This is a genomic window from Pseudomonas batumici (genome assembly GCF_000820515.1).
Taxonomy (GTDB): Bacteria; Pseudomonadota; Gammaproteobacteria; order Pseudomonadales; family Pseudomonadaceae; genus Aquipseudomonas; species Aquipseudomonas batumici.
Genome location: NZ_JXDG01000047.1, coordinates 1 through 57671, shown reverse-complemented (window position 1 = coordinate 57671; position 57671 = coordinate 1). Strand labels below are relative to the sequence as shown.

The window sequence follows — 57671 nt, the reverse complement described above, 5'->3', positions numbered from 1 at the left end:
TGAGACGGGCCCCCGCAAGCCCTGCGGACTATGCACCGGCGAGTCGCCTGCGCTCAGGTCGGCGTCCGAATCCGATTCGGCCGGCATATCCAGCCCCAGGTCGATCTCGGTTTCCGAGTAGTAGTACACGGCATCATCGAAAAAGTCCGTTGCAATGGGGTTGTTGTAGAGGTTGATAGCCCTGGCGATGCGCTGTCCCTCTGCGCTGGTGTCCAGGACGGCGGAAGGGATAGTGGTCAGGTGGTTCGAACTCAGGTCAAGCCGGATCAGTTCCGGCAGGTCCAGGTAGCCGGTCGGCCAATGGGTGAGCCCGGTGTGGCTCAGCTCGATACGCTTGAGCTCGAGCATCGCGCTGAAGTCCGGCGAACGGCCCAGGGTCCGGTTGTAGGCCAGGTTCAGATCCCTCAGTCGGGTCAGCCCTTCGAGCAGGGTGGCCGTTTCCTCGGTCAGGACGATACGGTGGCCGCTCAGGTTGAGGTGGGTCAGTCCGGACATCGAGCCCAGCGCGGGCGGAATCTCGGTCAGAGAGCCGCCGCTGATGGACAGGCGTTTCAACTGGGGGAAACCCTCGAGAAAACGGTTCAGTCCCTGGATGATGTCCGGATGGGACAGGTTCAGGACCAGTTCGCTGACGTGGCTGAAGTTGGCCGACAGGACCGGTAGCCGGGTGCCCCGTTCGTAAATCACGATGTCGAGCCGGTAACCTTCCTGGGAGGTGCTTTGGTAGGGGCCTCGGCGCCAGCATTGCTTGATCCTGCTGGCAATATAGCTCCTGATGATCACGCCCTCTCGGGGAGCCGGCGGGGTATCGACCCAGGCTTCGAGTTCCGCGCACAAGGTGTTGTACTCGCTTTCCAGTTCTTCCAGGCGCTGCACCGCTGCGCCTTCGTTCAGGCCCCTTATCTCGAGAAACTCCTCCACATCTCGCCAGGCATGCGCGGGGTAAAGACGTTGCGCCAGCTCGGTGAAGGCTGCGGAGCGGGTGCCCAGGATTCTGTCTGCCGCCTCGGGTCCGGCAGCAGACGTGCCGGGACGGCGGGCGGGCAGGCGCATCGGCGGCGTTTCGTTGGGCTTGGTGGGGGGCAGGCCAAGGAGTTTTTCCAGCTCCTTGCGCGGCGGTAATGGTTGATCGAGCACGGTCTGCTTCAGGCCGGCGGCCTCATGGGTTCCGGGAAACCCCAAGGCCTTGCGCTCGGTATCGGGCAGGGCGTGCAGGACACTGCTGTAGAGATTGTCCGGACCGTGCAGCTCCTGGCCCAGGGCGTCATGGGCTTCGTACTGGTCGCCATTTTTAACCAGTACCTTGCGAATCGGTGCCTGCTCCGCGCCGAGGCTGTCGAGCAAGGGCCCGCCGAAGTAGGGCTCGCGTATTTCGAGACGAACCTGGTCCGACCAGCCCGGCAGCTTGCCGATCTGGCTCAGGATCAGCTTGTCGGTATCGGGGTTGTTCGTCGTGTCGAGATAGAGTCCTTCCTGGGTGCGCGCCAGGCGCACGTCGCGACTGTAATAGCGGGCCTCTTCGGCCAGTCGCAACGGTACGCGCCTGGCCTTGAGCAGCAACCGCCGCTCGGCCGGACTGGCGTTTGCGAGCAATTCCTGCGCGACCGGAGCAGGAAGGACTGGAAACTCCTTGCGGATCACGGCAATGGCGGGGTCGTTGGTCTGGGTGCGATAGCTGTAGTGTGAATCGAACAGCGCCGTGCGGCGGCTGGCGGCTTGCGTCGCGAGTTTGCGCCTGAGGGCCACGGTACGCGCATCCAGGCTGACGGGCCCGGCCCCGAAGTCCTCGCCCAGCAAACTGCGGATCTCGGCCTCGTCGAGGTTTTCCAGGACCTTTTGCAGCAGTTGGTTGGCGTTGAGACCGGGCCATCGGAGGTCGATGCGCTGCAACGCTTGCACCTGGCCGGCGGGGTATTCCTTCAGCGCGGCGCCACGTCGGTCCAGCAACCGCAACACTTTCGAGGGTGGCCAGACCGGCTCGTCGGTCAGCAATTGCAGTTCCATGTGCAGTTCGTCCAGTGAACTGTTGGCCGCGCCACCGCTTTGCAGGCGCTGCACCAGGTGCTTGAGGTCGCGGTCGAGCTTGAAACGGGTCACGCTGTCTTCGAGCAAGGCCGGGGGCGGTTCCCGGTCCAGGTGCAGCAGGCGCAGGACATCGTCGTCGACCCCGCTCAGTTGCATGATTTTTTTTGCCGACGCCGGGTCCAGGCTGGCCGCATCCGGCCCCAGTCGGGAAAACAGCTGCGGTTGCCGCCACTGCAAGGGTTGCTCGAACTCATGGAGCCAGGCGCCCTTGCCGTTGTGATGGATCAGTGGTGCGTAGGCGTCGGGGTTGCTCGGGTGTTGCAGGTGGAAGCGCTTGGCGGTTGCGCCGGGTCTGATCCGGTAATGGCGGCCATTGAGACCCAGGTAGGTCTTGTCCTGATGGTGATAGAGCCCCGCGGCATCGGGGTTTAGCTCCGCCGTGTCGGGCAGCGGGTGTTCATAGGGGGTCAGGTCGGGTTTCCAGAGTGCCGGCTCGCCCTGGGGAGACTTGATCGGCTTGAGTCCTTCGATAAACGCCGAACCTTCGAAATCCAGGGTCATGACGGCCCCCAGTCCCAGCAGTTCAACGTTCAGCAGCACGCCCATGAAGCCGAGCACCGCCTGCATTTTCTCTCCATGGCTCCATTCTTCGATGCCGTTGTAGAGCTGCACGATCAGTTGCGCGGCGGCGACCGCGAGCATTGCCTCGCCGAGCCCGGGCACCAGGAACAACAGGTTGACCCCCCAGTTCAGCAACGAGCGCAGGCGAGCGGTGCGGGTCTTCTTGTCCTCGTCGTCCGTGGGCACCGCGCTGACGCGGGCGTCGTCGAGCTTCTTGACTGTTTGCAGGACGCAGAACTCGTCGAAAGGGTGGTCGCCCAGTGAGCTTTTCTCCAGGCGCAGGTCGGCGTGCCGGGCTGGCTTACGCTGCCCGGTGACGGGGTCGAGCGGGTTCAGGCAGTTGTCGAGGGCATGGAAGAGCGCCGGTTGGGTGCGCAGGTGAACATAGCGTTTGAAGAAGGCCTGGTAGGGTTTAGCCCGCAGCCGTTCCCTGAGTTCATCGTGGAATGCGTTGAAGGACGAATAGCGCTTGAGGGCCTGGTGCGGATCACCCGACAGGTAGGCCACGCAGGGCTGCTCGCCGCTGCTTGAGGGAGCGCCGTGCTCGATCAGCAGCACGCCCTTGAGCAACGCGCCCCAAGCGCCGCTGTCGACGTTCGGAAAGTCGAGCAGGGTCAGGTAGGAGCAGTGCACGGGATGATTGTCCCAACGGGGTGTCTGCGTCGGGTCGAGCAGGCCTTGCAGCATCTGGTAGGCCGATGGATCCAGGTTGCCTTTGATCAGGGCGATTTCCGCCTGCACCGCCAGTTCGTCGCGTTCCTGTTGCTCGAAGAGGGTCTTGAACAGCGGGCTTGGGCGGTTTCGCTCGGTGCGCAGGAAAAAATGTTCGACGTGTCTTTTGTACTGGCCGCCCAGGTCGAGCCGGCGACAGACGGTGGCGAAGTCCGGTGGGGTGATGGGCTTTTTCAGGAGCGCGGTACTTTTACGCAGGATGGCCGAGCCGTGGTCGAAACCGAATGCGCCGGTTTCGCTGCTTTCGAAGTTCTGCAGGGCGGCTTGCAACAGGCTCTGCAGGACAATGTTCTCCCGACGCGGTTCACCGAGGGTGGCGGCGGCCAGGATATGGACGTGGCGGAGTTGGTCGTGGTGAATGTCCAGGCCCGGACCATAGTGGTCGTCGAGGGCCTGGGAGAGCAGCGGCGCGGCAAAGTCCTTGACGCTTTTGAAACCGTGCAGATGGCGCGCCAGTGCGGCTTTGGACATCTGGCTCTGCCTGAGGCGCGTGGCGAATGCCAGGCGCCGTTCGAGGGGCGCCTGGGTCAACCAGGAGGGGAGTCGCTTGAGGATCAGGCGATGGTTCCTGGTCGATCGCACCTGGCTGGCGGGGGCGGCAAGTGGGGGTTGCTGGGTACTCATGAAGATCAACTTTTTCTGTGAATGAGGCTTTCAGCTTATGCTCAACGCGTGGCTATAAAAGTTGAAAAAGTTGAGTTTAATCAGCTAGTTAGTATCAATAATCCGAGCCTGAAAAATAGCCGGTTATGGCCTTCTGGCTATCATCTCGTGCTAGCCGCTGTCGTTGTGTGCTGCCCGATTCATTATTCGAATGGGCAGCGGTTGGGACTGTGCTGGGTATTCAGCCGATCAGGAGGTGAAATCAGCTGTCCGGGGCTGGCCAGGTCACGTCATCGGCAAAGATTTTTCCGTTGGCGGGCCAATTCAGCACCGTCCCGCCGGAAGCGGCCACCTGGTCGATCAACCGATCGTAGACCGCGCTGTTGTCGACACCACTCCAGGTTGCACTCTCGATGTCGGCGGCGGTTTGTCCCGCGGCCTGATGGATTGCGCGGACATTGGCGGCACGGGTCAGGCTGGAGTTGACCAGCCATATCCGCTCGGCACTGACGCCTCTGTCGGAAACTGAAATGTGCCCTTCGATATCATCGTAAGGAAAGAAGTTGATTTTCTGGGGATCATGGTTGAAAAAGCGGTTTTCCTGCCCCGGAACGACCTCGACGTTTCGTGTATCGATCATGTAGATGAAGCTGGTGGTCTGCCGGTGCCTGTAGGTTGTATAGCCGCGTTCGCTATCGAGTGAAATCGGCCTGCGCGAGCCCGATCCGGTCGATGCCGCTTCGCTCTGCTGGCGGGAGCTGCCCGAGGCTGACGACGAAGCGGCCTGGCTGGTATTCGACGCGCTCTCATCCGCGCTGGCCTCGCTGTCGGCGTCGCTGTCGCTATCCGAGTCGGGGTGTCTGCCGGGGTATTTGTTGGTTTGCGTGTTGTAACGCAATTGGCCGATGCCCGGCCCTCCACCGACACTGTAGTTTTTCGCGTCGTTCAGGCTGAAGGTGGCGCTCAAGGCTTTTTTCGTGGTCGAGCCGGGTGGATGGTTTTCACGCGCGAGCATGCAGCCATCCCTGGCCAGCTCGAACGGCGTGCGATCTTCCGTCCTGAACATGGCAGGGATATCCGTCCGGTACAGGCAGCCATGGATGTTTTTCCGGTAGCCGATCTTGAGCAGGAATGCCTCGAGGAATGGCCGGCTGTAGTAAGCGTCGAAATCCGGGTCGAGCGAGTGGGGTTCAAAGTTCCGGATATTGCGGATTTGCGGCAGCACTTCCTGTTCCAGCAAGTCAAAGCGCTGTGGATGGGTTTCGGTCGCCGACTGAAGTTTGTGCGCCTCTGCCCATTCAGGCAGCTTGGCGTGTTCCTGGAGTGCCTGCTGCAGGCGCGGCAGCATGCTCGGAAGCAGGTTGTAGCCTTGCAGGATCTGCCCGCGTTCTTCAGCGCTCTTGTCTGGATGGGCCCATTTCAGCGCCCGTATCAATTGGTCCCGGGTCCTGCCCTCTGAACGGGCGTGGGCCCATTGAGGCTTTCTGCCGGTCGTTTCGGCCTCGGAGCGGAAACGCGTGATGTCGTTGCCGTGAAGCCCGTAGTGTTCCCAGATATCGCGGTCGGTCCAGGAGGGCAGTCGTTCGGCGGCAATCGACTGACCGCTCGAGTCCATCCGCCCCTCTGGCGGGTCAACCAGTACCCAGTGGTCGTCGTCCTTGCTGAACGCGTACAGGCTGTCCTCGGCGTGATCGGCATCAAGCTTTTTCAGGCGGTAGTAACCCTGGCTGTCAGGGCCCGCGAGACGGGTGTAGGGGCTCGGGGTGGAATAGCCGAATTTGGGCACGACGACAACCGATGCCCGCGGCGGGTCGTCAACCAGGCGTGGTCGTTTGCGCGGTGGCGGGCTGGCCGTGGGCTGATCGACGGACGCCGCCATGGGCTCCGGTCCCCAGGTGCTGCCGTTGCCGATCCGATAAAGCGCGGGGCCGGACGGCAGCAGTTCATTGGCGCGTTTTGCCCGGTAGGTCTCGAGTTGCGCGTCATACGCGACCATGACCGTGCCACCGTCATCGAGATCGACGTATTGACGGTTCTTGATGATCCGCAGGCCCTGCTGGTTGGGCGGCGGCAATGCTCCGGTCGTGCCGACCCGGTAGCTCCCCAGTGAATCGGGGGGGGCGGTCCTGGCCTGATCCGGCAGATCCGTCAGTTGCAGGTTCTGCTCCGTTGGCGTGTCGGTTGTCGGTCGAGAATGGGGATGAGCCTGACCGCTGGAAACTGCTGGGTTGTCCAGGTGGTGCGGGCGCAGGCCGCTGATGTGCGGTCCGGGTGGGATTGATGGTCTCAAGGATTCGGGAAGGTCCGGCAACCTGGGGCCAGGCACCCTGATGGTGGACGATGTGGGTTTGACCGGGGTTCTTGGAGACATAGCGATACCTGCCAATTAAAGAAATAAACATCCTGTTCAGGATCTGTCAGCAATCGGGTGTTGATACGTGGAGATCGCGCGGGCAGACGGCAGCGGCGGCAGGGTGAGTATCCGCTCCCTGGAGGCGGGGGATGCGGTACATAGATAGGCGCAAGGAGGATGTGTCGTCGAATGACAGGAAGGCAGAAACACGAAGGGGAGCCGAAGCTCCCCTTGAATCTGTGTTGTATGCTCTTTTTTTATTATTGAGGGGCGGTCTGTTGTTGTTTTTGTCGACCGTGACCCTTTACCGCGTTTTTGGCTGACCCCCATCCGGGGTCAAAGAGCAAACGTATTTTTTTGAGCGCTGATCTGCCTTATCGGGTGATCCAACCAGTCCGGGAGCTACCTTGAAGGTAGTTTTATTGTTCTCTGTCCGGTTGCGGGTAACCCGTGGGTCCCCTGAAAGCACACCTTCTCCAAAAAAATCTGTTAGCTGCGTCTCTGCCGTGTTGTTTTTGTTATGTCAGAGTCGGTACGTCTTATTTTTATGGGTTTGTCGCTTTTTATTCTTGTTATGCAAGAGATATAGCAGGTGGCGTGCCAACTTTTTGAAACCCTTTGAAATCAAGGGTTTGCTGTTTTCGTCAGGCTATCGTCGACGGAAAAATCGCTGATTCTGTTTCCGTGTTACTCGTTTGTGTTTCCAAACGGTAACACCCGGACACATTCATCCCGCCTGGCGTGCCTTGGCGACGCGCGAACCCGTAACACGCCCCAGCACGCCACAGATTTCCTGGCCTGCGAGGATCAGTCGATCGAGGTCGACCCCGGTGTCGATGCCCAGGCCGTTGAGCATGTAGAGCACGTCTTCGGTGGCGACGTTACCGCTGGCGCCCTTGGCGTAGGGGCAGCCGCCCAGGCCTGCGATGGAGCTGTCGAAGACCTGGATGCCTTCGAGCAGGCTGGCGTAGAGATTGGCCAGGGCCTGGCCGTAGGTGTCGTGGAAATGACCGGCGAGTTTTTCCCGCGGGACGCTGGCCGAGACCACCTCGAACATTGTCCGGGTGGCCCCCGGCGTGCCGGTGCCGATGGTGTCGCCCAGGGACACTTCGTAGCAGCCCATGGCGTACAGCTCGCGGGCCACGGCGGCGACCTGCGCGGCGGCGACCGGACCTTCATAGGGGCAGCCGAGCACGCAGGACACGTAACCGCGCACCGTCACGCCGTGCTGGCGGGCGGCGTCCATGATCGGTACGAAGCGGGCGAGGCTTTCACTGATGGAGCAGTTGATATTGCGCTGGGAAAAGGCTTCGGACGCGGCGGCGAACACCGCCACTTCCTTGACCCCGGCGGCCACGGCATCTTCGAAGCCGCGCAGGTTGGGGGCCAGGGCGCCGTAGGTGACCCCGGGCTTGCGCTGGATACGCGCGAAGACCTCGGCGGAACCGGCCATCTGCGGCACCCATTTGGGCGAGACGAAGCTGCCGACTTCGATGTAGCCGAGGCCCGCGTCGGTGAGGCGGTCCACCAGGCGGACCTTGTCGTCCACGCTGATGGGTTGGGCTTCGTTCTGCAGGCCGTCGCGGGGACCGACTTCGACCAGGCGTACGTGGGTGGGTAAGGACATGGCGGGGTACCTTGCGAAAGAGGGGGCTGGAGTGGCGTGGTTCTACAGGATCGGCTGGGCCTGATGTTCCAGGGTCTGCGCCAGGGCCTGCTGGCAGCGCTCCTCGGCGGTGTCGAGCTCCAGTTGCATCTGCTCGATATCCAGCAACTGCTGTTCAAGCTGTGCCCGACGCTCGGCGATTTTCGCCAGCATGCTGTTGAGCTGTTTCTGGTTGCCGCTGGTGGGGTCGTAGAGCTCGATCAGCTCGCGGCATTCGGCGAGGGAAAAGCCGATGCGCTTGCCCCGCAGGATCAGTTTCAGGGTCACCTTGTCCCGGGCCGAGTAGATGCGTTCCAGGCCGCGCCGCTCAGGGCTGAGCAGGCCTTGCTCTTCATAGAAGCGAATGGCCCGGGTGGTGATGTCGAGCTCGCGGGCGAGGTCGGAGATGCTGTAGGTCTGGCTGCTCATGAAAGCGCTCGAGGAAGGTCATGGCGCTAAGCTAAAGGCTGCTTGACGTATACGTCAAGCATGTCGGCCTTTGTGGCGGTGTTGCTCAGACCTTGTCGAGCTTCTTCTCATGGGCCGTGACCTGCTGGCACAACTCGATCATCTGCTCGCGCATCCAGCGGTTGGCCGGGTCCTGGTCGGTGCTTTCGTGCCAATAGAGATGGGTTTCCACCGGCGGCACGTCATTGACCGGCAACGGGAAGTACTGCAGGTCATGCCGCCGGGCGAAGCGCTCCGGCACGGTCATGACCATGTCGGTCTGCTGCAACACCTGCGAGGCCATCAGGTAATGCTGCGAACGCAGGGCGATCTTGCGCTGGATGCCCATCTTGCCCAGGGCCAGGTCCACGTAGCCGAGGCCGTTGCGCCGACTGGAGATATGGATGTGGGTCAGTCCCAGGTAATCGTCCAGGGTCAGCTTGTCCTTGCCCGCCAGCGCATGGCCCTTGCGCATGGCGCAGACATAGCGGTCTTCCATCAGCTTGACATGGCGCACCTGCGGGTCGGTGTTGAGCGGCGCGTCCACGGCGAAGTCGATACGCCCGGCGGCCAGCTCCTTGGTGGTCTCGCGACGCTTGGAGAGGAAACTCTCGATCGCCACGGTCGGCGCCAGGCGGCGCAGGCGCTGGAACAGCGGCGGCAGGATCACCGCCTCGGTGAGGTCGGTCATGCTGATGCGGTAGGTCTTGTTCGCCTGTAACGGGTTGAAGATCCGGCTTTCCTGGACGGAGATGCGCAGCAGCGAGAGGGCGTTGCGCACCGGGCCGATGATGTTCTGCGCCATCGGCGTGGGCACCATGCCCTGGGCGGTGCGCACGAACAGCGGGTCGTTGAAGGTCTCGCGCAAACGGGCCAGGGCGTTGGACACCGCCGGCTGGGTGATGCCGACGATCTGCCCGGCGCGGGTCAGGTTGGCTTCGGTATAGATGGCGTCGAAGACGATGAAAAGATTGAGGTCGACCTTGCTCAGATTCATTTCGCGGCGCTCTTATTGTTAGGGTTCGATCAGCTGATCATATATCGGTGATGAATGTTAATACACGCCGAGAATAGCTTTGGTAAATTTTCGTAGCTGATCTAGCATCGATTTCATGACCCCGCCCACCGACTCAAGAAGGTAGCTGCCCATGGATTTCGCCTATTCGCCCAAGGTTCAGGAACTGCGTGAACGCGTGACCGCGTTCATGGACGCTTATGTGTATCCGGCCGAACCGGTGTTCGAACGCCAGGTCGCCGAAGGCGATCGCTGGCAGCCCACCGCGATCATGGAAGAGCTCAAGGCCCGGGCCAAGGCCGAAGGCCTGTGGAACCTGTTCCTGCCGGAGTCCGAGCTGGGCGCCGGGCTGACCAACCTGGAATACGCACCCCTGGCGGAAATCATGGGCCGCTCGCTGCTCGGGCCGGAGCCGTTCAACTGCTCGGCGCCGGACACCGGCAACATGGAAGTGCTGGTGCGTTATGCCAATGAAGAACAGAAACAGCGCTGGCTGGAGCCGCTGCTGCGTGGAGAGATCCGCTCCGCCTTCGCCATGACCGAGCCGGACGTGGCCTCGTCCGATGCCACCAACATGGCCGCCCGTGCCGAGCGCCAGGGCGATGAGTGGGTGATCAACGGCAAGAAGTGGTGGACCTCCGGTGCCTGCGATCCGCGCTGCAAGATCCTGGTGTTCATGGGCCTGAGCAACCCGGACGCACCGCGTCACCAGCAGCACTCGATGATCCTGGTGCCGGTGGACACCCCCGGGGTGAAGATTGTCCGTCCGTTGCCGGTGTTCGGTTACGACGATGCGCCCCACGGCCACGCCGAGGTGCTGTTCGAGAATGTGCGGGTGCCTTACGAGAACGTACTGTTGGGTGAGGGCCGTGGCTTCGAGATCGCTCAGGGACGCCTTGGCCCGGGGCGGATTCACCACTGCATGCGGTCCATCGGCATGGCCGAGCGGGCGCTGGAGTTGATGTGCAAGCGTGCGGTCAACCGTACCGCATTCGGCAAGCCACTGGCCCGCCTGGGCGGCAATATCGACAAGATCGCCGACTCGCGGATGGAGATTGACATGGCGCGCCTGCTGACCCTGAAGGCGGCCTACATGATGGACACCGCCGGCAACAAGGTGGCGAAAAGCGAGATCGCCCAGATCAAGGTGGTGGCGCCGAACGTGGCCCTGAAGGTGATCGACCGGGCCATCCAGATCCATGGTGGGGCCGGGGTGTCCAACGATTTCCCGCTGGCCTACATGTACGCCATGCAGCGTACCCTGCGCCTGGCCGACGGCCCGGATGAAGTGCACCGGGCGGCGATCGGCAAGTACGAGATCGGCAAATATGTACCGCGGGAGATGATGCGTTCGGAGCGCTGAGCCCCGCAGCGTTAATACACCCAGACCTCGACCCGACGGTTCTTGATGCGGCCTTCATCCTCGGTGTTGGCCGCCACCGGCATCTGCGCGCCGAGGCCCTGGATGTCGCGCAACACCACGCCGCCTTTCACCAGTTCCCGGCGGACCGCCATCGCCCGCAGCTTGGACAGCAGGGCGGCCCGGGCCGGGTCGTTCTTGGCGTCGCCAAAGCCCACCAGGGTCACCCGTTTGTTCAGCTTGCCCTGGGCCCGCAGGTAATCCAGGACCCGCAGGACATCCTGGCGCGCCTTGTTGTCCAGGCTGGCGCTGCCTTCCTCGAAGCGAAAATTCACTGACAGCCGTTGCGCCTCTTTCGCCAGGGCCTGGTATTGCGCTGACATGGCCGGGCCGGGAATCACCGGCATGGCCTGCACCGTCTGCGCGACAAAGCCGTTGCCGGCGACAATCGCCTGGCCTGCCGGGCTTTGCGCGAAGCGCACCAGGGAATCGGCCCAGGGGTTCTGGCGGTTCGGCGGCAGGTAGAAGAACAGACGCCGCGACAGCGGATAATCCTCGGTGGCGATCAGGCTGGCGAGGGGCGGCATCGCCTGCGAATCACCGTCGACGATGGCCACGGCCTTGGCCTGGCGGACGTAGGGCAGGCCGATGAAACCGATGCCCTGATGATCCTGGCTCACCGCATCGGACAGCTGTTCACTGGATTCGAAACGCTTCGCGCCGGCCGCCAGGGACTTGCCGCGGCGGGTCAGCACCAGGTCCTTGAAGGTGTCCCAGGTCCCGGACTTTTCGTCCCGGGCATAGAGATGGATGGCACCGCCGATACCACCCAGTTCTTCCCAGGTTTTCACTTCGCCGGAAAAGATGCTCGCCAGGTCCTCGGTGTTCAGCCGGGTCAACGGGTTTTGCGGATGAAGGATGATGGCCACGCCGTCGATGGCGATCACTTGTTCGGCGTCGGGGCTTTTCAGATCCCCGAGGCTTTCGAGGTCCTGCAGTTCCGTGTCCTTGATCGGTCGTGACGACGCGGCCAGGTCCGCGCTGCCGGCTTTCAGGGCGGCGAAGCCGGTGCTGGAGCCATGGGCGGCGACTTCGACCCGTACCCGGCGGCCCTGTTCGGTGGTGGCGAGAACGCGCTGCTCATTGTCCTTGCCGGTGTCGGCCAGGTGCACGCCATGCAGGCCCTGTTCCTCGAGCCAGCCCTTGACCAGCGCCGGGCCGAGGTTGGCGCCGATGGTGTTGGAGCCCTGGATGCGCAGGGCGGGGCCGTCGTCGGGAGGGGCGGGCAGGGCCGCCAGGGTCAATGCGGGCAGGCCGCAGAGAAGCAACAGTGAGAGCGCGCGCAGCATGGGGCCTGCACCTTTAATGGGCCAAAGTGCTGCGAGAATGAGTCGGAAAGGTTTCAGTTAAATGACGCTCGACTATGACTGCTCGAGCACGTGAGCGCATCCTTGATCACGGCACGCCCCCTGTAGGAGCCAGCTTGCTGGCGATAGCGGCCGGTCAGGCGATGCAAGGCTTACTGGCCTCATCGCCAGCAAGCTGGCTCCTACAGGGATCGCGTTGACCCTGGTTGTGAGTCAAGACGCTATCCAGGTGTCCGGAAGAACGGGGATCAGCCCAGTTCCAGCCAGATCGGTGCGTGGTCGGAGGGTTTCTCCATGGCCCGCAACTCATAGTCGACCCCGCCGGCCTTGATCCGTGGCAGCAAACCGTTCGAGGCCATGATCACGTCGATCCGCAGGCCGCGCTTGGGCTCGTCTTCAAAGCCGCGGCTGCGGTAGTCGAACCAACTGAAGCGGTCGTTCACCTCGGGGTGCAGGTGCCGGAAGCTGTCCACCAGTCCCCAGTCCTTCAGGCGGCCCAGCCATTCACGCTCTTCCGGTAGGAAGCTGCACTTGCCGGCTTTCAGCCAGCGTTTGACATTCTCGGCACCGATACCGATATCGCAGTCTTCCGGGGAAATATTGATATCGCCCATCACCACCAGCGGCTGGTCATGCTTGAAGCGGCTTTCCAGCAGCTGTTGCAGGTCCTGGTAGAAGCGTTCCTTGGCCGGGAACTTGGTCGGATGGTCGCGGCTTTCACCCTGGGGGAAGTAGCCGTTCATGATGGTCACCGGCGTGCCGTTTTCGTCGGCGAAGGTGCCCCAGATAAAACGCCTCTGGGCCTCGTCGTCGTCGCTCTCGAAACCCTTGTGCAGGCTCAGCGGTGGCTGGCGCGACAGCAGCGCCACGCCGTAATGGCCCTTCTGGCCGTGAAAGTGCACGTGATAGCCCAGGGCTTCGACTTCGGCCTGGGGGAACTGGTCGTCGGCGACCTTGGTTTCCTGCAGGCCGATGACGTCCGGCTGGTGCTTCTCGATCAGCGCCGCCAACTGATGGGGCCGGGCGCGCAGGCCGTTGATGTTGAACGAGACGATCTTCATGGGCGACAGTCCTAGCAAAACAGCGATGCTAGCCGACAAGTCCGACGACGGCCAGCGTGGCGGGACTACCGATGCGCTGCTAACGTTGCTCTCAGACCGTTGCGGCAGCGCGCCGCGGCCAGGGAGGTTGCCCCTCATGCCGGATATGCCAGAGATCACGGCCCAGATCCATCTGCTCGATGGCGGTTATTCACGCGAAGCCCGCTCGCTGTTGTACCACGCCTATCGGCATGAACCGACCTTCGCCTACCTGTTCGAGGCCGAGCGCCCGGGCTACGAACAGCGGATCCGGGCCACGGTGCGCGAGCGGGTCAAGCAGCACTTTCTCGAGGATCTGCCGGCCATCGGCCTGCTGGTCAACGACCGCCTGATCGGCCTCGCGCTGATCGCCCCGCCACAACGCCGCCTGGACATTACCGAAAGCTGGGTCTGGCGCATGCGCATGCTGTTGGGCACCGGTTTTCGCTGTACTCGCCGTTACCTGGAGTACCAGCACGCGGTGCTGGCCTGCCTGCCGGCGGAGTCGGTGCATGTGCTGCCGCTGCTGGGCATCCACCCGCAGTTCCAGGGCCAGCACTATGGCGAACAATTGCTGACGGCGGTGCACAACTGGTGTGCCGAGGACCCGCATTCCCAGGGCGTGGTGCTCGATACCGGCAACCCGCACTACCTGGAGTTCTACAAGCGACAGGGCTACGAGGAGATTGGCGAAGTGGCCGTGGGACCGATCCGCGAGCACGTGTTCTACCACGCCAACCCGCAGGTGTTACAAACAGCAATGGCTTGACTGTCGAACTTTCCGGTCGGTTTCGCGTTCTATGACGGCCTTGACCCAGCCCGTGATAGCATCCGCGCCTATGATGTTTTCCAAAAGATGGACCGGCGGTTGGCTTCTGCTCTGTTGCAGCATGGCGGCCTTCGCGCAAAGTGAACTCGATGTACGGGTCAAACCGGCGAATGACGAGTTGAAAGCCAATGTGGAAGGCTACATCGGCAGCCTGGGCAACCGCGGTGAAAATGCCCTGCGGCGTTTCAGCCGTGGCGCGCAGGAGCAGGCGCGCAAGGCCGCCCAGGCGCTCGGCTATTATCAGCCGCGGATCGACAGCGAAGTCGAAGCCGGCAAGACGCCACGGCTGATCCTCACCATCGAGCCCGGCGAACCCGTGCACCTGCGCAACGTCACCGTGCGCATCGAAGGTCCGGCCGCCAGTCTCAAGGCCTTCCGGGTCCCCAGCAGTGACGCCCTCAAGCCCGGTGCCGTGCTCAACCATGGCCACTACGAGGACGCCAAGCGCCTGATCCTCAACCAGGCCTCGCGCTACGGATTCTTCAGCGGGCGCTTCATCAGCCAGAAGCTGTCCGTCGATCCCCGGGCCGGCGTCGCCGATATCGAGCTGATCTACGACAGCGGTTCGCGCTACACCCTGGGCCAGGTGCATTTCGCCGGCGATACGCCGTTTGACGAGGACCTGCTGCACCGCATGGTGCCGTTCAAGCCGGGTACCCCCTACGATTCCGAACTGATCGCCGAGCTCAACCAGGCTCTGCAATCGAGCGGCTACTTCGAAGGCGTGCGGGTGGACGCGGCCCCGCCGGCGGCCAAGGACCAGGTGATCCCGGTCGAGGTCCAGCTCGATACCCGCAAGCCCCGCACCATGGGCCTGGGCCTGGGGTATTCGACTGACGTCGGGCCTCGCGTCAAGGCCAACTGGACTCGCCACTGGGTCAATTCCAAGGGCGACAGCTACGGCATCGAAAGCGAGGTTTCCGCACCCCGGCAGAACATCGGCCTCTGGTACGACCGGCCGCTGGATCCGCCGCTGACCGACAAGTTGCGCTGGGCCGGCGGCTACCAGTACGAAGAAATCGCCCACACCGACAGCCTGAGCAAGCTGCTCACCGTCGGCCCGGAATGGCACAGCAAGTTGCCCAGCGGCTGGCAGCGGGTGATCTCGCTCAAGTGGCAGCGTGAGGAATATCGTCTCGGCGACGATACCGGCATGAGTGACCTGCTGATGCCCGGCATCAGTTATTCCTACCTGCGCAGCGACAACCGCATCGACCCGCACAACGGTTACCGCCTGCAGTTCGACAGCAAGGTCGCCAAGGAAGGGCTGGGCTCGGACAATAACCTGCTGTACGGCACGGCCATGCTCAAGGGCCTGACCACGGTCTGGGACAACCACCGTTTCCTCGGCCGGATCCAGTTCGGCGGCAGCGCCACCAACGGCTATCGGAGCGTGCCGCCGTCCTTGCGCTTCTTCGCCGGTGGCGACCAGAGCGTGCGCGGCTACGACTACCAGAGCCTGTCCCCGAAAAACGCCGAGGGCGACCGGGTCGGCGGGCGCTACATGGTGGCCGGCAGTCTCGAATACCAATATTCCATCGCCGAGAAATGGCGGGTCGCGACCTTCGTCGACCAGGGCAACTCGTTCAATACCCTGGAGTTGCCGAGCCTCAAGACCGGCGTCGGCATCGGCGTGCGCTGGGTCTCGCCGGTGGGGCCGATTCGCCTGGACCTGGCCCATGCGCTGGAAGATCCCGGCGGCATCCGTCTGCACTTTTCCATGGGGCCTGAGCTGTGAAGCGTGGTTTGAAAATACTCGGCCTGGCGCTGCTCGCGCTGATCCTGTTGTTGCTGGTGTCGGTTGGCCTGTTGTTGGGGACCCAGGTCGGCGGTCGCTGGGCACTGGCGCAAGTGCCGGGGCTGACGGTGGAAAATTTCCAGGGCCGACTGGGCGGACAGTGGAGCGCTGATCATCTGCTCTGGCAGCAGGGTGGCAATCGGGTCGAACTGCAGCAGCCGCGGTTCGATTGGGCGCCGCTGTGCCTCACGCACTTTGTGCTGTGTGTCGACCAACTGGAAGTTGAGCGGGTCGACCTGCAGTTCGAGCCGGGGGCGCCTGCCGAGAGCGGGCCGCTGACCCTGCCGGACCTCAAGCTGCCGCTGGCGATCCAGTTGGGCCAGGTGCGCATCGGCAGCCTGTGGCTCGATGGCAGCGAGCAGCTCAAGGAGCTGCAACTGGCCGCGCACTGGACCGCCAAGGGTTTGCAGATCGATACCGTGCATCTGCAGCGCGACGACCTCAGCCTGGACCTGTCCGGCGTGCTGCAGCCGAGCGGCGACTGGCCGCTGATGGCCGAGGGCAAGCTGCTGTTGCCGGCCCCGGGCGGTGTGCCCTGGGCCCTGGCGCTGGACGTGCGCGGCGACCTGCTCAAGACCCTCAAGCTCAAGGCCGCCAGCAGCGGTTATCTCCAGGGCCAGCTCAGCGGCGAGCTGGAGGCCCTGGCCGAGCACCTGCCGGCCCGGGTGCGGATCACCGCCGACGGTTTCAAGGCCAGCGCCGAGTTGCCGGATACCCTGCAACTCAATCAGCTCGAACTCAGCGGCAGCGGCAACCTGAAAGACGGTTACCAGCTTCAGGGCAAGGCCGTGCTGCCGGCCGAGCAAGGTCCCGTCGACCTGGCCCTGCAAGGTCGGGTCGATGCCCAGGGGGCGCAAATCGCCGCGTTGGACCTGACGGCCAGTGCCAACCAGCGGCTCAAACTCAGTGGTGAGCTGGACTGGCAAAAGGGCTTCAGTGCCGACGCCAAGGTCGACTGGCTGGACTTCCCCTGGCACCGCCTCTACCCGCTGATCGAAGAGCCGGCGGTCAAGGCGCGGACCTTTGTCGGTGAAGTGCATTACCGCGATGGCAATTACCTGGGCTACTTCCAGGCCGACCTCGACGGCCCGGCGGGCAAGTTCAACCTGCTCAGCCCTTTCAGTGGCGACCTGAAACAGATCGCCTTGCCACAGTTCGAACTGACGGCGGGGCAGGGCAAGGCCAGCGGGCACCTGAACCTGCAATTCGCCGATGGCATCGCCTGGGACACTGCCCTGGACCTGAGCGCGCTCAACCCCGCGTACTGGATGGCGGAGTTGCCCGGAACCCTGGCCGGGCCGCTGCGCAGCAAAGGCGAATTCAAGAACCGGCAGCTGGTCCTTGATGCAACTGTCGATCTCAAGGGCAAGCTGCGCGGGCAGCCGGCGCAGCTCCAGGCCAAGGCCGGCGGCAAGGACGAGCAATGGACCCTCGGTGCCCTCGATATCCGCCTGGGCGACAACCGCATCCAGGGCAGCGGCAGCCTGCAACAGCGGTTGGCCGGGCAGCTTGATCTCGACCTGCCGCGCCTGGGCCAGCTCTGGCCGCAGTTGCGCGGGCAACTTAAAGGGCGGGTCGATCTCGCCGGCAGTCTCAAGGCGCCGCAAGGCAAGGTCAGCCTGCACGGTCAGCAACTGGTGTTCGCCGACAACCACCTGCAGGGCCTCGGTCTCGAGGCCAGCCTCGACGGCGCCCAGCGTGGACGGCTGGACCTCAAGGGCGACGGTATCCAGGTCGGCGACACGACCTTGGGTAACCTGACCTTGCAGGGGCAGGGCGATCTCAAGCGCCAGCAGGCGCAGCTCGATCTGCAAGGCCCGCTGCTGAAGTTGGCCCTGGGCCTGGACGGCGCGCTCGACAAAGGCAACTGGCGCGGGCGCCTGGTCTCGGGCGACATACAGACCGGCGGCCAGGACTGGAAGCTGCAGAACCCGGCCAAGCTCGAATACCTCGCCGATGGTCGGCTGAACTTTGGCAGCCACTGCTGGCTGTCGGGGCAGGCCAGCCTGTGCGGCGAGGACCAGCGGCTGATGCCCGAACCCCGGCTGCGCTATCACCTCAAGCAGTTCCCCCTGGAAAGCCTGGCGCAATGGTTGCCCCGCGACTTCGCCTGGCAGGGCCGGCTCAATGCCGACCTGCAACTGGACCTGCCGGCCAGCGGCCCCAAGGGCCAGATCATGATCGATGCCAGCGGCGGCACCTTGCGCATGCGCGAACGGCGCAAGTGGCTGGATTTCCCCTATGAGACCCTCAAGCTCACCAGCAACCTGACGCCCCGGCGAGTCGACACGGTCCTCGATTTTCGCGGTGGCAAGCTGGGCGAACTGACGCTCCAGGCGCAGATCAATCCCCTGGCCAGGAACAAGCCCCTGAGCGGCGATTTCCGCCTCAGTGGCCTGGACCTCAGCGTGGCCCGGCCTTTTGTGAGAAAGGTCGACACCCTGGCCGGTCGCCTGGACGGCAGCGGGCGCTTGTCCGGCGGCTTGCTGGCGCCCCAGGTCAACGGCAACCTGACGTTGAGTGGTGGTGAGGTCTCGGGGTCGGAAGTGCCCACCACGATCAAGGACCTGCGGGTGCAGGCGCAGATCGCCGGGGAAAACGTCCAGCTCAACGGCAGTTGGACCGGCGGCGACGCCGGGCACGGCAGCCTGGCCGGGCATATCGATTGGACGAATGCGTTGCAGCTGGAATTGGCGATCAAGGGCTCGCAGTTGCCGGTCAGCGTCGAGCCGTACGCCACGCTGGAAGTCGCGCCGGACCTGACGGTGTCGATGCACGGCGACAAGCTGGCGATTGCCGGCAAGGTGCATGTGCCCAAGGGCGCGATCACCGTGCGCGAGCTGCCGCCGTCGACGGTCAAGGTCTCGGACGACACGGTGATCGTCGGCCATCAGACCGAAGCGGGCAAGCCGCCGTTGGCGATGTCCATGGATATCGACGTGCTGGTGGGGGAGGACAAGCTCAGCTTCAACGGTTTCGGCCTGAGTGCCGACTTGCAGGGGCAGGTGCATATCGGTGACAACCTCGACACCCGTGGCGAGCTGCGACTCAATGACGGGCGTTACAACGCCTATGGCCAGCGCCTGACGATCCGACGGGCGCGGTTGCTGTTCGCCGGCCCCATCGACCAGCCTTACCTGGATATCGAGGCCATTCGCCAGACCGGTGACGTGGTCGCCGGTATTCGCCTGAGCGGCAACGCCGAACAACCGACCACGCAGATCTTCTCGGAACCGGCCATGAGCCAGGAGCAGGCCTTGTCCTACCTGGTGCTGGGGCGGCCGTTGAGCACCACCGGCGAAGACAGCAACATGCTGGCCCAGGCGGCGTTGGGGTTGGGCTTGATGGGCAGTTCCGGGGTGACCGGCGACTTGGCGAAGAACCTGGGGATCGAGGATTTCGCCCTCGATACCCAGGGCAGTGGCAACACCACGGCGGTGGTGGCCAGCGGCAAGATCACCGAGAAGCTGAGCTTGCGTTACGGGGTGGGGGTGTTCGAACCGGCCAATACCATTGCCTTGCGCTATTTGCTGAGCAAGCGCGTGTACCTGGAGGCGGCGAGTGGGGTGGCCAGTTCCCTGGATATTTTCTACAAGCGCGATTTCTAGTTATTCACCTTCTCCCTGTAGGAGCAGCCGGTCGACGCTCCTACAGGGGGAGGGGGCTCAGCGATTGAGACCCTGCATCACCGCTTCCGGATAGCGCAGCCCCGCCGTGGCCCCCGCCGGGAAAATCGCCTCCAGGGCCTGCAACTCGGCGCGGCTCAATCGTACCTCCAGCGCCGCCACGTTCTCTTCCAGGTACTTGCGCTGCTTGGTCCCGGGAATCGGGATCAGGTAGTCGCCCTGGGCCAATACCCAGGCCAGCGCCAGTTGTCCGGCACTTACGCCTTTTTCCGCGGCCAGTGCCTGCACCTGCTCTACCAGCCGCAGGTTGCGGGCGAAGTTCTCGCCCTGGAAACGCGGGCTGAAACGACGATAGTCATCGGCGGCGAAATCGTCCGGGCTCTTCAGGGCTCCGGTCAGGAAACCACGGCCTAACGGGCTGTAGGGCACAAAGGCAATCCCCAGGCGCTGGCAGGCGGCCAGGCAGCCGTTGTCCTCCTGGTCGCGGCTCCACAAGGAGTACTCGCTTTGTAGGGCGCTGATCGGATGCACCCGGTGCGCCCGCTCCAGGGTCTCGACCGACGCCTCGCTCAGGCCCAGGTAACGAACCTTGCCGGCCTTGACCAACTCTGCCATGGCGCCGACGGTTTCCTCGATGGCCACGTCCGGGTCGATGCGGTGCTGGTAGTACAGGTCCAGCGTCTCCACGCCAAGGCGCTTGAGGGTGCCGTCGATGGCCGTGCGAATGTATTCCGGCTTGCCGTTGACCCCCCGGTACGACGGATTGGCCGGGTCGCGCAGGATGCCGAACTTGCTGGCCAGGAACACCTGGTCGCGCTTGCCGGCGATGGCCTGGCCGATCAGTTCTTCGTTGCTGTGGGGGCCGTACATGTCGGCGGTGTCGAGCAGGGTCACGCCCAGCTCCAGGGCCCGGTGCAGGGTAGCGGTGGCTTCGCGGGTGTCGCTGCCGGTGGTGTAGAAATCGGTCATGCCCATGCAGCCGAGGCCGATGGCGGAGACTTGCGGGCCGTTCTTGCCGAGTTGACGGGTGTACATGGCGTGAGCTCCTGTGGGATTTCGTGCAGTGTGAACCTCGACAAAAGCGCGATAAACCGGCTAAAAGCACTATCACTATTCGTAAATTAAAAATAATGGAGGGCCGATGGATCGCTTCAACGCCATGCGGGTCTTTACCCGTATCGTCGAGCTGGGCGGTTTCGCCAAGGCCGCCGACAGCCTGCAAGTGCCCCGGGCCTCGGTGACGGTGCTGGTCAAGCAACTGGAGGCGCACCTCGGTGTGCAGCTGCTGCACCGCACCACCCGCCAAGTCAGCACCACCCTCGACGGTGCGGCCTATTACCAGCGCTGCGTGCAACTGCTGGCGGACCTGGAGGAGACCGAAGCGGTGTTTTCCGCCGCCCGGCAGAATCCGCGCGGCACCCTGCGCGTCGACATGCCGGCGGGGATCGGGCGCTTGATCGTGATTCCGGTATTGCCGGAGTTTACCGAGCGCTATCCGCTGATCGACTTGGAAATCGGCCTGAATGACCGGCCCGTGGACCTGATCCGTGACGGCGTCGACTGCGTGCTGCGCGGCGGTCAGGCCCTGGACGATTCGCTGGTGGCCCGGCCGCTGGTGCTGGTCGAGCAGGTGACCTGTGCCAGTCCGGCGTATCTCGAGCGCATGGGCATGCCGACTTCGCTGGCGGACCTGGAGGGGCACCTGATGGTCGAGTACTTTTCCAGCGTGACCGGCAAGCGCTTCGGCCTCGAGTTCCAGCAGGCCGGCCAGTTGCAGGCGATCGACCTGCCCAAGCGCCTTTCGGTCAGCAGTGCCGACGGTTACCTGGCGGCGTGTGAGGCCGGGTATGGGCTGGTGCAGATTCCTTACTATCACGTGGTCGAACAACTGCGCAGCGGCCAGTTGTGCGAAGTGCTGCGCGATCATCCGCCGCCTGGCTTGCCACTGAGCGCCATGTACCCGCCCCATCGGCAGATGTCGGCGCGGGTCAGGGTATTTGTCGATTGGCTGGTGGAGATCTGTACCCGGCCGGGTACCGGGTTTAGGCGATGAGGGGACGGTCGATTACCGTCCCCGGTGGGTGCGATCAGCGGCGGTAGTAACCACCCCCATCATAGTAACGATGGCCATGATCATGCCAGCCACCCCGGTCGGGAAAGATGATGCAACCGCTCAGGGACATAATGATCAGCAAGGGAATCAGCAGTGTGATTCGACGAAACATGGATAAATCCTCATGGGTGAAGCCGGGAAGCTAAAACATTTCCTCGGCTGTAATATGAGACTCCGCTTGCCTCGTTTAATTCGTTGACCTTTGTCGATCATTGGTATGGATTTCGATACAAACCGGATACATTCATCGCTTCAGGTTTTAACTTTCAGGAATACCCAATGACTCAATCGCAGCGTCTGAAATACTCGATCCTGATTTCCCTGGTGGTGCTGGGAATCATGTTCGGTCTGTCCTATCTGCAAAACATCGGGGTCATCAGCGAGAAGCTGTTCCAGTACATCGCCATCGGCGTGGCAGTGGTCGTGGTGGTGATCAACGGTGTGATGCGGCGCAAGGTCAAGCCCTGAACTCAGGCGTCGAGATCCGTGGCCTGCGGCGCGGCGTCCTGTTGCGCCAGCGTCGCGATCGCATCGGGGTGCAGGCTGTAGCTCTTGTCGGCGTTGAGCACCACGACGCCCTCGCTGCACAGGCGCTTGAGCACCTCGCGCACACTGAGGAAGGACAGGGGAATGCCCAGCTCCAGCAAATGACTGTGCACCCCGCGGACACCCAGCCGGCGATGGTCTTCGTCGGCGCTCAGCAGCGCGTCGATGACTTTGAGCCGGATCAGGCTGGTGCGCAAACCGAAGTGTTTGAGTAATTGACGAATACGGTCGTTGCCGCTGCGTTCGGCAGTTTTGCCCAACATGGCGTCCGAGCTGTAGGAAGGATCGCGTTGCAAAGAAATACCGTCCGTTGACCTGTGCTGGTCGTACATGCAAAAACTCCCTTTCAGTGCCTGATCAGGAATGTGATGTCGGCTCCCCCTGATAAGGACGAGCGAGACGGCTAAATCATGAAGCCTCAAATGTAGAAAATTTGTCGGTATCAGGTCGCAAGCAGGTGATGGCACCTGGTTATGCCTGAAGTTTCATGTTCGGACGTGTCTCCATGGAAGTCTTGAGCCGCTTTGGATCCATTATCATGATATTTTTCCGGTTCATATCATTCAGTTCTGAAAGTGGCTTTATTCATGATCCGGGTCGCCGCGACAATCGGCACCTCACCTTCATGGAGTTCACGTCATGCCCAAGTCCATCGTCGCCGCACTGCAAATAGGTTCCTCGCCAGCCGGCAAGGGAGACACCCTGGAACAGATTCTCGGCTATGAGGCGGCGATCATCGAGTCCGGCGCCAGCCTGGTGGTGATGCCCGAAGCACTGCTGGGCGGTTACCCCAAGGGCGAAACCTTCGGTACCCAACTGGGTTATCGACTGCCCGAGGGGCGCGAGGCCTTTGCCCGTTACCATGCCAATGCCATCGATGTGCCGGGCACCGAGACCGAGGCACTGGCGCAGCTGTCCGCGCGCACCGGCGCGAGCCTGGTGCTCGGGGTCATCGAACGCGCTGGGCATACCTTGTATTGCACGGTGCTGTTCTTCGAGCCCCAGGGCGGGCTGGTGGCCAAGCACCGCAAGTTGATGCCCACCGGCACCGAGCGGTTGATCTGGGGCAAGGGCGATGGCTCGACCTTGCCGGTGGTGGAGGGCAAGGCGGGGCGTCTCGGTTCGGCGGTCTGCTGGGAAAACTACATGCCGCTGTTGCGTACGGCCATGTACGCCAAGGGCGTGGAAGTCTGGTGCGCGCCGACCGTGGATGAACGGGAGATGTGGCAGGTCAGCATGCGCCATATCGCCTGTGAAGGCCGTTGCTTCGTGGTCACGGCCTGCCAGGTGCAGCCTTCGCCGCAGGCGTTGGGGATTGAGGTGGCCAACTGGCCAGCGGAGCGTCCGTTGATCAACGGTGGCAGCCTGATTGTCGGGCCCATGGGCGAGGTGCTGGCCGGGCCGTTTGTCGGCCAGGCCGGCCTGTTGACCGCGCAGATCGACACCGATCAACTGGTCCGCGCCCGCTATGACTTCGACGTCACCGGCCACTATGCCCGCCCGGACGTGTTCGAGTTGCAGGTGGACGAGCGGGCCAAGCCCGGCGTGCGTTTTATCCAGGAATGATCAGCACAACCGTTGCCACTCTTCGCGGGTGATTTCCCAGATATCACAGGGCAATCGCCCGCTGACGAATTGAGGTTCGTCGGCGATCGGCTTCTTTGTCGAGGGGCACGGAATTCTGACTGTCAGAGTTGTGAGCGCCGTTATATTGACGGCTCGCTTCTATTACCTACACTTGATATCACCTGCCTCAGCATTTTTCGCAGTCCGTTGGTTTTCCTACGTTAAGGAGAAGACAAATGGCTCGCTCGAAAAACTGGTGGTGGGGTTTACCGTTACTCGCTTTGCTGTGGTTGGCCGCTATTTGGATAACAACGCCTGAAGTCGAACAGGATTTGCGGACCCGCGTGGGGAGTGCAACCGATAGTGCTCCCATTGTTGTCGCCGGGCGTGACGTGACCCTGCCCAACTCAATTAAACAAGCCCGTGACGCCGCTGACCAAACCCAGGGTGTAAGACAGGTTATCGACACCCTGGGCGATCAGCCCGTGACACAGGCCGATAACACTATCGGCCACCCTCCCGAAGTCGTCCCCCCTGAGCCGTCCCTGGAGCCGTCCCCCGCGCCGACAATCGCTGCCGATGAGCCCCAGGCCATTCAACAAAGTTCCACCGGCAGTCTCGACCCCAAGGCCTGTGAACAACAATTCGCCGCTGCGCTGAATCAATACAAAGTGCAATTCGACACGGCCCGGGACATCTTGTCAGCGGCTTCGAAAACCGCGCTTGATGCATTGGTTGCCACGGCCAGACAGTGTCCCGACGAACAGATCGAAGTCGATGGCTACAGCGACAACACCGGTAAAGCGGCCTTCAATCTGGCACTTTCCACGCGCCGGGCCGAGGCCGTGGTCAGATATCTGGCACAACATGGCGTCACGCCAGAACATCTGAAAGCGGTGGGATTCGGAGAAGCCAATCCAGTGGCGTCGAACGACACGCCTGAAGGCCAGGCACAAAATCGTCGGATAGAAGTGAAGGTGACGGATGACAGCCATGTAACACCCTCGACTGACGCTAAATAACCAGGAGAAGCCATCATGAGTTATTTACTTGAACAGTATTGGGGCTGGATGCTGCTGGCATTGATCCTGGGTTTGCTCGTGGGCTGGATCACCAGTCAGGCCGCGCGCCAGTACCACTGGATCGCCGGCTGGTTGAACGTGACGTTATGGGTCTTTGCCGTTGGCGTGATTGTCGCCTTGCTCAAGTGGTTGCCGGGGCGTGCGGGGTTTTGGCTGGAAACCGCCTTGCTGCTGTTTGCGGCTTACCTGGTCGGTTGTTGGTTCAGCGCCTGGATTCACGCCAGGCTGGCTGCCGATGCCGCCTCCAGCAGCACGGACTTGAGGCCCGGGGCCCGGGCAGCGGCAACCGATGCCGCTGGCGTTGGCAGCCGTCCGCTGATCATGGAAAAACCCACCGGCACGCTGGATAACCTGAAGTTGATCTCAGGTGTTGGGCATAAGAATGAAGCCGTGCTGCACGAGCTGGGTATCTACCGGTTTTCCCAGATTGCCCAATGGACGGAGCCGCAAGTGCACTGGATAGAGCATTACTTCAGCTTTCCTGGGCGGGTCGAGCGTGAGGACTGGCGGGGTCAGGCCCGGGTGCTGGCGCAAGGTATTGAAACCGAGTTTGCCAAGCGGGTGAGAAGAGGGGAGGTCGATACCTCTGAGGATTGATGTCGCAATACCGTTCAGTCAAGGCCGGACACTGTCCTTGTAGGAGCCAGCAAGCCGGCTCCTACAGGTTACGTGCTGGGCCTTGACTGAATGGCTACAGGACGTGCGCTCACACCACCGGGATGATCGGCAGGTCGAAAGTCTCGCTGCCGCGGTAGCGTGCCGCCGAGCCGGCGATCATTTCATGGGGCACGCCCAGCGTTACCGCGCTGACTTCATCCAGGCGCGCCAGATGTTCGCTGCCAAGGCTCAGTTGCAGGGCGCCCAGGGTCCCATCCAGTTGCTCGCGGGTGCGCGGCCCGAGGATCGGGATCAGGCTGGTGGTCGAGCGTTTGGCCTTCTCCCGTAGCCAGGCAATGGCCACATGGGTCGGGGTGGCGCCGAGTTCCGCCGCCACCGCCAGCAAGGTGTCGATCAGGCGGCTTTCGCGGGCGCTGTTTTCCGTGTGGATCAGCATGCCCAGTTTGCTCGCCCGGGTGTTCTCGTTGCCCTGGCGATATTTCCCGGTGAGGAAGCCGCCGCCCAGGGGTGACCACAGGGTCGCGGCCAAGCCCAGTGCCTCGGCCATCGGCAGCAGTTCACGGTCGGCGCTGCGTTCGGCCAGGCTGTACTCCACCTGGATCGCGGCGATCGGCGCAAAGCCGCGCACTTCGGCCAGCAGGTCGGCGCGGGCGATGCGCCAGGCCGGGAAGTTCGACAGGCCGGCGTAGAGAATCTTGCCCGAACGCACCAGGTCGTCGAAGCCGCGGAGGATTTCCTCCATGGGGGTCAGGCCATCGCTGATATGCGCCCAGAACAGGTCGAGATGTTCGGTGTTCAGGCGTTTGAGGCTTTCCTCGACGGCGCGGATCATGTTCTTGCGATTGTTGCCGGTGTGGGAAACGCCGGCGGCGGGCGTGGTGCCCATGGTGTATTTGCTCGCCACCACCAGACGGTCGCGCTCGGCGGCGATCAACTCGCCGAGAATGACTTCCGACTGGCCGGCCTGGTAGCCGTTGGCGGTGTCGATAAAGTTGCCGCCGGCTTCCAGGTAGCCGTCGAAGATCCGTTTCGACTCGTCACGTTCGGCCCCGTGACCCCAACCGGTACCAAAGTTGCCGGCGCCCAGCGCCAGTTCGGATACACGCAAGCCGCTGCGGCGGCCCAGGACTTTGTAGTGCATGGGATGACTCCAGGGTAGGTCGGGAAGGCTCGGGCGGTTAAATGTTAGTCGACATTCATTAAATATGATGCTTGTAATAAAATGCGTCAAGGGGTTTCCCGGTCCACCGCATTACTGACAATCTCTGACAGGGGGCTCTGCTAAGCTGCGACTTTCTTCCGGCAAGAGGTCGCCCTCCGTGTCCCGCACTTCGCGTCTGCTGACCTTGCTCCAGGTCTTGCGCGCCAAAAGCCGTCCGGCCACCGCCGCGGCCTTGGCCTGCGAGCTGGAGATTTCCGAACGCACGGTCTATCGCGATATCGCCGAACTCACGGCCCTGGGTGCGCCGATCCAGGGGGAGGCGGGCGTTGGCTACGTCTTGCGCAGCGGTTTGTTCCTGCCGCCATTGATGCTCAATGCCGATGAGGCCGAGGCCGTCGTGCTGGGCCTGCAGTATGTCGATCAGCGTGGTGACGAGGTACTGAGCAAGGCCGCCTCCGATGCCCTGGCCAAGATTGCCGCGGTGCTGGCGCCGGCCGCCCAGGAGGCCCTGCGCAATCCGACCCTGCTGCCCGGACCGCGCGGTTATGGTTACCCGGACAATGCCGTGCCGCTGAATGTGTTTCGCCAGGCCATTCGCGAGCAGTCCAAGCTCCACATCGACTACGCCGACGTGAACCAGGTGCCCAGCCAGCGGCTGATCTGGCCCCTGGCCCTGGGTTTCCTGAACGAGGCACGGGTGGTGGTGGCCTGGTGTGAACTGCGTAACGCCTTTCGGACCTTTCGCACCGACCGGATCGCCGCGGCCCGGGAGCAGGGCGAACGTTATCCGGGGCGGCGCAGCGACCTGCTACGGCAATGGCGCAAGCAGTTCGACCAGGATGAACACGAGCGCTTCACTCCTGACAAGAATTGACAGGCGAGTGTTCTAGGATGGCTCCACCTTCCACCAGCAAGGAGCTGTAAACAGCATGACCACTCAAACTTCGGTGCTCGCCCCGGCCATCGAGGCCTATATCAGCGCCGCCAATGCCCGCGACAGTTCGGCGGTGGCCAGTTTCTTCGCCGAGGACGCGAATGTCTTCGACGAAGGCCATCACCGGGTCGGCACCCTCGCCATCGCCCAGTGGATGGACGAGACCGCGCGTAAATACCAACCCCGGGTCGAAGTCCTGGACGTGGCGCAACGCACCGGCAAGGTGCTGGTCAAGCAGCTTGTCTCGGGGACTTTCCCCGGCGGTTCGGTGGAGTTGCGCTACGTGTTCCGGCTCAATGAGCAGGGCAAGATCGCCCGGCTGGATATTTCCCTCTAGGACAAGCTGGCATACTGCACGGCCCCGGTTTCGAGCCTGTGCCAACCATGCCTGTCGATTCTCCCCTGAGTGCCTACCGCGCCGCCGTCGAGCAGCGCGGTTTTGTCCATGACCCGGCCCAATGGCAGGCGGTGCAGGCCTTGCAGCGCTGCCATGAGATGCTGCACCAGGGGCGGTTGCCCAAGGGGGTCTACCTCTGGGGGCCGGTGGGGCGGGGCAAGACCTGGCTGATGGATCAGTTCCACCAGACCTTGGGCGTGCCGTCGCGGCGTCAGCATTTCCATCACTTCATGGGTTGGGTTCACCAGCGATCGTTCCAGCTGAGCGGTATCGCCGATCCGCTGCGGGCCCTGGCCCGTGAACTGGCGCGGGAGGTCCGGGTACTGTGCTTCGATGAATTGTTCGTCAACGATATCGGCGATGCGATCATCCTCGGGCGGCTGTTCCAGGTGATGTTCGACGAGGGCGTGGTGATCGTCTCCACCTCCAACCAGCCACCGCGGCAACTCTATGCCGATGGCTTCAACCGCGAGCGCTTCCTGCCGGCGATTGCCGCGATCGAGCAGCACATGGACGTGGCCGATGTCGATGGCGGCGAGGACCACCGCCTGCATCCGGGGGCCGGGGTGCAGCGTTACTGGGTCGAACCCGAGGGGCACTCGGCGCTGCTGGCCGAAGCCTTCAAGGCGCTGACCGCCGGGCAGCCGCTGTCCGGCGAACCGGTCGCCATGGGCTACCGGACCCTGGCGGTGGTGCAGGCCTCGCCGAGCGTGCTCTGGTGCCGCTATGCCGCGCTGTGTGAGGAGCCCTTGGCGGCCATGGACTTCATGGCGCTGTGCGATCGTTATACGGCGATTTTCCTCAGCGAGGTGCCGAACCTCAGCGCCTGCCAGCGCCCGGGACGGATCGCCCGCGGCACCGAGGACGCGGCGCGGCGCGTCGAGGCCGGGGATCGCGAGTTGCCGCAGTTATCGAGACACGACGACAGCGTGCGCCGCTTCATCGCCCTGGTGGACGAGTGCTACGACCGCAAGGTGCCGCTGTACATCGCCGCCCAGGTGTCGCTGGATGAGCTGTACACCGAAGGCTACCTGGCGTTTCCGTTCCGCCGGACCCTCAGTCGCTTGCACGAGATGCAGTTGCAGCGGTTCACCCCGCTGTCAGCCAGCCCTGGATAACCGAGCCGTCGCCGTGACCGCCTTGACGTAAATCAAGCCTGCAGAGCCGGGGCGCTCCATCATGGATACAACGTCTCGATCCCCGCTGGCGGCGAGATTTGCCCCATGGTACTGAACCGCTGCCACTGGGAGCCGGGGACCCGTTACCCAGAGGTGCGCCATGTCCGACTACCACCGCATTCTTTTGCTGGCTCCGCCTGAGATGAGCCGCAGCCCCGCCTTCGAGCGGGCTACCGAACTGGCCCTGTCCACGGGGGCGGCCTTGCATATCCTGGCCTTCGACTATGTGTCGACCCTGGATGTGGCCACGCTGTTCGACCAGAAGGCCATGACCCAGGCCCGTGAGGGTTATCTGGAACTGCATCGCCGCTGGCTGCATCAGGAGACGGATCGCCTGCGGGGCAGGGGCCTGGATGTGAGCTGCAATATTTTCTGGTGCCATCATCCGTTGCTGCCGATCATCGAGTATATCCGTGACCTGGATATCGACCTGCTGGTCAAGGACGTTCACCGGGAACCCGGGCTCAAGCGACTGTTCGCCACGCCGCTGGACTGGCAGTTGCTGCGTGATTGCCCGGTCCCCGTGCACCTGGTGGCCGGTCACACCCACCCGTTGCCACGCCATGTCCTGGTGGCGGTGGATCTGGGCCGGGAAGCGGCCGAGGAAGCGTTCAACGACACTCTGGTCGAGGCGGGGCAGGCATTTGCCCGGCAATGCGCGGCGACTTTCAGCCTGGTGCATGTGCATGACAAGTCCCGTTCCTATGTCCATGAGATGGGCTGGGGCACCTTGCCAATGGCCGAAGGCCTGGAAATGGCCAGCCGTGCCGATGAACAGCAGGCCTTCAAGGCCTTGGCGCAACGCAACGGGGTCGAGAAAAACCAGCGATACTTCCTCATGGGCTCGGTCATCGAGACCCTCGGCGCTTTCGTCGATCACAACGGGGTGGATGTCATGGTCATGGGCACCCGCCATTCCCATGGGCTGGACAGCATCCTCGGCAGCACGGCGGAGAATATCCTCTACCGCAGTGCCTGCAGCCTCCTGGCGCTGAGCCCGGAGCGTCTTGCCTGAACGAGTGCCGCGCGAGGACCGGGCAGAGCGGCCCCCGCCGGGAGCGGTCAGTCTTGCAGCGAGAGCCGATGAATGACCTGGGTTGCATCGTCGGGATCGCGCTCGCGGCTGAAGTGCAGGTCGTCGGCCAGCTTGCGCATGTGCACATTGGACGCGCTGTCGATGGAGTACATCCGGGTGAAGTGGTTCTTCCGTGCCGCCGCGATCAGGTGCTTCATCAGCAGGGTTCCCAGGCCGCGGTGTTGCCAGTCATCGGCGACGGTAATGGCACACTCGCATTCGTGCTCGGCACCGGAGGCGGCGTAGCGGCTGATCCCCACTTCCTGCAACACGCCATTGTCATGGGCCAGGGCCACGTAGGCCACGCGGTTGTGGGTGTCGACATTCATCAACTGGTTCATCAGGACCGGGCCGGGATCGACGATTTCTCCGAGAAACCGCTGGTGGCGCGATTCCGGGGACAGTCGCTGGATAAAGGCCTTTTCCCGCTCGCGGTCCTCGGCGCGCAGCGGCCTGATCAGGACATGGCTGCCGTCCTGCAGGGTTTCGATCCAGTGTTCGCCTGTCACCGACGAAAAGTCAGGCAGATTCAGGGGAGGGGGATTGAGCTCGGGCATGATCAGAACTCCTCGAACGGGTGTGGTCGTGAACCGGTATCGGTGTTCTGTTTCTACGCCCCGGCGACTATTCGCGCTTGACTCAAATCAAGGACGGTACAACTCATGGAATGCTGTGCGATATAAACAAGATAAACCCGGAACCTCGGACGCTTCGGCAAGGCGCTGACCCGTTCCTGGTTACAGCGGAGTGCCATGGTGGCCGCAACCGGCGATCAACCCCTTCAGACCCTCCAGATCAAGGATCTTCACCTCCCGGGCGTGGACTTCCAGCAGGCCCAGTTCGCGCAGCCGGGCGATCCCGCGGCTGATGGTTTCCAGGCGCAGGCCCAGGTACGAGCCGATTTCTTCGCGACGCATTCTCAGGATGAAATTGAACGGCGAATAGCCGCGCAGGGACAAGCGTTGCGAGAGGTTGAGGAAGAACGCGGCGAGGCGCTCGTCCGAGTTCATATTGCCCATCATCAGCAGCAGGTTATGGTCTTTGACGATTTCGCGGCTCATCAGTTTGTTCAGGTTGTGCTGCAAGGAGGGCAAGTCCCGGGACAGGCGCTCCAGCTGGGAGAACTGGAGCGGGCAGACTTCGCTGTCCTCCAGCGCCACCGCGTTGCAGGAGTGCCGGTCGTCGCTGATGGCATCCATGCCGAGAATTTCCCCGGACATCTGAAAACCGGTGACTTGCTCGCGGCCGTCCTCGGAGGTCAGGGTGGTCTTGAAAAAGCCCAGGCGTACCGCGTACAGCGCATGCAGGGGATCGCCCTGGCGGTAGAGGGTGTTGCCTTTCCTGACCCGCACGCGCTGCACGATCAGGTCGTCCAGACGCTTGACTTCGAAGTCGTTCAAGCCCAGGGGCAGGCACAGCTCCAGCACGCTGCAATTGGCGCAGGCCGACTTGAGGCCCACGGGCTTGGGCTTGATGTTATTGCAATCGGTCATTGGAATTCCTCTGCATCAGGAGGAGAGTGTCCGTCCCGGATTGGAATACCGATAAAACAGGTGGTCGTCGGATGAGCCTAGCAGTTGTGATCGATTGTTCGAGATAAATCAAGCACGCACCCCTGCGCAGATTGCGCAGCCAGGCCTTGTTCCATGCTGACCCTGTGCCCGCCGGCCGGAGCGATCCGACCGGCGGCGTTGTGCTTCACGGCGTAATGGCCACTTTCATGACGCCGTCGCGCTGATGGGCGAACAGTTCATAGGCCGCCTCGATATCGTCCAGTTTGAAGCGATGGGTCACCAGTGGCTTGAGGTCGACGCTGCCGGAGGCCACCACGTCCATCAGCCGGCGCATGCGTTCCTTGCCGCCGGGGCAGAGGGTGGTGATGATCTGTTTGTCCCCCAGCCCGGCACTGAAGGCATCCAGCGGAATCCGCAGGTCGGAGGAATAGACCCCCAGACTCGAGAGACAGCCACCCGGACGCAGGACGCGCAGGGCCGATTCGAACGTGGCCTGGATGCCCAAGGCCTCGATGGCGGCATCGACGCCCCGGCCCCGGGTCAGGGCCATGATCTGCTCGACCGGATCGCCCTGGGTGAAGTCGACGATATGGGTTGCGCCGAGGCGGCGCGCCATGTCCTGGCGGACCTTGATCGAGTCGACGCCGATAATGGTGCTCGCGCCCTTGAGCCTGGCCCCGGCCACGGCGCACAGTCCGATCGGGCCGAGGGCGAAGACCACCACGCTGTCGCCGATCTGGATCCCGGCCCGTTCGGCGCCGCTGAAGCCGGTGGACATGATGTCCGGGCACATCAGCACTTGCTCGTCGCTCAGGCCGTCCGGCACCGGGCTGAGGTTGGCCATGGCATCGGGTACCCGCACGTACTCGGCCTGGCAGCCATCGATCAGGTTGCCGAACTTCCAGCCGCCGGTGGCCTTGAACCCGTGGGCGTTGTCCGGGCCATCCTGGGATGAGCAGCCGCACAGGCAGGCGTAACTGTGGCCGCTGGGAGTGATGGCACCGGCGATGACCCGCTGGCCCTCATGGAAACCGCTGACCGCCGAGCCGAGTTTTTCGATGATGCCCACGGGCTCATGGCCGATGGTCAGCCCCGGTGCCACCGGGTATTCGCCCTTGAGGATATGCACGTCGGTGCCGCAGATCGTCGTGGTGGTGATGCGGATCAGCGCATCCAGGGGACCGATCGGCGGGACAGGCTTGTCCTGCAGCACGATCCGGTTTTTTTCGACAAATACCGCCGCTTTCATCATCTCCATGATTTCGCTCTCCACCAGTAGGACCGGGTTGAGCGTTCATCCTGCGACAATGCGCTTGCGGCGGTTTGACGCAGGTCAAGTCGAGATCGCACCGGGTCGGTGGATTGCATGCCGGCCATGGAGGCCAGCCGTCGGTATTTGATGTAGATCAAGGCCCTGTCGGCCGGTCACTGCAGAATCGAGGGTGAGCGATTCTTTTCGGGCGACCACTTTCAATCATGCCATGTGAAGTCGTCGCCTGCTGCCTGGCGCCCCAGACATCCGGTCCAAGGAGGTATGTCATGAGTCAGTACCAGCGTCTGCTGCTGATCACCGATCAGCACCTGCCCCATTCTCCGGCTGTCAGGCGGGCTGCCGCCCTGGCAACCGCCAGCGGCGCGGCCTTGCATATCACCGCGCTGGTCCAGCCGCCGCCGCGCATTCACCTGATCGAATCGGGCATGGATGAACAGGCCCGGGCGACGTACATGGACAAATACCGGATCTGGCTGGAGGGGGCGACCGAGAGTTTGCGCAACAGTGGCTTGCAGTTGACCACCGAAGCGATCTGGAGCCCCCATCCATTGCGCGACATCCTGGTCCACGCCCGCGAGATCAAGCCCGACCTGCTGATCAAGGACGTCTACCTGGAACCCTTGCTCAAGCGGGTCTTCACTACCCCGCTGGATTGGCAGCTGCTGCAGGAAAGCCCGGTGCCGGTGCACCTGGTCAACCAGATCGCCTCGGCGTTGCCCCGGCGAGTGGTGGCGACCGTCGACACTTCCACGGGGGACGATGGCATCACCGAGTTCAATCGCAAGATCATCCGAGAGGCCGAGGCCCTGGCGCTGCAATGCAACGCCGAACTGCACTTGCTGTATGCCTACGATCTGTCGCCGGCGTTCATGGCTGACCCCAGTGTCACCATGGTCTGGGTCGACGAGTTGCGGGCCGCCTTGCTGGAGCCGTTCGCCAGGCTGGCGGACGACTATGGCGTGCCAGCCGAATGCCGGCATTTCCTGATGGGGTCGCCAGTGGGTGTGATCACCGACTATGTCCATGACAACGCCATCGATGTGGTGGTGATGGGTTCGGTCCAGCCCAAGGGCCTGGGCAAGCTGATTGGCGATACCACCGAACGGACCCTGCTGATTCCCGAATGCAGTGTGCTGACGGTCAGGCCTGACTGAGTTCCAGCCTGCCATCCGGAGCAAACGGGCCGATTGCACGAGGCTTGCCGGTTTTGACGAAGGGGCGGTGCATGAATTTTCCTTCGTTTCCTGGGGCCGGCATGCTTATTATCGGGGGGCCTGAAATTCGATCATCCCGATCGATGCTTTCTGCGAGGATAAACATGGACGTTGCGGACGTACTGGTATTGCAAGCGAGCTACACCAACCCGATTCACGCCGAGGCCATTGCGCTGGTGCTCAATCACTATGCCCAAGACCCGATGGGCGGCGGTCAGGCCCTGGCACCGGATGTGCTGCAGCAGTTGCCCGGCGAGTTGGCCAAACGGCCCCACGCATTCAGTGTGCTGGCGTTTGTCGGTGGCGAGCCGGCGGGGCTGGTGAACTGCTTCGAAGGTTTTTCCACCTTTGCCTGTCGCCCCTTGGTGAACGTGCATGACGTCGTGGTGATGAGCAAGTTTCGCGGTTTGGGGCTGAGCCAGAGGATGCTGCAGAAGGTCGAGGACATCGCCCGCCAGCGCGGCTGCTGCAAGATCACCCTGGAGGTACTGGAAGGCAACGCCGTGGCCCAGGCCTCCTACAGGAAGTTCGGTTTCAGCGGCGCGCAGCTCGATCCGGAGCACGGCCGGATGCTGTTCTGGAACAAATACCTGTAGCGCCAGCGTCCCGCACATTCCCCGGTACTGCACATTCGTCAGTACCCAACAGGGCCTTCTGGCGCAAGAGGGCCTATCTGTTTACCGCACGCGATGTTTCTCCGCGGGGTTGAATCCTCCAGGAGTCGTGGCCGGGCAACAGGTGCGTCAGGTAACGACTCGTTCCCATCATTCGAACGAGGACGTCAACCATGTCAACGCAGTCGCCGGTTCCGGACAGCCCATCCATGCATCCGACCTTGGTCGCCAAAGCACTTTTTGCCGACCCTCCCTCTTTGCTCTCGGTCGCGACCCCGCTGGTCCAGGGCGTGTTGGACGAACACTATGCCGAATTCGACCTGTCGGCCGAGCGGGTGCGCCTCGCCGTGCCCTATTGGGTATTGGCCGAGGGTATCGACGGTGCCCCGGCAGGGCATCATTACTACAGCCTCAGTGAGGTCATGGTCGAGCGCTTCGCCCTGCGGGTCCCGGTCTGGGGGGCTTCCAGGAGCTTGCGTCTGGAGACGCATAACCTGCTCTGGCGCGAGCAGCCACCGGCAGCGGAGAAACCCCTGGCGATCGATCTCGACGGGCTGCTCAAGCGACTGGACCAGGCGGCGCGGTCACGGCTGCTGGAAAACCTGAAACAGCAACTGATCGCGCGTTGGAATCAATCGCCGGAGGGGCACGGGCCGAGCCGCTGGGCGCGGCTGGCGGCCGCGATCGGACGCTTGCTCGTTCCGGGGCAGACGCCTGGCCGCAGCGGGCTTCCCGACCTGAGTCGGCTGCCGTTCTACATGGGCTACTCGCCTGGCGACGCCCAGGACGAAAGCCCGACGCTGGATATTCGCGCCTTCGAGACCCGGGTTTTCAGCGTGGATGCCCAGGGGCGACGCTACCCGGAGTTGTTTCCGGTGATCGACTTCATGCGCTATGAAGAGAATCTGCAGCCAATGCCCTATCCGCTTTACTTTCATCCGGGCGAAGGCGGCCTGCGCCAGGGCAAGCCGGACAGTGCCGATCTGGTCGCGATGCTGATCGGCAGCCGGATAGCCGGGCGCAATCTGGAAATCAGGGGGTCGCTCGTCTGGCGCTGGAATGAACCCGCCGAAGTGATCGGCGACAGCCTGGCAAAAGGCTTGCTCGAATATCAATTGCAGGCGCTGAGCGCGACGCCTCCGGGCGACTGGGAGGCCAGGGCTCATCTTCAGCGTTGGGTGAACGACATTACCGATCCGGGCCGGTGGTTCGCCGTGCCCGCGAGAACCTATGATGCCACGCGCTTCCAGGTGCTCAGGCAAGAGCGTTGCGGCCCGGCGGCCCTGGGCTTGACGAGCGCATCGCTGCCGGACTGGCTGCTGGATGCCTCGGTGGCCGATCGTTCAAGCTACAGCGGTCTGCTTCGCGAACTGGCGCGCCAGCAGTGTGAGTCCGCAGGCCGGCATTACCTCGAAGACATCGGTACCCTCAATGAGTTTGCCGCACGGCGGCTGCAGGCGCTGATGCGCGAGGACCATCCGACGGCCACCGTTATCGACCCGAATGCCGTCAAGCTCAATATCGATAAGCTCGACTATAGCGCAGCCCAGACCCTTGACCCGCAACAGGCGCAGGTCACGGTACAGGTCGACATGACGCTGGTGGAACTGGCATTGGCCAACCTGGGGGGCATGCGCCATACCGGTATGCGGATTCGCCTCGAAGCGCGCGGGCTGCCGGAGCCCGTCCCGCAGTGGATGACTCCGGATTACCTGCGCGGCCTGGTGACCCGCGCCGACATTGGCCAAGCCTACCCGGACCTGCTCAAGGAACAGCTTATTACTAACATTGCCGAGGCCCGGCGGCGCGAGGCCTTGTTCGTCGCGCAGTGGCGGGTGCGTTTGCCGCTCCAGGCCCTGGAGTTGAAGATCAAGGGCGAGTCGGGGTTTAGCGTCGACGGCTTTCGTTACGTGCAGGCGCTGGTCCAGCCGGCGGGTCCGGGCCGGTTTGTCGACGCCGTGGAAATCGTCCTGCGGCCCCTGGCGTTCAAGGCCAGGGCCGACTGGCGGGCTGACGAGGTGCAGGCGATGTTCCTTATCGGTCCACGGGATATGAGCCGCGGCCCGTTGATCCTGTACCGCCCGTTGTTCCTGCAACAGCCGCTGCGCCAGTTCGAAACCCGCCAGGCGTTGCTCGCCGCGATCCGCCAGCCCGGCGATCTGCAGCGCAGCGTCCTGACCTGGATGACCGAAACGGCACGTCAGCGTTATGACCACGGGGGCTTCGATGCGCCGCATATCCAGCAGTTCCTGGGCGGCGACGAGTTCGCGCCGGCACCGTCCAGGCCCGTCCCCGCGACGCTCGCCGAGGGCTCAGTCGAAGGTGACTCTCTGTCGGCGATCTTCGCCGCCATGGTCAAGGCCCAGGTCGAGCAGGCTGACCGGCAATCGGTGTCCAATGCCGAGCAGCGCTGGGCGGACTGGAAGGAGGGCGCCTGGCAGGTGTTGCTGGGCATTACCCAACTGCCGTTTGCCGGGCTGTTGCCCTATGTCGGGCGTCTGGTGGAGGTGCTCGGCTGGCTGGTGATCCTGAAGATCGGCCATGACGATCTGCGGGCGCTGGACAGCGACAATCGCGCGGAACAGTCGGCGGGGGCGGCGGACCTGTTGTTCAATCTCGCGGCCCTGCTGCTGCACTATCGCGCCGCTTCCGCCCCGGACGAAGCCGAGGTGCCGCCGTTGCAAAGGCCTGAGCCGCCGCGCGCGGAGCCGTTGCCCGCGCCGACCATCGCGCGGCTGCCCGACTTGCCCCATGCCCAACTGAGTGCGTGGTCAATGTCGGGTTGGCCAATCCCCGATTCGCTGATGAGGCGGGTTCGCGCCTATCGTCTGCGCGGGTTTGACAAGCCGGCATCGGCCTTGGCCGAACTGGGCCGCGTGGCGGACTCGGGACCGGCTCGGGGCTTGGTGCATATCGAGGATGCCGGCAAGGGCAAATGGTGTGCCTTGATCCAGGGCGATCTTTACGAGGTGGCCTGGGAGGCCGACGAAGACGGCATCAGAATCGTCGACGGTCACGGCAATGCCGGACCCTGGGTGCGTAGCGACGAACAGGGGCGCTGGAGCCTGGATATGCGTTTGCGCGGTGGCAGCCCGCCCAAGCGGGCCCCGGCCCGTGGAGCGCAAACCCTCGACGAGGAGCGCGGAGCACTGATATTACTCAACCAGCAGATCAAGGATAGCGAACCGTCGGTCAGCAGCAGTGTCAAGCGCTGGAGGCTGGCGACTGTTGGCGAGACGGCCAAGCGGGTCACCTACGAGCGTCGAACCGAACTGCTTCGCGAGATGACCGCCTTGCTGGAAGCCGATCTGCAGAACTACCGCCAACAACTGGACCTGAGCAAAAAGTTGATGGCCGATACCCGGCTGATCAAGGCCGTGCGGCCCTTTCAGATCAATGCGCTGGAAAATGGGGTGATTGGACTGCAGACGTTGCTTCATGCCCAGCAAACCTGGTTGCTGGAAAGAATCGGGCGGCCCTATTTGAAGCTTTCCCTGCGGCCTGACGAGCAGCCGGATCCGGCGGTTATGCAGGCCGAGTGGGAGATTGATGCCGCGGCCACGGACAAGGCGGTCGACTGGGCCCTTGAGCAGCGGGGCTGGCTCGATCAACTGAGACAGATACGCGACGGCCGCGAAAGCTATCAGAGGGTGATTGCAACCGTCGGCTGGGGTTCCATCGAGGTGGAAGTCCGTGCCTGGAAAATTGCACAGTTGAAGAACCGTTTTGCCCTGGGCGAGCTCGAGCCCGAGCATCTCGGGCTCGAGCTGTTCAATGAGATCTGGGATCAGTTCGAGCGCTTGCATGTGTCCTATTACTCGTCCCTCGATGCCCTTGAGGAGGGCAAACTGTTGGCCGGCGAGCGTATCGAGTTGCTGGAGTCGGTGGTCGAGCAATCCAGTGATTTTCAGGAAAAGCTCGAGTTCTATCTGGCAACGCTGACCGATCGTCGCTTGCCCACGGAAAAGCTGGATCGGGTGCTCGCGTCGCTGAAGGGCGTTATCCAGGATACCCGGGAAGATCTGCGCCTGTTGCTGGGCAGCGATGATTGGGAACTGCCGCCCAGGGCTGTTGCCGGCCCATCGGTGAAAAAGACCACGAGAAAGGTCATCCGTACGCGTCACCGACAAGTGTTGTCCGGTGAGGTCCAGTCACCGCCATCGGCGGATGGCGAAGAGACCGTGCAGGTCAGCGATGTCCATGGGCGGGTGATCGAGACCTACCGGCAAAATACCGCCGATGGACTCTGGGAGGCGGTCGTCGTCCCGGAAAAGCCGGCCAAGCCTGCGGTGATCAGGCCCGAGGTCGGCCTGGAAAAACGGGTGTCCAACGGGCGTCAGTTGCTTAACGACGAAGCGTCGGCGATCGACCGGGTCATGAGGCAGGCCGTGCGTTCCAATGCGCCCAGGGCGCAGGAGGACATCCTGCGCTTGCAGGCCGAGGCCATGGAGCACCAGGCCACGGAGATCGACAAGCTCCTGGGCGTTGCGCAAACGCCGCCGCGCAACCCGGAGCGGGTGAGGAATGCCCAGGCGGTGGTGCGGCAACTGCGTGACGCGGCACCGAGACTGCGGGCTTCCGGGCAGTACGCACGGATCCTCGCGATCAAGGCCAACCCGCCGGAAATGTCGCGTATCGACTACCTGTTGGCGCTGGGCGAAGTGACCATCCGCAAGGAAGGCGAGCGGATCCCGCTCGGCAAGCATGACTTCCTGCAGGAGTATGCGTTGCTCGACAAGGACGGCAGGCCGCTGTGGTACGCGCACTTTCACTACCCGAGCGTGTCGGCACTCGACTCGGCCTTCGGCGCCGGCCACCTGAAAACCCTCGAGCAGCGCAAGCTCGGCGGCAAATACCAGTCGCTGGAGCAGGAAAAGGCCTTCAAGAAAATCCAGACGGGGCAGGGCGGTAATGCCAACCTGGCGTTGCAGATTTATCGCAGTCGGATCGACCTGGCCGCGGCGCAACAGCATTTTTTCCCGGTGCTCGCCAAGCCCGGTGATCAAGCCGGGTAACGCGGTATACCCCGCTACCGCCCGAGGGCTCACGGGCTCTTGTTAGCTGGCCGCTTTCCCACGTCAAGGATTGCGGCCTCATGATCTCCCTGCCGACCTCGCTGGAGACTTCACTTCAGCACTACCGAAACACTGCCCGCGCGCTCTTCGCCGCTCGACCGACCCTGTCGTCGGTGGTGGGCTCGCTGGTGCAGGCGGCGCTGGACCAACACGCTCCCGACCTCAGGGTCCAGGGGCAACGGATCCAGGCTGAAACCCTTTGGCTGGGCGAGCGGGAGCCGGCATCCCGTTATCGGTACAGCGGCTTGTCCGAAGTCTTGTTGCGCCGCTTCAGCGAGGGTTGGAGCCCGCGTTATGACGCTCCCGATTCGATACTGGTGAGCCGGGCACCCGGCTCGCAGGTCGAGGTTGCCATCGCTACGGTGGACCTGAAGCGGTTGGGCGCGACGCTCAATCATTGGGGCGATGCCCTGCTCGAAGTGTTCAAGGCACAGCTGGTCGCGTTCTGGAACGAGCCGGTGCCCGACTGGGCGGGCAAGGTCCCGGGATCGGACGCCTGGGTGCCTGGCTGGGATCGGCACACGCCAGAGATTCCCAGCCGTTGCGCGGCACTCTCGAACCTGCTGTTCGTTTCGATGTACGGTGCCGGCGGTTTGCCCAATAGCCTGGCGCTCCAGGCCAGCCAGAGGCTGCCCAAGGCGCTGGTCAGCGCAGACCAGTCACTCCGTGACAGCCTGCTGGGCAAGAATGCCCTGGCTGCCTATCTGCTGCATGCCAAGGATCGGCGGGAACGGCTCGGCATCACGCCCGTCGCGGTGGTCTTCGCCCGCCAGCTGTCAGCGTCGGACTTTGCCTACTTCCTGCTCCGTCCAGGCCATGATGTGCAGCGCTTGCAGCCTGTCGATGAGCTCTGGACGCTATTGCGGGGTCAACTGCCGGATCCCGGGAAGGTCGAACTGATCCCCTCGCAGCTGAATGTCTTCGACAACCTGGCCGGGGCCTTGCTGGAAAACCAGTTGCGCGCGCTGGAGCGTTTGCCGCGCAGTGTTACGCAGGGGCTTGGCGAGTCCTGGTCGGCGCGAGTCGAGCGTATCACTGACCCGGGAGACTGGTTCGCGACGCCCGCGCCTGCGCCGCTCACCCCTCTGCAACGGCGGGTGCGCGAGGCGGCGCCGCTGTGGCTGCTGAACGCCGCGGAGGCGGACCGGCGCGACTATGCCGGGCTGTTGTCGACACTGGTCGCGGCACTGGGCAAGTCATCGTCCCACAGTCTTTTCGACGAGGTGGCTTCGCTGTCGCGCTTTAGCCGGCAGACGCTGAGGGAGGCCATGGCGCGGCGGCATCCGCAGATGCCGGAGATTCGCATGCAGGACATCCTGCTTACGCTGGAGAAATACCGGCGCAAGCCGCTGTTGCCGGATGTGCTGGGTGAGTTCGAGGAAGTCGAGCTGACGCTGCCCGAACTGGCGCTGGAAAACCTCGATGATTTTCGTTTCGGCGCCACGCAGATGCGCATCCGGCTCGCCGGTGGGGCCCCGCTGCCGGACTGGATGACGACCGACTATCTGCTGGAACTGATCACCGAGGTGGATATCGGTGCCGGCTACCCGGCTTACTTGCGGCAGCGGCTGTTGGACGATACGCGTTATGCGGTGTTCCGCCAGCAACGCTTTTACCACCAGATCCAGGCCCAACTGCCCCTGGCGGCACTGGAGCTCAAGCTCCGTGGCGAACAGGGGATGACCGAGAGTGGGTATCGGTTGGTCAGGGCGATGTTGGCGTTCGACGCCGATGAACGCCAGGTCGGCGGTCTGCCGATCGTGCTCCGGCCTCTGGCCTTTCAGGCCAGTCCCGACGCGAGCCCGGACAAGGTGGCGGGTATGTTTCTCATCGAGCCCCGGGACACCAGCCGGGGGCCGCATCTGCTTTATCGGCCGCTGTTCGACCCGCCCCTGGGCGAACATGTCAGCCGGCCCGCGCTGCTGGAGGCGATCGGGCAACCCGGTGCATTGCAGGACAGTGTGCTGACCTGGCTCGCCGCCGATAGACGCGCGGTGTATGCCAACGGCGGTTTCCGTCAGCCCCATCTAGGCTCGGTCCTGCCGGGCGATGAGGCCGCGCCGTTGCCGGCCCCACCGGCACCGGCAACCCTGGGCAGCGAGGAAGTTGCCGAGGGCTATGTCCATCATCTGTTTCATGCCTGTATCAATGCGGTGATCCGCCAGGCCGACATGCAGTTGTTGTCGAACGCGGAAAAACGCTGGGCGCGGTTGAGGGACAGCGGATGGCAACTGTTCAGTTCGATGCTGATGTTTGCCAGCGGCCCGTTGACCCAAGCCGGCTGGCTGATCCTGCTCTATCGCAGTGTTCGCCAGGATCTGCCGGGGTTGCAGGGCGACGACGAGGAGGCCCGGGCCCAGGCTTGGGCCGACATGCTGAGCAACCTGGCGACGGTGCTGTTGCATGAGGTGACAGCGGGCGAGCGCGAATCGTTGCCGGAGTTGTTTATGGCGCCGGAGTCGGTGGATAAGGGCGAGTCCTTGGCGATCGAGGGAGAGGCATCGCTTGAGCGGATCACATCGCCCCTGGCCACCGATGATGCGTCCCTGCCGCCTTTCGACTTGTCCTGGTCGAATCCGCGCCGTGCCCTGTCGGCGGCCTCCCGCAAAGCACTGGAGAAGTTCAGTGTCAGGGTCTTCGACACGCCGCCGCGACTCGATAGCCTCGGCTCGGTTTCTGCAAGCGGCCCGAACGAGGGACTGGTGCATCTCGGTGGCCCCGGGGACAAGGGCTGGCACGTGCTGATCGAAAATACCCTGTATCAGGTCGCATGGAGCGATGACGGTCCCCGTGTGGTCGATGGTGCGGGAGCCCCGGGGCCGTTTCTGGACCGCGATGAGCAAGGTCGCTGGCGCCTCGATCTGCGCCTGCGCCTGCGCGGTGGCAGCGGCCGTGAAACCGTGCAGGCGCGCCTGCAACGCAAGCTGCGCGACCGGGCCAGCGCGCTGCACGGGCAAGTGGCCCAGGCGTCGGCGCGTATCGGCAGCCTGTTGAACGAGGCCGAAATACTGCGCAGGCGTCTTGAGACCATGAGTGAGGGCAAGACCGCGAAGAACTTCAGCGACCGGCAACGCAGTGACAAGCGCCGTGAATACCTGGGCAAGCTGGAGGACCTGCAGGTTGTCCTCGAAGAAAAGATTCGTCTGATCAAAGCGTTCAATGACAATCGCCAGGTGGAGCCGAAGCCTGCGACGCTGGTGGCCGCCTTGGCCGACAGCGTGCGCAATTGCCGGACGTTGTTGAACGTGTCCCTGGCGGTGGGTCGCGAAGGCAGCCTGAGTGTCCGGGAGATCAACGAGATGATCGCCGCTGACACGGAGGCCCGTTATGCCCAGGTCGTCGCCAACCTGAAGAACAATGCCGATATCACCGACAAGCAGATCCTCTGGAGCACCCGGGAATATGCCGCGCTCGACGAGTTGCGGGCGATTCCCGAACTGGGGCCGGCGCAAGCCGCCGCACTGGAGCAAGCGCTGGTGCAGCCGTTCACCCCGTTGGACTGGCAGGCGGTGCAACTGCCGACCCTGCTGGCCTTGACCCTGGATGAACTGCCTTTGCAGATCACCTTGCAAATGGACGATCAGATCTTCGCGGCCATCAAGCACAGTGCCGAGCAAACCAAATACGTGACCAACACGATCAATCGCCTGAGTGCCGAGGACCCGCGGCAGGACCGGATCGATGCCTTGCTGACGGCCGTCAGCCGTTACGACGAGACCCGCGACCTGCTGAACTACTTGCAGGGCCTGATGCCGCAACAGCGTCTGTTCGAATATGCCACGCGCCTGTCAGGGCTGTTGGCGCAGTTGCGTGAAGGGGCGCTGAGCAGGCTGTTCGACTTGTGGGAGGAGACCGCGCCGGCCGAACCCGACCCCGTGCCCAAACCCGGTCCGGTGGCTGGCGGCACGCGGAAGAAGTTTATCCGGACCCGTAACCGCGAGGTGTTTGTCGGGCGGGTACGCGAGCGCACGCCCGAGCAGGAGGACGAGATCGTCGAGATCACCGATCCCAATGGCGGGCTGGTGTCGGCCTTCAAGGAGAACAAGGAGGATGCCCAGGACACTTTCTGGGAAGAGGTGAAGGCCGAGCCGGCGCCGCCGATCCCGCGCAAGGTCGGACTGTCCAGGCTGGTGACCCAGGGACAGGCCGCGCGTGAGGGCGTCGAGGCCTTGATTCGCCAGGTGATGGCGCTGACCGGAACCTCCAAGGACCCCCGTGACCTGCAAGGTATCCTGGAGCTGAAAGCGCGGAAACTGAACGCCCTGGCGGACGACATCCAGCAGGCCCTCAGTGAGGGCGGCGGGACATCGGCGCAGGTGAACACCGCTCAAGCGCTCAAGGACAACCTGCGCCTCGAAGCCACCCGGCTGATCGCCGAAGGGCGTCATGCGCGTATCACCGCGATCAAGCGCAATGTGCCGCAGTTGGCGCGTCTGCAGTACCTGAAGGAGCAGGACCAGGTGGATATTCACCGCGCCGGCGGGCGGCTGGTGGAGGATCGGGGCGGCTTCTTGCAAGAGTATGTGATCAGCCACAAGGATGGCCGCCCCCTGTGGGTCGCGCACTTCCATTACCCGGCGGCCACGACGGCGGATGCCGGGTTTGTCAGCGCGCACCTGAAGACCCTTGCGCAACGACGCCTGGGCAGCCAGGCCCAGGCTTCGGCCCGACAGCGCGCGGCGGCCAGGATCCAGGCCGGGCAGGGCGGTCGGGCGCAACTGACGCTGGATATCCACCGTGGCCGGATTCTCGACAAGGCCGTGGCCCAGGCGCTGTTTTTCAACACCTGCGAGCCGGATACGGCGGGCTGAAAAACTACCGGCTGGTGCCTGCAGTCAGCGTCCCAGGCGATATCGAGACAGACATCCGCCTGCCGCTGGGCTAATGTGTGACAGTGATTTTTCATCGATATCGGGAGTACGCTGCATGCAACTGGGAATCATCGGACTGGGCCGCATGGGCGGCAATATCGCGCGGCGCCTGATGCTTGATGGCCATCAGACAGTGGTGTATGACCGCAATACCGACTTCGTCACCGCCCTGGGCAAAGAGGGCGCCATCGGCGTCGCCGACCTGCCGGCCCTGGTGGCCAGCCTGAACAAACCCCGAGCGGTCTGGGTCATGTTGCCGGCCGGTGCGCCGACCGAGGACACCATCACCGAACTGAGCGGACTGCTGGAGGCCGGCGATGTGATCATCGACGGCGGCAACACCTTCTACAAGGACGACATTCGTCGCGGCCAGGCGCTGGAGCAAAAGGGCATCGACTATATCGATGTCGGCACTTCCGGCGGGGTCTGGGGCCTGGAGCGCGGCTACTGCATGATGATCGGCGGCGCCGCCCGGGTGGTCGAACGCCTCGATCCGCTGTTCGCCAGCCTGGCCCCGGGGATCGGCAACATTCCCCGGACCCGCGACCGGGTCAGCGCCGACGATCGTGCCGAACGCGGCTATATCCATGCCGGGCCACCGGGCGCCGGGCACTTCGTCAAGATGATCCACAACGGCATCGAGTACGGCATGATGCAGGCCTTCGCCGAGGGCTTCGACATCCTCAAGACCAAGAACTCGCCGAGCCTGCCCGAGGACCAGCGTTTCGACCTCAACCTGGCGGACATCGCCGAAGTCTGGCGGCGCGGCAGCGTAGTCTCGTCCTGGCTGCTGGACCTGACTGCCGACGCCCTGGCCAGCGATCCGAAACTCGACGGTTACAGCGGTGCGGTGGCCGATAGCGGCGAAGGGCGCTGGACCATCGAGGCGGCCATGGAGCAAGCGGTGCCGGTACCGGTATTGTCCAACTCGCTGTTTGCCCGTTTCCGCTCCCGCCAGCAAAGCACCTATGGCGACAAGCTGCTGTCGGCGATGCGCTTCGGCTTCGGCGGTCACGTGGAGACACCGAAAAAATGAATGCCTCGCGCACCAGGCGCAAGGCCGAACCCGCGCCGCCGACCACGCTGTTTCTGTTCGGCGCCCACGGCGACCTGGTCAAGCGCCTGCTGATGCCGGCGCTCTACAACCTGATGCGCGATGGCCTGCTGGGGGATGGCTTGCATATCGTCGGGGTCGATCACAACGCCATCAGCGATGTCGACTTCGCCAAAAAGCTGGAAGACTTCAGCCGTGCCGAAGTCGCGGCCAAGAGCGGGAAAAAAGCCGAGGAGGCCCTGGACAGTGCGCTCTGGGGCCGACTGGCGAAAAACATCAGTTACGTGCAGGGCGACTTCCTCGACGAGGCGACCTATGTCGCCCTGGGCGAGAAGATCGCCGCCAGCGGTACCGGCAACGCGGTGTTCTACCTGGCCACCGCGCCGCGCTTCTTCAGTGAAGTGGTGCGGCGCCTGGGCGCGGCCGGGTTGCTGGTGGACAGTCCCGAGGCGTTTCGCCGGGTAGTGGTCGAGAAACCCTTCGGTTCCGACCTCGCCACCGCCGAAGCCTTGAACGGCTGCCTGCTCAAGGTGATGAGCGAGAAGCAGATCTATCGCATCGACCATTACCTGGGCAAGGAAACCGTCCAGAACATCCTGGTCAGCCGTTTCTCCAATGGCCTGTTCGAAGCGTTCTGGAACAACCATTACATCGACCATGTGCAGATCACCGCCGCCGAAACCGTCGGCGTCGAAACCCGTGGCAGTTTCTACGAGCACACCGGCGCCTTGCGGGACATGGTGCCCAATCACCTGTTCCAGTTGCTGGCGATGGTCGCGATGGAGCCGCCGGCGGCGTTCGGTGCCGATGCGGTGCGCGGTGAAAAGGCCAAGGTGGTCGGTGCGATCCGCCCCTGGAGCGTCGAGGAGGCCCGGGCCAATTCGGTGCGTGGCCAGTACTGCGCGGGCGAGCTGGGCGGCAAGGCGTTGCCCGGTTACCGGGAAGAAAACAACGTGGCGGCGGACAGCAATACCGAAACCTATGTCGCGCTCAAGGTGATGATCGATAACTGGCGCTGGGTGGGTGTGCCGTTCTACTTGCGTACCGGCAAGCGCATGAGCGTGCGCAACACGGAAATCGCCATCTGCTTCAAGCCGGCGCCTTATGCGCAGTTCCGTGACACCGAGGTCGAACGCCTGCAGCCGACCTACCTGAAGATTCAGATCCAGCCCAATGAAGGCATGTGGTTCGACCTGCTGGCCAAGCGGCCGGGACCGGCACTGGCGATGACCAATGTCGAGTTGGGTTTCGCCTACCGGGATTTCTTCGAGATGCAGCCGTCCACCGGCTATGAAACCCTGATCTACGATTGCCTGACCGGTGACCAGACGCTGTTCCAGCGCGCCGACAATATCGAGAACGGCTGGCGGGCGGTGCAACCGTTCCTCGATGCCTGGCGCGTGGACACTCAGGTACAGGGCTACAAGGCCGGGGAAAACGGCCCGCAGGCGGCTGACGAACTGCTGGCCCGTGACGGCCGTGTCTGGCACAGCCTCGGGTGAGTGAGATCCCTTGTGGATGGCCGCCAACGGCAGCCATCCACTGCGCTCTTGCAGGGCATTGTCCGGTTTTTGGCACATCCGCTTCCTATAGGCCGGCGGGGTGCCTTGCTATAGTGGCAACTCTCTTTTCGCCCAGCCAAGGATGTCCGTCATGTCCGAATACCAAGCCTTCCACGTCGAACTGGTAGACAACGTTGCCCATGTGCGGATCAACCGCCCGGAGAAGATCAACTCGATGAACGCGGCCTTCTGGCGCGAAATCACCGAGATCTTCCAGTGGATCGACGACACCGACGCCGTGCGCGTGGTGGTCATCAGTGGTGCCGGCAAACACTTCTCTTCCGGTATCGACCTGATGCTGCTGGCCTCGGTGGCCAACGAGCTGGGCAAGGATGTCGGCCGCAACGCCCGCCTGCTGCGGCGCAAGATCCTGGAGCTGCAAGCCTCCTTCAATGCCGTCGACAACTGCCGCAAGCCGGTGCTGGCGGCGATCCAGGGTTACTGCCTGGGCGGTGCGGTCGACCTGATCGCCGCCTGCGACATGCGCTACTGTGCCGAGGACGTGCAGTTTTCCGTCAAGGAAGTGGATATCGGCATGGCCGCCGATGTCGGCACTTTGCAACGTTTGCCACGTATCATCGGCGACGGCATGCTGCGGGAGCTGGCCTACACCGGTCGTCAGTTCGGTGCCGAGGAAGCGACCCGGATCGGCCTGGTCAATCGCGTCTATCCCGATCATGCCGCCTTGCTCGATGGCGTGATGGGGATCGCGCGGGAAATTGCCGGTAAATCGCCGATTGCCGTCACCGGGACCAAGGCGATGATCAGCTACATGCGCGACCATCGGGTCGATGACGGCCTCGAATACGTTGCCACCTGGAACGCCGCCATGTTGCAATCCACCGATCTGCGCGTCGCCATCGCCGCGCACATGAGCAAGCAGAAAGCCGAATTCCCTGATTGAAGCCTGCCAAGGACACCCCGATGACTCAACGCTGGACAACCGCTGTACTGGATATCGAGCAGGCCGGTGGCTGGGCCGTGGTACATGGCCCTTCCGGTTTCCTGCTGGACGACAACGGGGTGCTGTTTCCCCGCGAGTGGATCAAGCGCCAGGACCTGTCGCTGCTGGCCGAGCACGGTATCGGTCATCTGGACGGCGAGCCGGTCTACCTGCTGGAGCTGAAGTCCGGTGCCGAGCTGCCGGGTTGTCGCTGGCAGGGCCTGCGGGCGTTCATGCTCGAAGGCGATCACACGCTCTACCGCATGCTCGGGTATGCCGCGCAGATCGGCACCTGGGCGCGCGAGCACCGCTTCTGCGGCAGTTGCGGCCAGGCCATGACCCAGGTGCATCTGGAGCGCGCGATGTTCTGCCAGCCCTGCGACCTGCGCAGCTACCCGCGGATCTCGCCGAGCATGATCGTGCTGGTGACCCGTGGCGACGAAGTGCTGCTGGCTCGCTCGCCGCGTTTCGTGCCCGGCGTCTACAGCACCCTGGCCGGTTTCGCCGAACCGGGTGAGTCGGCGGAAGAGTGCCTGATTCGTGAAGTGCGCGAGGAAGTGCAGATCGAGGTCAAGAATATCCAGTACCTGGGCAGCCAGTGCTGGCCGTTCCCGCACTCGATGATGCTCGGCTTTCACGCCGAATACGCCGGTGGCGAGATCGTGCCGCAGGCGGACGAGATCGAGGATGCGCAGTGGTTCAGCATTCACGATATGCCGCCGCTGCCGGCCTCGCGCTCCATCGCCCGCTACCTGATCGATCTGTACCTGGCGCGGCGCCTGGGGTATTCGGAACCGGTGCTGCCGGTCTGATCCCGGGACAGGCTGGCGGACCGCCTGGATAAAACCTGTGGTGTGGCCTAGGCCACGCTGAACCAGTGTTGCCAGGCCAGGCGCACGGTCAGTCCGAGGACTACGGTGATGAACACCGGGCGAATGAACTTCGCCCCGCCGCTGATGGCGGTGCGGGCGCCGAAGAAGGCGCCGACCATCACCGACAGGCCCATGCACAGGCCGATCACCCAGTCCACCTGGCCGGAAAACACGAACACCGACAGCGCGGCGGCATTGCTGACGAAGTTCAGGCTGCGGGCCACGCCGCTGGCCTTGACCAGGTCGATGGGGTAGAGCAGCAGGCTGCTGACGGTCCAGAAGGCACCGGTGCCTGGGCCGGCCACGCCATCGTAGAAACCCAGGCCGAGGCCCTGGGGCAATTGCCATGTCTTCCTGATCGGCGCGTTGCTGTCCAGCGGCGCCTTGGGCGTGCCGCCGAACAGCAGGTACAGGCCGCAGGCGAAGACGATCACCGGGAGCATCTTGTTCAACCATTCGGCCGGCATGAAGTGTGCGGTCACGGCGCCGATCAGCGCGCCGACAAAGGTGCCGAGGATCGACAGCTTCCATTGCCCCGGTTGGAACAGCTTGCGGCGATAGAAGGTGAAGCCGGCGGTGGCCGAACCGAAGGTCGAGCTGAGCTTGTTGGTGCCCAGTACCAGGTGCGGTGGCAGCCCGGCGGTGAGCAGGGCCGGTGTGGTGAGCAACCCGCCGCCGCCGGCGATGGCGTCGATGAATCCGGCGATGAAGGCAACCAGGGCGAGAATGGCGAGGGTGGTCAGGTCTACGCTGAGATCGAAGGGCATCGGGTCGGCTTAATATCGGCAGGGGGCGCGGCAGGGTGGCGCTCAAAGGCCGCCATCTTACCCATTACCGAATGTTGCCGCGACCTCATTACCTCGGCTCCAACAAGCGCGCCCCCGTTCCATGGGCACCCAACATATCGCCATAGTTGCGCAGCGGGCAGTTCTCCATCGACAGGCAGCCACAACCGATACAGCCGTCGAGCTTGTCGCGCAACCGGGTCAACTGGGCGATGCGTTCGTCCAGTCCGGTCCGCCAGTGTTCCGACAACTGCTTCCAGTCCGCAGCCGTGGGTGCCCGGCCTTCGGGCAGGCTCTGCAGGGCCTGGTGAATCTCCGCCAAGGCAATCCCCAGGCGCTGGGCCACCTTGATCAAGGCCACCCGCCTGAGCACCTCGCGCGGATAGCGGCGCTGGTTACCGGCGTTGCGATAGCTCTTGATCAACCCCTTGCTTTCATAGAAGTGCAGGGCGGTCACGGCCACGCCGCTACGGGCCGCCAGTTGACCGACCGTAAGGGCCTTGTCCGTGGGCAGGGGCTTTTGTGTCGCCATGGGGAGAAACCTCTTGACCTCTAGTTAGCTGGAGGTTTTACCCTGCGTGGCCTCGGATCACAAGATCCTGTTCGACTTCCCGGGGGAGCCTTTCATGCCGTCGACAGCGCAAAATCGCAGTTTTACCCAATTGATCCAGTTCGAGATCGAGCCCGGCCAGCTGGAGGCGCTGGTGGCTGCCCTGGCCCGGCAGACCGAGCGACTGGCCCGGGTCGAGGGTGGCTTTATCAGCGGCACGGTGCAGGCCAGCGATGACGGTCGGTGCGTGCTCAATACGCTGCAATGGCGCTCCCGGGAAGACGGCGAGGCGGCATTCGCCCGTTTCGAAAGCGGCGAAGAGGATTTCTGGGCACTGATCCGCAGCCACCGGGCCAAGGCGGTGACTTTCGGTTCGTTCCAGGTGCTGCGCAGCATCGAGCGCAGCCGCGACGACGCCCTGCAGTGTGCGCTGGTGGGCTAGTGGCAACCGTGGCAGTAACAGAAGCAGCCATCAGTGTTAGCGGTTGAAACTGTACCGGTCCAAGTTTTTGTCAACTGTGCGTGAGTTCCGCCAGGCCCGTGGGATAGGGTGAATGTCCGACTGACCTTGTGACCGGACGCTGTCATGACCCTTTCGCTGGACCTGCTGCTGGGCTTTGCCCTTTTCGCCCTGGTGACCTCCGTGACCCCCGGCCCCAACAACACCATGTTGCTGGCGTCCGGTGTGAACTTCGGTTTCAACCGCTCCATTCCCCATATCCTGGGGATCTCCTGCGGCTTCTTTGTCCTGGTGCTGGCGGTGGGTCTCGGTCTTGGCGCGGTGTTCGAGGCCTATCCGCTGCTCTATACGGCATTGCGCTATATCGGTGGCGCCTACCTGCTGTACCTCGCCTGGAAGATCGCCGGTTCCGGACCGGTCTCCGAGGTGGAGCCGGGGCAGGCCAGGCCGTTCGGGTTCTGGAACGCCGCGGCGTTTCAGTGGGTCAATCCCAAGGCCTGGGTGATGGCGGTCGGTGCGATCAGTACCTACACGCCGTTGCAGGGCTATTTCGCCAACGTCCTGGTGATCGCGGCGGTGTTCGCCCTGATCAATGCCCCCAGTGTCAGTGTCTGGGCGGCCTGCGGCAGCCTGTTGCGCAATGTGCTGCGCGACCCGCGCTGGTTGCGGCTGTTCAATCTAGGCATGGCGCTGCTGTTGGTGATCTCGCTGTATCCGTTGTTGCATGAGAGTGCGCAGCAACTGCTGCACTGAGCGCTCCTTGCGTGTCTCCCTGTTCCCGCACGATTGACACTCGCAACACCTTCCCCGTGCCTGTAAGCTGGATTTCAGGAGCGTTCCTACGCACTTTTAATGAAAGCCATCTTTCTTTAATCGTTTTCCATCGGGTACAGCTGTTCGTCCAACCCCAGAGGGTGGGGGGCAGCAAGCAATCGATCCGCGGGACACGCTTTACGAGTCTTTTCGCCATGAATGAACTTCCTTTGTATTTCGACTACGCCGCCACCACGCCGGTGGATGAGCGGGTCATTCAAGTGATGGTCGAGTGCCTGGGGTTTTCCGGCAATTTCGGCAACCCGGCCTCCAGCACCCATGCCTTCGGCCAGCGTGCCCGGCAGACGGTCGAGCAGGCCCGGCAACAAGTGGCGAGCCTGGTGGGGGCGAGCCCCGAGCAGATCGTCTGGACCTCCGGTGCCACCGAATCGAACAACCTGGCCCTCAAAGGCGTGGCCCAGGCCCGTGGTATCAGTGGCGGGCATGTGATCACCAGCCAGATCGAACACAAGGCGGTGCTCGATACCGCCCGGCAACTCCAGGAAGCCGGTGTGGCCGTCACCTACCTGGTGCCGAATGCCGAAGGGCTGATCACCGCGGCGATGGTCAGCGAAGTCCTGCGCGAGGACACCTTCCTAGTCTCGCTGATGCTGGTCAACAACGAACTGGGCACCCTCAATGACATCGCGGCCATCGGCCAGCGGGTGCGCGAGCACGGCGCGCTGTTCCATGTGGACGCGGCCCAGGGTGCGGGCAAGGTGACCATCGACCTGGCCCGCCTGCCGGTGGACCTGATGTCGTTTTCCGCCCACAAGGTCTACGGTCCCAAGGGCATCGGTGCCTTGTACGTCGGGCCGCGCGCGCAACAGAAACTGCACGCGCAGATCCACGGCGGCGGCCATGAGGGCGGCCTGCGCTCCGGCACCCTGGCCACCCACCAGATCGCCGGCATGGGCACTGCCTTCGCCCTGGCGAGCGAGCATCTGGAAGAGGAAGTTGCCCGCATCCATCAACTACGCCAGCGTCTGCTGGAGCAATTGGCGGATGTCCCCGGCCTGCGCCTGAACGGCAGTCCGACGGAACGTATCCCCCATACCCTGAGTCTGACATTCGTCGAAGGCGAGTTCGACGCGGCGGCGTTGGGGCGATCCCTGGCGTACTCGGCCACTTCCGCCTGCAACTCCGCGAGCCAGGCGCCGTCCCATGTGCTGCTGGCACTGGGGCATGATGCGCGGCTGGCCGGTCGCACCATTCGCCTGAGTCTGGGGCGTTTTACCTCCGAGCAGGACATCGACCGCGCCGCGTCGGCGATAAAAGCCAGCCTGAGCGCACCGGCCCCCTTCTGGGCGGTTGCCCGGCCGTGATGGCATCGGATAACAATTGAATAATAAGTGGTTAGCAGGAGACACAATGAGCACGCAGACCCCAAGTCAAGGAACCGTTCCCCAGCGCCTGGCACGTACGCGCGAACTGATGCGCCGTGAAGGCGTTCAGGCCCTGCTGGTGCCGTCGGCCGATCCCCACCTGTCGGAGTACCTGCCCGCCTACTGGCAAGGCCGGCAATGGCTGTCGGGTTTTCATGGTTCGGTCGGCACCTTGATCGTGACGCCGGAGTTCGCCGGTGTCTGGGCTGACAGTCGGTACTGGGAGCAGGCGACCAAGGAGTTGGCCGGTAGCGGTATCGAGCTGATGAAGTTGTTGCCGGGGCAACCCGGTCCGCTGGACTGGCTGGCCGAACAGACACCGCCGGCTGGCGTGGTCGCGGTGGATGGCGCGGTCATGGCGCTGGCTTCGGCGCGGACCCTGGGCGACAAGTTGCGCGCACGCGGGGCGCGGCTGCGCACCGATATCGACCTGCTCGATCAGGTCTGGGAAGACCGCGAGGCGCTGCCGAACCAGCCGATCTATCAGCACCTGCCGCCGCAGGCGACGGTCAGTCGGGGCGAGAAGCTCGCCCAGTTGCGTGGCGAGCTGAAAGCCCGCGGCGCCGACTGGCATTTCATCGCCACGCTGGACGATATCGCCTGGTTGTTCAACCTGCGCGGTGCCGACGTGTCCTTCAATCCGGTGTTCGTTTCCTTTGCCTTGGTCAACCAGGACCAGGTCACCTTGTTCGTGTCCCTGGACAAGGTGAGTGCCGAGCTTGGGCAGGTGCTCGAGGCCGATGGCGTGACCTTGCGTGACTACCGCGAAGTCGGCGCGGCGCTGGCCGCTATTCCGGCGGGGGCGAGCCTGCTGGTCGACCCGGCGCGGGTGACGGTCGGCTTGCTGGACAACCTCGGCCAGGAGGTGAAACTGGTCGAGGGGCTCAACCCGACGACCTTGGCCAAATCCCGCAAGAGCCTCGACGACGCGGTGCATATCCGCCAGGCCATGGAGCAGGACGGCGCGGCCTTGTGCGAATTCTTCGCCTGGCTGGAGAGCGCACTGGGCCACGAGCGGGTGACCGAGCTGACCATCGACGAACGCCTGAGCGCCGCCCGGGCGCGACGTCCGGGTTATGTGTCGCTGAGCTTCAATACCATTGCCGCGTTCAACGCCAACGGGGCGATGCCGCACTATCACGCCACCGAGGCCGAGCATGCGCTGATCGAGGGCGACGGCCTGCTGCTGATCGACTCCGGCGGCCAGTATCAGGGCGGTACCACGGACATTACCCGGATGGTGCCGGTGGGCACGCCGACGGCCGAGCAGAAACGCGATTGCACGCGGGTGCTCAAGGGCGTGATCGCCTTGTCCCGGGCGCAATTCCCGCGCGGTATTCTTTCGCCGCTGCTGGATGCCATCGCCCGGGCACCGATCTGGGCCGAAAGCGTGGACTACGGGCATGGCACCGGCCATGGCGTCGGCTACTTCCTCAACGTGCACGAAGGTCCGCAGGTGATTGCCTACCAGGCGGTCGCGGCACCGCAGACCGCCATGCAGCCGGGGATGATCACCTCCATCGAGCCTGGGACCTATCGTCCGGGCCGTTGGGGCGTGCGCATCGAAAACCTGGTGCTGAACCGCGAGGCGGGCAAGAGCGAGTTCGGCGAGTTCCTCAAGTTCGAGACCCTGACGCTGTGTCCGATCGACACCCGCTGCCTGGAGCCGTCGTTGCTGACGCAGGAGGAACGTGACTGGTTCAACGCCTACCACGCCGAAGTACGCGAGCGTCTGAGTCCGTTGCTGGACGGCGCGGCGCTGGAATGGTTGAACACCCGTACGGTCGCGATCTGATCGCTGATCTCCGGGCTTGACTCACTCCCCTGGGGCACCGCGATCCTGTAGGAGCCGGCTTGCTGGCGATGGCGGTCCTTGGACCTTGCATCGTCCTAGCGGACATCATTACCGGCAAGCTGGCCCCTGCCACATCCAGGTCTCAAGCCTGGAGTAAGGCTTCACGGACGAAGTCGAGGCGGTCCTGGCCGAAGAACAGCTGATTACCGACAAACAGGCTGGGGGCACCAAAAATGCCGCGCTGCAGGGCCTGGTCGGTGTTGGCCTTGAGAGCGGCCTTGACCTCTTCGTCCTGGGTCAGCGCCAGGATCTGTTGTGGGTCGAAACCGTTGTCGCCAAGCACCTGGGCGACGGTGGCCGGGTCGTTCAGGTTGTGCCCGTCAACCCAGAGGGCGCGATAAAGGACGTCGACGAAATCGACAAAATGCTCCGGGTGGCGCAGTTGCATGCCGGTGGTCGCGCGCATCAGCAAGAGGGTATTGATCGGGAAGTGCGGATTGAAGCGAAAGGCCACGCCGTAACGGCTGGCATAGCGCGTCAGGTCCTGGATCATGTAGCGACCCTTGGCCGGTATCTCGGCGGGAGAGGCATTGCCCGTGGCCTTGAATACGCCACCCAGTAGCATCGGCCGGTAGATCAGTTGGCTGGCGGTCTGTTCACAAAGGCGGGGCAATTGGGTGTACGCCAGGTAGGAGGCCGGGCTACCCAGGTCAAAGTAGAACTCGACGGTTTTGTTCATGGATGAAGCATCCTTGTCGTTGTCGGGGGGCTGAGCTTACCAGTGCTCAGCTACGCTTCGATAAGCGTCAAGACCGTGAACAGGAACACAACCATGCGTTATTCGCCACGAAATCAATCGTCAGAGGGCGGGGGCGTTTTGGGGTTTAGCGCGGATGGCTTGTTGCAGATGATGATCATGCTGCGGCTGGTATAGCCGGCCGGGTTGAGGCCGAACGGATAGTCACCCGGGTCTTCCACGGCATCGCCGGACTTGGCGAGGACTCGATAACCGTTGTCGCTGCAGGAGTCAGCGGCTTTGGCGTAGCACTTTTCCCAGGAGGATGTCAGCCCGGAACAGTTGATATGCACGCCGCGCTTACCGTATTTCATCGGTTTCGAGGTCGCGGCGCAGCCGGCGACGGCAAGTACTGCCAGGACTATCAAGAAGCGTTTCATTACCATCCCTATCTCTGCCCCGGATCAACTCGTCCGGTTTGGCTTTTTTCCTGCCGCCTGATTCTTCCTTGAGTCCCCCTGTCCAAAATTTCCAAGGCTGGCATTGAGTTAGGCGTAAACATGTCCTATTTGAGCGGTAAATACCAGAGCTGGCTCACACTCTGTATCAATCGGCGGCGACGGCGGGTGCGGACTCCTTGCGCAGGGTCAGCGTGGCTCCGACGGAGGCGCTGATAATGCAGGCGATGGCGAGCCACTGGGCGACGGACAGGTACTCGTGCAGGAACAACAGCCCGGACAGCGCGCCGAAGGAGGGTTCGATGCTCATCAAGGTACCGAAGGTGCGGGCGGGCATGCGCGTCAACGCGACCATTTCCAGGCTGTAGGGCAGGGCGGTGGACAGGATGGCGACGCCGATGGCCGTCGGGATCAAGGCCGGGGTGAGCAGGGCGGTGCCGGCGTGGACGATACCGATGGGGGCGATGAACAGGGCGGCAATCACCACGCCGAGGGCGGCGGTCTGGATGCCATTGTCGTTGCCGGCTTTCTGGCCGTACAGGATGTACAGCGCCCAGCATGCGCCGGCCCCCAGTGCATAGCCGGTGCCGAGCAGATCAATATTGGCGCTGGTCGCGCCGGAGGGGATCAGCAGCAGGAGCCCGCTGACCGCCAGGGCTATCCAGAGAAAGTCGATGGCGCGGCGCGATGCGTAAATCGCCACCGCCAGGGGGCCGGTGAATTCCAGGGCGACGGCAATGCCCAGGGGGACACTTCTCAAGGACATATAGAAGAGGAAGTTCATTCCGCCCAGGGCGATGCCATAGATGATGACGGTGCGCAGGGATCGGGCGGTGAATGTTGCCCGCCAGGGGCGCAGGACCAACACCATGATGATGCTGGCAAACACCAGGCGCAGGGTGGTGGTGCCCTGGGCGCCGACAATCGGGAACATGCTTTTGGCCAGGGAGGCGCCGGATTGAATCGAAGCCATTGCGATAAGCAGCAGGCCGACGGGAAAGAGTGTCGAGGCCAGGCTACGGGACTGCTGGGTCATGGGGTGGGGGCGTCCGGGTCTATAGGGAAGAAGGCAGCTGTACATGATGCGGAACAAAGCGCCGTTGAGCAATATATTGCTCAAGGTGTTCGTGCTCTTCCATATAGAAGACAGGTAATGTGCGAGCGATGCCGGTCTTGAGGTGCACGCGATCTTTTGTAGGAGCCGGCTTGCTGGCGATTGCGGTTTCATGGTCGACATCTTCGTTGGCTGACACACGGCTATCGCCAGCAAGCCGGCTCCCACAGAGCGCGTTTTGCCGGAGAGTGGGTGGGGGGGCATGTGCCAGAGTTGGTTTTCGGTGCCTTTGATCTTTATGGCAGAAAAGTGAAATTAACGGTTGACGGCAAATCCTACAGGTCTATAATTCGCCCCACTTCCGGCGCGGTCGAAACGGAAAAGCCTTTGAGATTCAATGAGTTACGAAGGTTTTGAGAGTTTGGATCGGCGGTTCGCTTCAGAGTATCGAAGCCCAGAAGGAGCTGAAGCG

45 protein-coding genes (1 of these 45 running past the window's edge) are annotated in these 57671 nt (G+C 63.3%); 25 read left to right on the top strand and 20 right to left on the bottom strand.

Annotated features, from left to right (window positions below; all coding sequences use genetic code 11):
- The 5 genes from UCMB321_RS18210 to UCMB321_RS18190 form a co-directional block, all read right to left on the bottom strand.
- Nucleotides 1-4002: the 5' portion of a dermonecrotic toxin domain-containing protein gene (locus tag UCMB321_RS18210; protein WP_040069481.1), read on the bottom strand. The gene continues 993 nt to the left of window position 1, outside the view; 4002 of the gene's 4995 nt are visible here — the first part of the coding sequence; it begins with the start codon at nucleotides 4000-4002; the stop codon falls past the left edge of the window.
- 241 nt (nucleotides 4003-4243) lie between these two features.
- Nucleotides 4244-6055: a hypothetical protein gene (locus tag UCMB321_RS29550; RefSeq protein ID WP_052451295.1), complete on the bottom strand. Its 1812-nt coding sequence runs from the start codon at nucleotides 6053-6055 to the stop codon at nucleotides 4244-4246.
- Between the two features lie 1006 nt (nucleotides 6056-7061).
- Nucleotides 7062-7961, bottom strand: coding sequence for a hydroxymethylglutaryl-CoA lyase (locus tag UCMB321_RS18200; RefSeq protein ID WP_040069478.1), 900 nt, complete (start codon nucleotides 7959-7961; stop codon nucleotides 7062-7064).
- 42 nt (nucleotides 7962-8003) lie between these two features.
- Nucleotides 8004-8408: a MerR family transcriptional regulator gene (locus UCMB321_RS18195; RefSeq protein WP_040069475.1), complete on the bottom strand. Its 405-nt coding sequence runs from the start codon at nucleotides 8406-8408 to the stop codon at nucleotides 8004-8006.
- Nucleotides 8409-8493: 85 nt separating this feature from the next.
- Nucleotides 8494-9423 carry a LysR family transcriptional regulator gene (locus UCMB321_RS18190; RefSeq protein ID WP_040069473.1) on the bottom strand — a complete coding sequence of 310 codons (930 nt, stop codon included), beginning with the start codon at nucleotides 9421-9423 and terminating at the stop codon, nucleotides 8494-8496.
- A gap of 151 nt (nucleotides 9424-9574) precedes the next feature.
- Between UCMB321_RS18190 and UCMB321_RS18185 the strand changes: the two genes are divergently transcribed.
- The gene (locus UCMB321_RS18185; protein WP_040069471.1) at nucleotides 9575-10804 is read left to right on the top strand and encodes an acyl-CoA dehydrogenase; all 1230 of its coding nucleotides are present in this window, start codon (nucleotides 9575-9577) and stop codon (nucleotides 10802-10804) included.
- An 11-nt stretch (nucleotides 10805-10815) separates the two neighbouring features.
- Here the strand turns inward: UCMB321_RS18185 and UCMB321_RS18180 are convergent, their stop codons facing one another.
- A complete protein-coding gene (locus tag UCMB321_RS18180) occupies nucleotides 10816-12150 on the bottom strand; it encodes a substrate-binding domain-containing protein (RefSeq protein ID WP_040069469.1) in 1335 nt (444 codons plus the stop codon).
- A gap of 266 nt (nucleotides 12151-12416) precedes the next feature.
- Complete coding sequence (gene xthA / locus UCMB321_RS18175) at nucleotides 12417-13229, bottom strand: exodeoxyribonuclease III (protein WP_040069467.1); 813 nt, start codon at nucleotides 13227-13229, stop codon at nucleotides 12417-12419.
- A gap of 136 nt (nucleotides 13230-13365) precedes the next feature.
- On the opposite strand from xthA, the gene UCMB321_RS18170 reads away from it, so the two are divergent.
- The 3 genes from UCMB321_RS18170 to UCMB321_RS18160 all read left to right on the top strand — a co-directional run bounded on the left by UCMB321_RS18170 (nucleotide 13366) and on the right by UCMB321_RS18160 (nucleotide 19482).
- Complete coding sequence (locus tag UCMB321_RS18170; protein WP_040069465.1) at nucleotides 13366-14016, top strand: GNAT family N-acetyltransferase; 651 nt, start codon at nucleotides 13366-13368, stop codon at nucleotides 14014-14016.
- A gap of 70 nt (nucleotides 14017-14086) precedes the next feature.
- On the top strand, nucleotides 14087-15814 hold the full coding sequence (locus UCMB321_RS18165; protein WP_040069463.1) for an autotransporter assembly complex protein TamA: 1728 nt from the start codon (nucleotides 14087-14089) through the stop codon (nucleotides 15812-15814).
- Nucleotides 15811-19482: a translocation/assembly module TamB domain-containing protein gene (locus UCMB321_RS18160; protein ID WP_040069461.1), complete on the top strand. Its 3672-nt coding sequence runs from the start codon at nucleotides 15811-15813 to the stop codon at nucleotides 19480-19482. Before UCMB321_RS18165 ends, UCMB321_RS18160 begins: the two co-directional genes overlap by 4 nt.
- Before the next feature lie 57 nt (nucleotides 19483-19539).
- On the opposite strand, the gene UCMB321_RS18155 is transcribed toward UCMB321_RS18160, so the two are convergent.
- Nucleotides 19540-20535, bottom strand: coding sequence for an aldo/keto reductase (locus UCMB321_RS18155; RefSeq protein WP_040069460.1), 996 nt, complete (start codon nucleotides 20533-20535; stop codon nucleotides 19540-19542).
- A gap of 106 nt (nucleotides 20536-20641) precedes the next feature.
- Here UCMB321_RS18155 and UCMB321_RS18150 point away from each other — a divergent pair, with 106 nt between their 5' ends.
- Nucleotides 20642-21553, top strand: coding sequence for a LysR family transcriptional regulator (locus UCMB321_RS18150; protein WP_040069458.1), 912 nt, complete (start codon nucleotides 20642-20644; stop codon nucleotides 21551-21553).
- 34 nt (nucleotides 21554-21587) lie between these two features.
- On the opposite strand, the gene UCMB321_RS31085 is transcribed toward UCMB321_RS18150, so the two are convergent.
- Complete coding sequence (locus UCMB321_RS31085) at nucleotides 21588-21725, bottom strand: hypothetical protein (RefSeq protein ID WP_167337447.1); 138 nt, start codon at nucleotides 21723-21725, stop codon at nucleotides 21588-21590.
- A gap of 167 nt (nucleotides 21726-21892) precedes the next feature.
- Between UCMB321_RS31085 and UCMB321_RS18145 the strand changes: the two genes are divergently transcribed.
- Nucleotides 21893-22081 carry a hypothetical protein gene (locus tag UCMB321_RS18145; protein WP_040069456.1) on the top strand — a complete coding sequence of 63 codons (189 nt, stop codon included), beginning with the start codon at nucleotides 21893-21895 and terminating at the stop codon, nucleotides 22079-22081.
- A gap of 2 nt (nucleotides 22082-22083) precedes the next feature.
- Here the strand turns inward: UCMB321_RS18145 and UCMB321_RS18140 are convergent, their stop codons facing one another.
- Nucleotides 22084-22491, bottom strand: a complete 408-nt coding sequence (locus UCMB321_RS18140; RefSeq protein ID WP_040069454.1) for a fe2+ zn2+ uptake regulation protein — start codon at nucleotides 22489-22491, stop codon at nucleotides 22084-22086.
- A 307-nt stretch (nucleotides 22492-22798) separates the two neighbouring features.
- Here UCMB321_RS18140 and UCMB321_RS18135 point away from each other — a divergent pair, with 307 nt between their 5' ends.
- From UCMB321_RS18135 to UCMB321_RS18125, 3 genes are all read left to right on the top strand, one after another.
- A complete protein-coding gene (locus UCMB321_RS18135) occupies nucleotides 22799-23725 on the top strand; it encodes a carbon-nitrogen hydrolase family protein (protein ID WP_040069451.1) in 927 nt (308 codons plus the stop codon).
- A gap of 236 nt (nucleotides 23726-23961) precedes the next feature.
- The gene (locus tag UCMB321_RS18130) at nucleotides 23962-24747 is read left to right on the top strand and encodes an OmpA family protein (RefSeq protein ID WP_040069447.1); all 786 of its coding nucleotides are present in this window, start codon (nucleotides 23962-23964) and stop codon (nucleotides 24745-24747) included.
- A 15-nt stretch (nucleotides 24748-24762) separates the two neighbouring features.
- Nucleotides 24763-25404: an NADH-quinone oxidoreductase subunit E gene (locus UCMB321_RS18125; protein ID WP_040069446.1), complete on the top strand. Its 642-nt coding sequence runs from the start codon at nucleotides 24763-24765 to the stop codon at nucleotides 25402-25404.
- Between the two features lie 109 nt (nucleotides 25405-25513).
- On the opposite strand, the gene UCMB321_RS18120 is transcribed toward UCMB321_RS18125, so the two are convergent.
- Nucleotides 25514-26566: an aldo/keto reductase gene (locus tag UCMB321_RS18120; protein ID WP_040069444.1), complete on the bottom strand. Its 1053-nt coding sequence runs from the start codon at nucleotides 26564-26566 to the stop codon at nucleotides 25514-25516.
- 178 nt (nucleotides 26567-26744) lie between these two features.
- On the opposite strand from UCMB321_RS18120, the gene UCMB321_RS18115 reads away from it, so the two are divergent.
- The 4 genes from UCMB321_RS18115 to UCMB321_RS18100 all read left to right on the top strand — a co-directional run bounded on the left by UCMB321_RS18115 (nucleotide 26745) and on the right by UCMB321_RS18100 (nucleotide 30111).
- Nucleotides 26745-27461, top strand: a complete 717-nt coding sequence (locus UCMB321_RS18115; RefSeq protein WP_040069441.1) for a helix-turn-helix transcriptional regulator — start codon at nucleotides 26745-26747, stop codon at nucleotides 27459-27461.
- A gap of 55 nt (nucleotides 27462-27516) precedes the next feature.
- Entirely contained in the window at nucleotides 27517-27858 is a 342-nt protein-coding gene (locus UCMB321_RS18110) for a nuclear transport factor 2 family protein (protein WP_040069438.1), read from the top strand.
- A gap of 47 nt (nucleotides 27859-27905) precedes the next feature.
- Entirely contained in the window at nucleotides 27906-29036 is a 1131-nt protein-coding gene (gene zapE / locus UCMB321_RS18105; RefSeq protein ID WP_040069436.1) for a cell division protein ZapE, read from the top strand.
- A 160-nt stretch (nucleotides 29037-29196) separates the two neighbouring features.
- Nucleotides 29197-30111, top strand: a complete 915-nt coding sequence (locus UCMB321_RS18100) for a universal stress protein (protein ID WP_040069434.1) — start codon at nucleotides 29197-29199, stop codon at nucleotides 30109-30111.
- Nucleotides 30112-30158: 47 nt separating this feature from the next.
- Here UCMB321_RS18100 and UCMB321_RS18095 read toward each other — a convergent pair whose 3' ends face one another.
- The 3 genes from UCMB321_RS18095 to UCMB321_RS18085 form a co-directional block, all read right to left on the bottom strand.
- Complete coding sequence (locus tag UCMB321_RS18095) at nucleotides 30159-30728, bottom strand: GNAT family N-acetyltransferase (protein ID WP_052451294.1); 570 nt, start codon at nucleotides 30726-30728, stop codon at nucleotides 30159-30161.
- A gap of 180 nt (nucleotides 30729-30908) precedes the next feature.
- Nucleotides 30909-31664: a fumarate/nitrate reduction transcriptional regulator Fnr gene (gene fnr / locus UCMB321_RS18090; RefSeq protein WP_040069433.1), complete on the bottom strand. Its 756-nt coding sequence runs from the start codon at nucleotides 31662-31664 to the stop codon at nucleotides 30909-30911.
- Nucleotides 31665-31869: 205 nt separating this feature from the next.
- Nucleotides 31870-32943 (bottom strand): NAD(P)-dependent alcohol dehydrogenase, encoded by a 1074-nt coding sequence (locus UCMB321_RS18085; RefSeq protein ID WP_040069520.1) that lies wholly within the window; start codon nucleotides 32941-32943, stop codon nucleotides 31870-31872.
- Between the two features lie 281 nt (nucleotides 32944-33224).
- Between UCMB321_RS18085 and UCMB321_RS18080 the strand changes: the two genes are divergently transcribed.
- The 8 genes from UCMB321_RS18080 to nudC all read left to right on the top strand — a co-directional run bounded on the left by UCMB321_RS18080 (nucleotide 33225) and on the right by nudC (nucleotide 49103).
- Nucleotides 33225-34112: a universal stress protein gene (locus tag UCMB321_RS18080; protein ID WP_040069432.1), complete on the top strand. Its 888-nt coding sequence runs from the start codon at nucleotides 33225-33227 to the stop codon at nucleotides 34110-34112.
- Nucleotides 34113-34276: 164 nt separating this feature from the next.
- The gene (locus tag UCMB321_RS18075) at nucleotides 34277-34768 is read left to right on the top strand and encodes a GNAT family N-acetyltransferase (protein WP_040069430.1); all 492 of its coding nucleotides are present in this window, start codon (nucleotides 34277-34279) and stop codon (nucleotides 34766-34768) included.
- A gap of 191 nt (nucleotides 34769-34959) precedes the next feature.
- On the top strand, nucleotides 34960-39801 hold the full coding sequence (locus UCMB321_RS18070) for a dermonecrotic toxin domain-containing protein (RefSeq protein ID WP_157015999.1): 4842 nt from the start codon (nucleotides 34960-34962) through the stop codon (nucleotides 39799-39801).
- 80 nt (nucleotides 39802-39881) lie between these two features.
- A complete protein-coding gene (locus UCMB321_RS18065; protein WP_040069426.1) occupies nucleotides 39882-44672 on the top strand; it encodes a syntaxin family protein in 4791 nt (1596 codons plus the stop codon).
- A 115-nt stretch (nucleotides 44673-44787) separates the two neighbouring features.
- On the top strand, nucleotides 44788-45768 hold the full coding sequence (gene gnd, locus UCMB321_RS18060) for a phosphogluconate dehydrogenase (NAD(+)-dependent, decarboxylating) (protein WP_040069424.1): 981 nt from the start codon (nucleotides 44788-44790) through the stop codon (nucleotides 45766-45768).
- Nucleotides 45765-47288 carry a glucose-6-phosphate dehydrogenase gene (gene zwf / locus UCMB321_RS18055; protein ID WP_040069422.1) on the top strand — a complete coding sequence of 508 codons (1524 nt, stop codon included), beginning with the start codon at nucleotides 45765-45767 and terminating at the stop codon, nucleotides 47286-47288. Before gnd ends, zwf begins: the two co-directional genes overlap by 4 nt.
- A 151-nt stretch (nucleotides 47289-47439) precedes the next feature.
- Entirely contained in the window at nucleotides 47440-48252 is an 813-nt protein-coding gene (locus UCMB321_RS18050) for a crotonase/enoyl-CoA hydratase family protein (protein WP_040069420.1), read from the top strand.
- Between the two features lie 20 nt (nucleotides 48253-48272).
- Nucleotides 48273-49103, top strand: coding sequence for an NAD(+) diphosphatase (gene nudC, locus UCMB321_RS18045; RefSeq protein ID WP_040069418.1), 831 nt, complete (start codon nucleotides 48273-48275; stop codon nucleotides 49101-49103).
- A gap of 47 nt (nucleotides 49104-49150) precedes the next feature.
- Here the strand turns inward: nudC and UCMB321_RS18040 are convergent, their stop codons facing one another.
- On the bottom strand, nucleotides 49151-49930 hold the full coding sequence (locus UCMB321_RS18040; RefSeq protein ID WP_040069416.1) for a TSUP family transporter: 780 nt from the start codon (nucleotides 49928-49930) through the stop codon (nucleotides 49151-49153).
- Nucleotides 49931-50018: 88 nt separating this feature from the next.
- Nucleotides 50019-50480 carry a redox-sensitive transcriptional activator SoxR gene (gene soxR / locus UCMB321_RS18035; protein ID WP_040069414.1) on the bottom strand — a complete coding sequence of 154 codons (462 nt, stop codon included), beginning with the start codon at nucleotides 50478-50480 and terminating at the stop codon, nucleotides 50019-50021.
- 94 nt (nucleotides 50481-50574) lie between these two features.
- Between soxR and UCMB321_RS18030 the strand changes: the two genes are divergently transcribed.
- From UCMB321_RS18030 to UCMB321_RS18015, 4 genes are all read left to right on the top strand, one after another.
- Nucleotides 50575-50940, top strand: coding sequence for an antibiotic biosynthesis monooxygenase (locus UCMB321_RS18030; protein WP_040069518.1), 366 nt, complete (start codon nucleotides 50575-50577; stop codon nucleotides 50938-50940).
- Nucleotides 50941-51084: 144 nt separating this feature from the next.
- A complete protein-coding gene (locus UCMB321_RS18025) occupies nucleotides 51085-51711 on the top strand; it encodes a LysE family translocator (RefSeq protein WP_040069412.1) in 627 nt (208 codons plus the stop codon).
- Nucleotides 51712-51926: 215 nt separating this feature from the next.
- A complete protein-coding gene (locus tag UCMB321_RS18020) occupies nucleotides 51927-53096 on the top strand; it encodes a cysteine desulfurase family protein (RefSeq protein WP_040069410.1) in 1170 nt (389 codons plus the stop codon).
- Nucleotides 53097-53142: 46 nt separating this feature from the next.
- Nucleotides 53143-54951: an aminopeptidase P family protein gene (locus UCMB321_RS18015; RefSeq protein WP_040069407.1), complete on the top strand. Its 1809-nt coding sequence runs from the start codon at nucleotides 53143-53145 to the stop codon at nucleotides 54949-54951.
- A 142-nt stretch (nucleotides 54952-55093) separates the two neighbouring features.
- Here the strand turns inward: UCMB321_RS18015 and UCMB321_RS18010 are convergent, their stop codons facing one another.
- From UCMB321_RS18010 to UCMB321_RS30795, 4 genes are all read right to left on the bottom strand, one after another.
- Nucleotides 55094-55690, bottom strand: coding sequence for a 2-hydroxychromene-2-carboxylate isomerase (locus UCMB321_RS18010; RefSeq protein WP_040069404.1), 597 nt, complete (start codon nucleotides 55688-55690; stop codon nucleotides 55094-55096).
- A gap of 113 nt (nucleotides 55691-55803) precedes the next feature.
- Nucleotides 55804-56127 carry a hypothetical protein gene (locus tag UCMB321_RS18005; protein ID WP_040069402.1) on the bottom strand — a complete coding sequence of 108 codons (324 nt, stop codon included), beginning with the start codon at nucleotides 56125-56127 and terminating at the stop codon, nucleotides 55804-55806.
- A gap of 166 nt (nucleotides 56128-56293) precedes the next feature.
- Nucleotides 56294-57181 (bottom strand): threonine/homoserine exporter RhtA, encoded by an 888-nt coding sequence (rhtA, locus tag UCMB321_RS18000; protein WP_040069399.1) that lies wholly within the window; start codon nucleotides 57179-57181, stop codon nucleotides 56294-56296.
- 19 nt (nucleotides 57182-57200) lie between these two features.
- A complete protein-coding gene (locus tag UCMB321_RS30795; protein ID WP_157015997.1) occupies nucleotides 57201-57398 on the bottom strand; it encodes a hypothetical protein in 198 nt (65 codons plus the stop codon).
- Nucleotides 57399-57671 lie beyond the last annotated feature (273 nt).

Excerpts from the sequence above, each read along its gene's own strand:
- UCMB321_RS18200 (WP_040069478.1), bottom strand. The coding sequence starts at position 7,961 with ATGTCCTTACCCACCCACGTACGCCTGGTCGAAGTCGGTCCCCGCGAC.
- UCMB321_RS18195 (WP_040069475.1), bottom strand. The coding sequence starts at position 8,408 with ATGAGCAGCCAGACCTACAGCATCTCCGACCTCGCCCGCGAGCTCGAC.
- UCMB321_RS18190 (WP_040069473.1), bottom strand. The coding sequence starts at position 9,423 with ATGAATCTGAGCAAGGTCGACCTCAATCTTTTCATCGTCTTCGACGCC.
- UCMB321_RS18185 (WP_040069471.1), top strand. The coding sequence starts at position 9,575 with ATGGATTTCGCCTATTCGCCCAAGGTTCAGGAACTGCGTGAACGCGTG.
- UCMB321_RS18180 (WP_040069469.1), bottom strand. The coding sequence starts at position 12,150 with ATGCTGCGCGCGCTCTCACTGTTGCTTCTCTGCGGCCTGCCCGCATTG.
- xthA (WP_040069467.1), bottom strand. The coding sequence starts at position 13,229 with ATGAAGATCGTCTCGTTCAACATCAACGGCCTGCGCGCCCGGCCCCAT.
- UCMB321_RS18170 (WP_040069465.1), top strand. The coding sequence starts at position 13,366 with ATGCCGGATATGCCAGAGATCACGGCCCAGATCCATCTGCTCGATGGC.
- UCMB321_RS18165 (WP_040069463.1), top strand. The coding sequence starts at position 14,087 with ATGATGTTTTCCAAAAGATGGACCGGCGGTTGGCTTCTGCTCTGTTGC.
- UCMB321_RS18155 (WP_040069460.1), bottom strand. The coding sequence starts at position 20,535 with ATGTACACCCGTCAACTCGGCAAGAACGGCCCGCAAGTCTCCGCCATC.
- UCMB321_RS18150 (WP_040069458.1), top strand. The coding sequence starts at position 20,642 with ATGGATCGCTTCAACGCCATGCGGGTCTTTACCCGTATCGTCGAGCTG.
- UCMB321_RS31085 (WP_167337447.1), bottom strand. The coding sequence starts at position 21,725 with ATGTTTCGTCGAATCACACTGCTGATTCCCTTGCTGATCATTATGTCC.
- UCMB321_RS18145 (WP_040069456.1), top strand. The coding sequence starts at position 21,893 with ATGACTCAATCGCAGCGTCTGAAATACTCGATCCTGATTTCCCTGGTG.
- UCMB321_RS18140 (WP_040069454.1), bottom strand. The coding sequence starts at position 22,491 with ATGTACGACCAGCACAGGTCAACGGACGGTATTTCTTTGCAACGCGAT.
- UCMB321_RS18135 (WP_040069451.1), top strand. The coding sequence starts at position 22,799 with ATGCCCAAGTCCATCGTCGCCGCACTGCAAATAGGTTCCTCGCCAGCC.
- UCMB321_RS18130 (WP_040069447.1), top strand. The coding sequence starts at position 23,962 with ATGGCTCGCTCGAAAAACTGGTGGTGGGGTTTACCGTTACTCGCTTTG.
- UCMB321_RS18125 (WP_040069446.1), top strand. The coding sequence starts at position 24,763 with ATGAGTTATTTACTTGAACAGTATTGGGGCTGGATGCTGCTGGCATTG.
- UCMB321_RS18120 (WP_040069444.1), bottom strand. The coding sequence starts at position 26,566 with ATGCACTACAAAGTCCTGGGCCGCCGCAGCGGCTTGCGTGTATCCGAA.
- UCMB321_RS18110 (WP_040069438.1), top strand. The coding sequence starts at position 27,517 with ATGACCACTCAAACTTCGGTGCTCGCCCCGGCCATCGAGGCCTATATC.
- zapE (WP_040069436.1), top strand. The coding sequence starts at position 27,906 with ATGCCTGTCGATTCTCCCCTGAGTGCCTACCGCGCCGCCGTCGAGCAG.
- UCMB321_RS18100 (WP_040069434.1), top strand. The coding sequence starts at position 29,197 with ATGTCCGACTACCACCGCATTCTTTTGCTGGCTCCGCCTGAGATGAGC.
- UCMB321_RS18095 (WP_052451294.1), bottom strand. The coding sequence starts at position 30,728 with ATGCCCGAGCTCAATCCCCCTCCCCTGAATCTGCCTGACTTTTCGTCG.
- fnr (WP_040069433.1), bottom strand. The coding sequence starts at position 31,664 with ATGACCGATTGCAATAACATCAAGCCCAAGCCCGTGGGCCTCAAGTCG.
- UCMB321_RS18085 (WP_040069520.1), bottom strand. The coding sequence starts at position 32,943 with ATGGAGATGATGAAAGCGGCGGTATTTGTCGAAAAAAACCGGATCGTG.
- UCMB321_RS18080 (WP_040069432.1), top strand. The coding sequence starts at position 33,225 with ATGAGTCAGTACCAGCGTCTGCTGCTGATCACCGATCAGCACCTGCCC.
- UCMB321_RS18075 (WP_040069430.1), top strand. The coding sequence starts at position 34,277 with ATGGACGTTGCGGACGTACTGGTATTGCAAGCGAGCTACACCAACCCG.
- UCMB321_RS18070 (WP_157015999.1), top strand. The coding sequence starts at position 34,960 with ATGTCAACGCAGTCGCCGGTTCCGGACAGCCCATCCATGCATCCGACC.
- UCMB321_RS18065 (WP_040069426.1), top strand. The coding sequence starts at position 39,882 with ATGATCTCCCTGCCGACCTCGCTGGAGACTTCACTTCAGCACTACCGA.
- gnd (WP_040069424.1), top strand. The coding sequence starts at position 44,788 with ATGCAACTGGGAATCATCGGACTGGGCCGCATGGGCGGCAATATCGCG.
- zwf (WP_040069422.1), top strand. The coding sequence starts at position 45,765 with ATGAATGCCTCGCGCACCAGGCGCAAGGCCGAACCCGCGCCGCCGACC.
- UCMB321_RS18050 (WP_040069420.1), top strand. The coding sequence starts at position 47,440 with ATGTCCGAATACCAAGCCTTCCACGTCGAACTGGTAGACAACGTTGCC.
- nudC (WP_040069418.1), top strand. The coding sequence starts at position 48,273 with ATGACTCAACGCTGGACAACCGCTGTACTGGATATCGAGCAGGCCGGT.
- UCMB321_RS18040 (WP_040069416.1), bottom strand. The coding sequence starts at position 49,930 with ATGCCCTTCGATCTCAGCGTAGACCTGACCACCCTCGCCATTCTCGCC.
- soxR (WP_040069414.1), bottom strand. The coding sequence starts at position 50,480 with ATGGCGACACAAAAGCCCCTGCCCACGGACAAGGCCCTTACGGTCGGT.
- UCMB321_RS18030 (WP_040069518.1), top strand. The coding sequence starts at position 50,575 with ATGCCGTCGACAGCGCAAAATCGCAGTTTTACCCAATTGATCCAGTTC.
- UCMB321_RS18025 (WP_040069412.1), top strand. The coding sequence starts at position 51,085 with ATGACCCTTTCGCTGGACCTGCTGCTGGGCTTTGCCCTTTTCGCCCTG.
- UCMB321_RS18020 (WP_040069410.1), top strand. The coding sequence starts at position 51,927 with ATGAATGAACTTCCTTTGTATTTCGACTACGCCGCCACCACGCCGGTG.
- UCMB321_RS18015 (WP_040069407.1), top strand. The coding sequence starts at position 53,143 with ATGAGCACGCAGACCCCAAGTCAAGGAACCGTTCCCCAGCGCCTGGCA.
- UCMB321_RS18010 (WP_040069404.1), bottom strand. The coding sequence starts at position 55,690 with ATGAACAAAACCGTCGAGTTCTACTTTGACCTGGGTAGCCCGGCCTCC.
- UCMB321_RS18005 (WP_040069402.1), bottom strand. The coding sequence starts at position 56,127 with ATGAAACGCTTCTTGATAGTCCTGGCAGTACTTGCCGTCGCCGGCTGC.
- rhtA (WP_040069399.1), bottom strand. The coding sequence starts at position 57,181 with ATGACCCAGCAGTCCCGTAGCCTGGCCTCGACACTCTTTCCCGTCGGC.